34 protein-coding genes, 1 other RNA gene and 2 pseudogenes are annotated in these 40933 nt (G+C 48.2%); 18 read left to right on the forward strand and 19 right to left on the reverse strand.

The window, feature by feature from the left end; genetic code table 11:
- Positions 1 to 76: 76 nt before the first annotated feature.
- The 3 genes from dltB to dltD are packed head-to-tail and all read left to right on the forward strand — an operon-like array spanning position 77 to position 2782.
- Positions 77 to 1225, forward strand: a complete 1149-nt coding sequence (gene dltB, locus FD32_RS06865; RefSeq protein ID WP_047767266.1) for a D-alanyl-lipoteichoic acid biosynthesis protein DltB — start codon at positions 77 to 79, stop codon at positions 1223 to 1225.
- A gap of 29 nt (positions 1226 to 1254) precedes the next feature.
- Positions 1255 to 1494, forward strand: coding sequence for a D-alanine--poly(phosphoribitol) ligase subunit DltC (gene dltC, locus FD32_RS06870; RefSeq protein ID WP_047767268.1), 240 nt, complete (start codon positions 1255 to 1257; stop codon positions 1492 to 1494).
- Positions 1487 to 2782 carry a D-alanyl-lipoteichoic acid biosynthesis protein DltD gene (gene dltD, locus FD32_RS06875; protein WP_047767270.1) on the forward strand — a complete coding sequence of 432 codons (1296 nt, stop codon included), beginning with the start codon at positions 1487 to 1489 and terminating at the stop codon, positions 2780 to 2782. The genes dltC and dltD overlap by 8 nt, the downstream gene beginning before the upstream one ends.
- A gap of 721 nt (positions 2783 to 3503) precedes the next feature.
- On the opposite strand, the gene FD32_RS06880 is transcribed toward dltD, so the two are convergent.
- Positions 3504 to 4610 (reverse strand): P-loop NTPase family protein, encoded by a 1107-nt coding sequence (locus FD32_RS06880; protein ID WP_047767278.1) that lies wholly within the window; start codon positions 4608 to 4610, stop codon positions 3504 to 3506.
- Between the two features lie 593 nt (positions 4611 to 5203).
- On the opposite strand from FD32_RS06880, the pseudogene FD32_RS06885 reads away from it, so the two are divergent.
- Positions 5204 to 6102: pseudogene (locus tag FD32_RS06885) on the forward strand (serine hydrolase domain-containing protein).
- A gap of 254 nt (positions 6103 to 6356) precedes the next feature.
- A complete protein-coding gene (locus tag FD32_RS06890; protein WP_047767280.1) occupies positions 6357 to 7730 on the forward strand; it encodes an NAD-dependent succinate-semialdehyde dehydrogenase in 1374 nt (457 codons plus the stop codon).
- Between the two features lie 30 nt (positions 7731 to 7760).
- Here the strand turns inward: FD32_RS06890 and FD32_RS06895 are convergent.
- The 11 genes and pseudogenes from FD32_RS06895 to FD32_RS06935 form a co-directional block, all read right to left on the reverse strand.
- Positions 7761 to 8719 (reverse strand): annotated as a pseudogene (locus tag FD32_RS06895) (IS30 family transposase).
- Positions 8720 to 8907: 188 nt separating this feature from the next.
- Positions 8908 to 9057 carry a toxin-antitoxin system HicB family antitoxin gene (locus tag FD32_RS09890; RefSeq protein ID WP_082126017.1) on the reverse strand — a complete coding sequence of 50 codons (150 nt, stop codon included), beginning with the start codon at positions 9055 to 9057 and terminating at the stop codon, positions 8908 to 8910.
- Between the two features lie 12 nt (positions 9058 to 9069).
- Positions 9070 to 9564, reverse strand: a complete 495-nt coding sequence (tpx, locus tag FD32_RS06900; protein WP_047767282.1) for a thiol peroxidase — start codon at positions 9562 to 9564, stop codon at positions 9070 to 9072.
- Positions 9565 to 9792: 228 nt separating this feature from the next.
- Positions 9793 to 12975 (reverse strand): carbamoyl-phosphate synthase large subunit, encoded by a 3183-nt coding sequence (gene carB / locus FD32_RS06905; RefSeq protein WP_047767283.1) that lies wholly within the window; start codon positions 12973 to 12975, stop codon positions 9793 to 9795.
- The gene (gene carA, locus FD32_RS06910; protein WP_191980288.1) at positions 12968 to 14056 is read right to left on the reverse strand and encodes a glutamine-hydrolyzing carbamoyl-phosphate synthase small subunit; all 1089 of its coding nucleotides are present in this window, start codon (positions 14054 to 14056) and stop codon (positions 12968 to 12970) included. The genes carB and carA overlap by 8 nt, the downstream gene beginning before the upstream one ends.
- 2 nt (positions 14057 to 14058) lie before the next feature.
- The gene (locus FD32_RS06915; protein WP_047767287.1) at positions 14059 to 15345 is read right to left on the reverse strand and encodes a dihydroorotase; all 1287 of its coding nucleotides are present in this window, start codon (positions 15343 to 15345) and stop codon (positions 14059 to 14061) included.
- Complete coding sequence (locus FD32_RS06920) at positions 15346 to 16296, reverse strand: aspartate carbamoyltransferase catalytic subunit (RefSeq protein ID WP_047767289.1); 951 nt, start codon at positions 16294 to 16296, stop codon at positions 15346 to 15348. It abuts the gene before it with no gap.
- A 114-nt stretch (positions 16297 to 16410) separates the two neighbouring features.
- Positions 16411 to 16950, reverse strand: a complete 540-nt coding sequence (gene pyrR / locus FD32_RS06925; protein WP_047767291.1) for a bifunctional pyr operon transcriptional regulator/uracil phosphoribosyltransferase PyrR — start codon at positions 16948 to 16950, stop codon at positions 16411 to 16413.
- Between the two features lie 453 nt (positions 16951 to 17403).
- Positions 17404 to 17779, reverse strand: an RNA gene (rnpB, locus tag FD32_RS09895) — RNase P RNA component class B.
- Between the two features lie 31 nt (positions 17780 to 17810).
- A complete protein-coding gene (gene gpsB / locus FD32_RS06930) occupies positions 17811 to 18176 on the reverse strand; it encodes a cell division regulator GpsB (RefSeq protein ID WP_047767293.1) in 366 nt (121 codons plus the stop codon).
- A gap of 77 nt (positions 18177 to 18253) precedes the next feature.
- Entirely contained in the window at positions 18254 to 18838 is a 585-nt protein-coding gene (locus tag FD32_RS06935; RefSeq protein ID WP_047767295.1) for an SLOG family protein, read from the reverse strand.
- An 83-nt stretch (positions 18839 to 18921) separates the two neighbouring features.
- On the opposite strand from FD32_RS06935, the gene recU reads away from it, so the two are divergent.
- Positions 18922 to 19557 carry a Holliday junction resolvase RecU gene (gene recU / locus FD32_RS06940; protein WP_047767297.1) on the forward strand — a complete coding sequence of 212 codons (636 nt, stop codon included), beginning with the start codon at positions 18922 to 18924 and terminating at the stop codon, positions 19555 to 19557.
- Complete coding sequence (locus FD32_RS06945) at positions 19547 to 21859, forward strand: PBP1A family penicillin-binding protein (protein WP_047767300.1); 2313 nt, start codon at positions 19547 to 19549, stop codon at positions 21857 to 21859. Before recU ends, FD32_RS06945 begins: the two co-directional genes overlap by 11 nt.
- Before the next feature lie 129 nt (positions 21860 to 21988).
- Here FD32_RS06945 and FD32_RS06950 read toward each other — a convergent pair whose 3' ends face one another.
- The 4 genes from FD32_RS06950 to FD32_RS06965 form a co-directional block, all read right to left on the reverse strand.
- Entirely contained in the window at positions 21989 to 22903 is a 915-nt protein-coding gene (locus FD32_RS06950; protein WP_047767302.1) for a DMT family transporter, read from the reverse strand.
- Between the two features lie 22 nt (positions 22904 to 22925).
- A complete protein-coding gene (locus FD32_RS06955; protein ID WP_047767304.1) occupies positions 22926 to 23636 on the reverse strand; it encodes a DnaD domain-containing protein in 711 nt (236 codons plus the stop codon).
- Between the two features lie 201 nt (positions 23637 to 23837).
- Positions 23838 to 24356, reverse strand: a complete 519-nt coding sequence (locus FD32_RS06960; protein ID WP_047767306.1) for a cell wall elongation regulator TseB-like domain-containing protein — start codon at positions 24354 to 24356, stop codon at positions 23838 to 23840.
- 94 nt (positions 24357 to 24450) lie between these two features.
- Entirely contained in the window at positions 24451 to 27321 is a 2871-nt protein-coding gene (locus tag FD32_RS06965) for a helicase C-terminal domain-containing protein (protein ID WP_420323848.1), read from the reverse strand.
- 163 nt (positions 27322 to 27484) lie between these two features.
- On the opposite strand from FD32_RS06965, the gene mvk reads away from it, so the two are divergent.
- The 4 genes from mvk (at position 27485) to fni (ending at position 31658) form a co-directional block, all read left to right on the forward strand.
- A complete protein-coding gene (gene mvk / locus FD32_RS06970) occupies positions 27485 to 28435 on the forward strand; it encodes a mevalonate kinase (RefSeq protein WP_047767309.1) in 951 nt (316 codons plus the stop codon).
- The gene (gene mvaD, locus FD32_RS06975) at positions 28435 to 29406 is read left to right on the forward strand and encodes a diphosphomevalonate decarboxylase (protein ID WP_047767311.1); all 972 of its coding nucleotides are present in this window, start codon (positions 28435 to 28437) and stop codon (positions 29404 to 29406) included. Before mvk ends, mvaD begins: the two co-directional genes overlap by 1 nt.
- A gap of 26 nt (positions 29407 to 29432) precedes the next feature.
- Positions 29433 to 30548: a phosphomevalonate kinase gene (locus tag FD32_RS06980; RefSeq protein ID WP_047767313.1), complete on the forward strand. Its 1116-nt coding sequence runs from the start codon at positions 29433 to 29435 to the stop codon at positions 30546 to 30548.
- Between the two features lie 63 nt (positions 30549 to 30611).
- Positions 30612 to 31658 carry a type 2 isopentenyl-diphosphate Delta-isomerase gene (gene fni / locus FD32_RS06985; protein WP_191980290.1) on the forward strand — a complete coding sequence of 349 codons (1047 nt, stop codon included), beginning with the start codon at positions 30612 to 30614 and terminating at the stop codon, positions 31656 to 31658.
- A gap of 265 nt (positions 31659 to 31923) precedes the next feature.
- Here fni and FD32_RS06990 read toward each other — a convergent pair whose 3' ends face one another.
- Together FD32_RS06990 and FD32_RS06995 are read right to left on the reverse strand one after the other, a co-directional pair.
- Positions 31924 to 32790, reverse strand: coding sequence for an SPFH domain-containing protein (locus tag FD32_RS06990; RefSeq protein ID WP_047767316.1), 867 nt, complete (start codon positions 32788 to 32790; stop codon positions 31924 to 31926).
- Between the two features lie 21 nt (positions 32791 to 32811).
- On the reverse strand, positions 32812 to 34185 hold the full coding sequence (locus FD32_RS06995) for an RsmB/NOP family class I SAM-dependent RNA methyltransferase (protein ID WP_047767318.1): 1374 nt from the start codon (positions 34183 to 34185) through the stop codon (positions 32812 to 32814).
- A gap of 137 nt (positions 34186 to 34322) precedes the next feature.
- On the opposite strand from FD32_RS06995, the gene FD32_RS07000 reads away from it, so the two are divergent.
- The 3 genes from FD32_RS07000 to FD32_RS07010 all read left to right on the forward strand — a co-directional run bounded on the left by FD32_RS07000 (position 34323) and on the right by FD32_RS07010 (position 36834).
- Positions 34323 to 35135, forward strand: a complete 813-nt coding sequence (locus tag FD32_RS07000) for a Cof-type HAD-IIB family hydrolase (RefSeq protein ID WP_047767320.1) — start codon at positions 34323 to 34325, stop codon at positions 35133 to 35135.
- Between the two features lie 99 nt (positions 35136 to 35234).
- The gene (locus FD32_RS07005) at positions 35235 to 36533 is read left to right on the forward strand and encodes a Y-family DNA polymerase (RefSeq protein ID WP_047767322.1); all 1299 of its coding nucleotides are present in this window, start codon (positions 35235 to 35237) and stop codon (positions 36531 to 36533) included.
- Positions 36481 to 36834 carry a hypothetical protein gene (locus FD32_RS07010; protein WP_152666501.1) on the forward strand — a complete coding sequence of 118 codons (354 nt, stop codon included), beginning with the start codon at positions 36481 to 36483 and terminating at the stop codon, positions 36832 to 36834. The genes FD32_RS07005 and FD32_RS07010 overlap by 53 nt, the downstream gene beginning before the upstream one ends.
- A gap of 158 nt (positions 36835 to 36992) precedes the next feature.
- Here FD32_RS07010 and FD32_RS07015 read toward each other — a convergent pair whose 3' ends face one another.
- Positions 36993 to 37235: a hypothetical protein gene (locus FD32_RS07015; RefSeq protein ID WP_047767326.1), complete on the reverse strand. Its 243-nt coding sequence runs from the start codon at positions 37233 to 37235 to the stop codon at positions 36993 to 36995.
- 668 nt (positions 37236 to 37903) lie between these two features.
- On the opposite strand from FD32_RS07015, the gene FD32_RS07020 reads away from it, so the two are divergent.
- From FD32_RS07020 to FD32_RS07035, 4 genes are read left to right on the forward strand one after another with little or no spacing between them, the layout of a single operon-like run.
- The gene (locus FD32_RS07020; RefSeq protein WP_047767328.1) at positions 37904 to 38563 is read left to right on the forward strand and encodes an amino acid ABC transporter permease; all 660 of its coding nucleotides are present in this window, start codon (positions 37904 to 37906) and stop codon (positions 38561 to 38563) included.
- The gene (locus tag FD32_RS07025) at positions 38544 to 39221 is read left to right on the forward strand and encodes an amino acid ABC transporter permease (RefSeq protein WP_047767330.1); all 678 of its coding nucleotides are present in this window, start codon (positions 38544 to 38546) and stop codon (positions 39219 to 39221) included. The genes FD32_RS07020 and FD32_RS07025 overlap by 20 nt, the downstream gene beginning before the upstream one ends.
- A gap of 16 nt (positions 39222 to 39237) precedes the next feature.
- A complete protein-coding gene (locus tag FD32_RS07030) occupies positions 39238 to 39978 on the forward strand; it encodes an amino acid ABC transporter ATP-binding protein (protein WP_047767332.1) in 741 nt (246 codons plus the stop codon).
- A 21-nt stretch (positions 39979 to 39999) separates the two neighbouring features.
- Positions 40000 to 40857, forward strand: a complete 858-nt coding sequence (locus FD32_RS07035; protein WP_047767333.1) for a transporter substrate-binding domain-containing protein — start codon at positions 40000 to 40002, stop codon at positions 40855 to 40857.
- Positions 40858 to 40933 lie beyond the last annotated feature (76 nt).

The following is a 40933-nucleotide window of genomic DNA, read 5'->3' on the forward strand; positions in this document are numbered from 1 at the left end:
TTTCTATTTTTATAGTGAGGAAGCTCAGGATCACGGCCAATTACCGTAATTCTGGGCTTTCAAGTTTCAGTATTTAATCCTTGCCATCTTACCATTGGGGATTGGCCTTTACTTTGGGAAACGGTTCAGTTGGTACGAAGCATTGATCAGTTTCATCTTCATTTTTTTGATGTTTGATGGCAGTAGCTGGCAGCAAGGAATTTCTTTGATTGTTTACGTCATCTATGAAACCTGCTTGGTAATGTTTTACACCAACTACCGGAAGAAACAGAACGGGAGTGGGATCTTTTACCTGATCTCCGCCCTTTCCATCTTGCCCCTGGTAATCGTCAAGTTATCGCCGGCAATGGTGGGGCATAACTCCTTGCTGGGCTTCCTCGGAATCTCTTACCTGACTTTCCGGGCAGTTGGCACCGTGATTGAAACACGTGATGGGGTGATCAAGGAGATTTCCCCGTGGAAGTTCATTCGCTTTATTCTGTTTATGCCAACCATTACTTCCGGGCCAATCGACCGTTACCGGCGTTTTGAAAAGGACTACCAAAAGGTGCCCGACCGTGATGAGTACCTCGGCCTGGTCAGCAAGGGGATCTTTTACCTCTTCCTAGGATTCTTGTACAAGTTCGTGATCGGCTATTTCTTTGGTCAGCGCTTTTACCCATTTTTTGAGCGAATGGCCCTAGCCGACCACAGCGTTTTCTCCTGGCATATGCTGGGGGTAATGTACACTTACGGTTTCTACCTCTTCTTTGACTTCGCCGGTTACTCTCTCTTTGCGGTGGCGATTTCCTACTTTATGGGTGTTAAGTCACCGATGAACTTCAAACAGCCGTTCAAGTCAAAGAACATCAAGGAATTCTGGAATCGCTGGCATATTAGCCTGTCCTTCTGGTTCCGGGACTACATCTTCATGCGGTTCGTCTTTATGGCCACTAAGAAGCGGTGGTTTAAGAACCGCAATGCCCTCTCATCAACGGCTTACATGTTAAATGTGGTCTTGATGGGCTTCTGGCACGGAATTACCTGGTACTATATCCTGTACGGCTTCCTGCACGGGATTGCCCTGGTCGTCAATGACTGGTGGCTGCGTTACAAGCGTAATCACCTGCCTAATCTGCCCCACAACAAGCTGACGACAGGAATTGCTATTTTTATCACTTTTAACTTTGTAATGTTTACATTTTTGATTTTCAGTGGTTTCCTAAACACTTATTTCTTTAGCTAACCATGACCATATTTAGGAGGATTATTATTATGCCAGAACAAATCATTAAAATTTTAGCTGACGCAACTGGCCGGGACGCTGCTGACTTTAGCGATGCATCCCAAGACTTATTCACTAGCGGTCTCCTGGATTCCATGGCTACCGTTAGCCTGCTCCTAGGTCTCCAAGATGAATTCGGCGTTCAGGTTCCTGTTTCCGAATTCGATCGGAGTCAGTGGAACACCATTGAAAAGATTGAACAACGGGTAAAGGAGCTTCAAAATGCATAATCGCCGGAAGCTGTGGTCCATTTTTGGCCCGGTTATCCTGGCCTTTGTCCTGGTGATTATTCTTTTCTCCCTGCCGATTAAAAATCGTCATTCCACTGCGATGGAAAAGCAGGCAGCGGTTTCTTTGAGTCCGGTTGTCTTCAAAAACCAATCAATCAAGAAACAGGCCCTCAGTGATAAGCAGACCAAGTTTGTACCCTTCTTTGGTTCCAGTGAACTCCGGCGGATGGACCGCTATCACCCATCAGTGATGGCTGCTCGTTACCACAATTACACTCCCTTCCTCTTTGGATCGCGGGGAACCCAGTCATTGCCACAGTTTTTCAACATTAATTCAATGGAAAACCAAATGACTGACGAAAAGGCGGTTTATATCATCTCGCCCCAGTGGTTTACCAAACAGGGTGTACAGGCACCTGCTTTTAAGTACTATAACGGCTCATATGCTAACCTTACTTGGCTGCAAAAAGCCAACCCTAAGTCACCATATGACCGCTATATTGCCCGCCGTCTCCTAACTTTGATTGGTAAAGATGGGACCGTAGGCGCTGCTGCTCGGAAGATTGCGGCTGGTCACGCACTTAATAGTTGGGACCGGTTCATTATCAATACCCGGGTTAACCTGCTCCAGCACGAAGATGCGCTGTTCTCAGGATTCCAAATTAATAAGAATTACCAGAAGTACATCAATCCCAACATTGATAAGTTACCAAAGCACTACAACTACAATACCTTATACCAGGATGCGGTTAAGACCGGTGAACATGACACAACCAATAACCGTTTCCGGGTCAAGAACAGCTTCTATACCCAGCGGATCAAGCCCGATGAAAAGCACCTTGGCGGGTCACAAAAGAACTTCAACTACACCAAGTCACCGGAATATGGCGACCTGCAAGTGGTCCTTAATGAGTTCAAGAATACCAATGCTAACGTTCTGTTTGTTATCCCACCGGTTAATGCTAAGTGGGAAAAGTTCACTGGACTGGATATGCAGATGTATTACCGGACCGTTGCCAAGATCAAATTCCAATTAAAGGAACAAGGCTTTACTAACGTCCTCGACCTCTCCCGTGACGGTGGCAAGACTTCTTTCATGGAAGATACCATCCACATTGGCTGGGCCGGTTGGGTTAAGTTTGACCAGGTCAGCAACCGCTTTATCAGCAATAAGCAGCCGACCCCCAAGTATAAACTTAACGATCAATTCTTATCGCAAAAGTGGGCTAACCTAAACCCAACTCCTGCTAACCTACAAAAGTTTAAAAAACAGCAATTAGACAAGTAATATTAAAGGTGGTGTGACATAAGTCTCCTATATAGTTGAAAATGCTACAGCGCAGTACACAAAGGGGCTCTAGTGTTCGGATTCTCCGAACGCTAGAGCCCCTTTGTGCTTGCGGGGGTTTGAAAACGAACTAGCAAGCTAGTTCTGTCTCACTCCCCTTTAGTTTTAGCAAAAGTAAGCATCAGCTTCTTAAAGAACGACAGTTTATCTTATCTCCTTTTGCCACTTGCTTCTGCAGTTGATAAGTATAATGATGCGGATTGCAAATCTGTAATGTGAACTTGCTATTCTTGAGGGAAAGCTTTATAAATTTCTTGCTTTGTCTTGGATGGAAAATCACCAATAATAAGAACATTCATACTAATTCACCAACTCTTTGCCAATAGCCTAAATCTGTTTACTTTATTTGATAATTTTAGAATGTTACTTTCATTTCTGCAGTATTATTAAAAATTACTCTAATAATAACCTGAACTTTTCAAAGCGCCTTTTCATGTCTTCTTCGATGAGTAGCTGATCGGACTTAAAGGACTTCATTTTACGATCATGTTCGATATCAGCATTACTTACAATTAGCGAATACTGAATTGTGCTGGGATTGTTAGGGGGCATTGAGGTTCCTTGTCTGCGGGCCTTAACTGTTTTACATTTCATCACGTTCACCTCAGCTATAATTATGTTTGGCCCCTTTTGATCAATTCACCCAAGATAATTAAGAAAATTAAAATTCATCCAGCATTATTTGTTCTTCAATAAAGCGGTCAAAATACGGCAACATAAATTGCACATAACCATAACTTGCCGGCATAATAACTTGGTCATCAATCAACTTTCGACGGTAAACAGAAATATAACCGGGTTTCTTATCCATCTCACGACCAATTTCCTGTGCCTTAACTTTTGGACGTCCAACCTTTACCATTGCTTGTACAAATTGTCGTTCCTTTTCTGTCATTTCATGGTAAACCTTGTAATACACATTCCGGAAAAGATCACTGATATATTGTTCTAGGACCCGATCAATCGTCTCTTTGGTGATTACAGTATTGTCCTGCTCATCCGCCGATTTCCAGACCCAGTACCCTAATAATTGAAAAGCATACGCAAACCCTTTTGTCTGCTTAGTCATATAGATAACCGTTGGAATATCTAACTGGTATCCAGCTTCCTTAAAAATACGAGCATAACTATTTTTAATACTCTCAACATCTAATGGATTAAGCGTTATTCGATTAGCGCGTAAAGGGAAAGTCAGCACATCGTCGTTTTGAATTTCAGAAACATTTTCTGGCAGTCCTGCCATCAATAATGAAACATGTAAGTTATCACGCAACATTACCTGATAGCAACTAACTAATTTTCTGAGAAGCGGAGTTGCCTTCACTTCATCAATTGTAATTAAAATATTAATTCCTTTTTGCGTAAACTTTGTTAGGAGACGGTGAAAAATAGTTTGAAAATTTGCTTCTTTGTTATCGTTACCCATCGAGGTATTAAATTGAATTCCTTTAAATTCGATTTTTAAATCGACCTCACTGAATAATTTAAGAGTAACCAGCTTTTCTCGTAATTGCGCAATTAGTGAACCAAGTAAATCATCGTCTAACACTAAATTAACTACTTGCCAATTACTACTGTTTTCTAGTTCATTGGCAACGTCAGTCATTAGTGTTGTCTTCCCTGCACCACGCTGACCATAAATCAATGATGTTTGAAATGGAGAATTACCGCTGTTTAATTCAGTAATAACTCGCTGAGAAAGAGAATCACGATCAAGAAAGACACTCGGTACAGTCCCAAAACTGGGATTAAATGGATTATTCATCATTATCGTCCACCTTATTTTATAACTTTTTATATCTTTGAAAATATTTTATAACTTTTTATAAGTCTTTACAAGTAATGAAATCATTGATTAGTTTTCTTTCTGGGGAGTGCTAAATTAATAAGCCCAAATTCAATTTGCAGCCCTCAATTTCCTCCGCTATGATACTAATAACTTAATAGTAAACGTTCAAGAACAGCAAGCAAAAAAATAAGGGGCTGTGACATAAGTACTTTTACCAAGTTCAAATACGAACAGCGCGGTACGCAAATGGGCTCCAGTGTCCGGTATAACCGAACTCTGGAGCCCTATTTGCGCTCGCGGGGGCGTGAAAACGAAGTCATAAATGACTTCTGTCACGCTCCCCTTTTCTTCTTAAAAGCAACCACTTTTGACAGCGGTTACTTTCCTTGTCCAATCAGTAAAATAAGTTCATACTAATAGTAATCTAGTAGGCGAGGTGTCAAGTTATGAAAAAAATTAACTTATTTGCCTTTTTAGTCCTCATTCCCTTAACGTTATTATTAGTATTCACTCAATCAAAAAGCAACGCCGCTCCAGTTGACCAACAAACGCAAAGCTAACTCAAGGATTACTTGAAGTCGCACCATATTAACGGTGTAATGTTGGTTAATGGTAAAGGGAGCAAGGCAGTTACGATAACAAATCGCGAAACCACCAATAAACGGGAGATTGTTACCGCAGACCAGCTTTTCCCAATTGCTTCGCTCCAAAAGATCATGACGGGAACCGCCATCTACCAATTAAAGCAACAAAAAAAGCTAGCCTGGGACACCTCCTTGCACCATTATTTTCCACAAGTCGATGGTAGTGATGATATTACTATCCGTGAATTAATGAACCATACCAGTGGTCTTGTTAATAACGACCGTCCGCCCTTTCCACTAACGGGTGAAAAGCAGCAGATTGCCTATATGTTAAAACACTTACGGAACAATCACGTCCACACCTGGGATTACCAGGACGTTGACTATGAGCTGTTGGCGGCCATCATTCGCAAACAAACACACGCTAGCTATAATGACTATCTTCACACTAACTTTGCTAAGCCCCTGCGACTCCGCCAAATAAAAGATTTTTCTGAAGTTGCGCAGGGCCAGGTTCCGCAACCGACGGACCCCGCCGTTGATTGGCACCAGGTCACCGTTACGACATCTTCGAACTTTGGAGCTGGGAACCTCTTCATGTCACCAAACGACTACTGGACATTTGTCTACAATGATGTTTTTTAAGCAACCCGAAAAAGTTACCGGAGTTTTACCAACAAGCTAAAAGCCAAGAGGTTGCCTACTTCGGCGGCGTATATTTCGGTGGCGATATTATTCGTGCTAACGGGAGTATTCCCGGCTATAACTGCTGTTTTATTGCCAACTACAGAACCAAGAAAATGGTAATGCTCTTCACTAATAACATTGACTACTTAACGCTCAAAGCAGCGTCAGATGACCTGATGCATAACTACATGGGCGAATAATAAAAAGCTTCAGTTGACACATCTCTTTGAAGTTCAAAAATTATTTTTCACTAATTGGTCTAACTGTTATTGGCTCCACAAACAGGTATCTTAGTAATCCCTTGTTTTACACTATCTTTCCGATTATATCAGTATATATTGTTATATTATTAACTTATCATTTCGTACAAATTAGCAATCTTATTAAAAATAATTTTTGACTTGGTCTAATAGTTTGATTTAAAATGAAAGCACTTCATTAAGGAGGCTATTTTATGGCATATCAAACTGTCAATCCATATACAAATGAAGTCGAAAAAACTTTTAAAAATACAAGTGATGAGGAACTTGAACAATCATTAGCGACTGCTCACCAGCTTTACCTAAGCTGGCGTAATAACGATCAATTAGAAGAACGTAAAAAAGTTATTTTAAAATTAGCAGAGATTTTACGGGCACACCGCAAGGACTTTGCCACCATTATGACCAAAGACATGGGAAAGCTACTTAGCAAGGCCGAGGGGGAAGTCGACCTTTGTGCTTCATTTTGTGATTACTATGTTGCCCACGCTGACCAATTCTTGTCCCCGGACGTAATTGCCACCACGAGTGGTCGGGCCAAAGTAATCAAGCAATCATTAGGGATCCTGGTAGCTGTTGAACCATGGAATTTCCCATTTTACCAAATTGCCCGAGTATTCATTCCCAACTTTATTGTTGGTAATCCGATGATTCTTAAGGATGCCTCCAATTGCCCAGCATCTGCCCAAGCTTTTGCCGATGCTGTAAAGGACGCTGGCGCCCCAGAAGGCAGTTTGACAAATCTCTTCCTTAACTACGACCAGGTAAGTAAAGCCATCGCTGATCAGCGGGTTGCTGGAGTATGCTTAACCGGTTCCGAACGTGGTGGTGCCGCGGTTGCTAAGGAAGCCGGTGCAAGTTTAAAGAAGAACACAATGGAGCTTGGTGGTAACGATGCCTTCATTATTCTTGACGATGCGGACTGGAATTTAGTTGAACAAGTGGCCCCATCAGCCCGGTTATACAATGCTGGCCAAGTATGCACCTCTTCAAAGCGTTTTATCGTTCTGGCCAAGGACTATGATCGCTTCTTAAAGATTATGAAAAATGCATTTAGCAAGGTCAAAATGGGTGATCCACTCGACTCTGCAACTACTTTAGCACCACTCTCTTCAAAGAAAGCAAAGGATAAGCTGCAAGCACAGGTTGATTTAGCAGTTAAAAACGGCGCTAAAGTATACTATGGCAATCAACCAGTCGACCTCCCTGGCCAATTCTTTATGCCAACTATTTTAACTAACATCACGCCAGATAACCCGATCTTTGACCAAGAGATGTTTGGCCCGATTGCTTCCGTCTACAAAGTTGACACTGAAGAAGAAGCAATTGCACTAGCAAATAATTCTAGTTACGGCCTTGGAAACACCATTTTCAGCAGTAATTATAAGCATGCTGAACGAGTGGCCGCACAGATTGAAACTGGGATGAGTTGGATTAATGACGGCTGGGCTTCTCTTCCTGAGCTGCCATTTGGTGGTGTCAAGCATTCCGGCTATGGCCGTGAATTAAGTGGTTATGGGATTGAAGAATTTATGAATAAGCACTTAATTTATGAACCCCGGCACTAGATATTAGTAAACCTGAAATGTCAATTTAAATTAGAAAAATGTTGAAAGCTGTTCATCTGTGATATTCTTCATGAATACTTCAACAGGTGTGCGATAGTGAAGTGATTTCCGTGAAATTCGATTACGGTATGACATGAGTTGGGTAATTAATTCATCAGGTAGGTTGCGGAAGTCTAATCGTTTACTGAGACCGTCACGGCGTAAAATGCCATTATTATTCTCGTTAAGTCCACGTTGATTGGGTGCCCCGACTTCCGCAAAATAAGTATGAATGTCATGCTTATTAGCGATGTCACGCCAACCAGCGAATTCTTTACCGTTGTCAAAGGTAATTGACTTAACCAAGTGACGGGGCATTTTTGAAAGCCATTTATCTAAGTGACAATTAACTGCTTCATCAGTTTTGCGATGAACATTGAGAACAATCATGACTTTGGATTGACGTTCTACCAAGGTCATGACAGCTCCACGATGGGCTTTGCCTTGAACAGTATCGGCTTCAAAGTGACCGAACTCATCCTGGTCATGAGGGAAGTCTTGATAACGTTGATAGATACTGCGTCCAAGCTGACCAGCCTTACCACGTCGTTCGACATAGCCATTGGGGTGACGTTTATCCTTCATCGGTAACTGTTGAGCATTGAAATTATACTGTCCTCGAGCAAACATCCGATAAAGAGTCCGCATACTACAGCTAATGGCATGTTCCTTACGACCAATAATGGTATCCGGTGTCCAGCCAGCTTTAATTTGGTCGTTAATATACTCAACTTCATTTTGGGGTAACTGAGCTTGTTTTCGACCACAGTGACGTTTATTACGCTGGTATTTTTCAAGTTATTGTTCAATGGTTTTACCGCCATTAAGGAAACGATAAATTCGATAAATCGTTTCCTGACTACGCTTGAGAAGTTTGGCGGTTTGATAGGTTTTAGTTCCAAATCAGCTATGAGGGTTAATTCACGTGTGGTAAGATGTCTATAGGTCATTTGTGATGTTCTTTTACTTTTGTTTGTGGTTATTCAAAAGTCTATCACAAATGGCCTTTTTCTAACTTAATTTTACAAACGGCGAGTATTAACATTGAACTCCCAACCGTGAGCCCAATGTGTTTATTCAGCAGATTATAAAAAGCAGCCCGCACCGAATTCACCGGCGCGAGCTACTTAAAATTTTTTCAGTTAACTTGTATTAAGTTCTCAATGGCAGTCGTTACTGCCGCATTTAACGTTTCCTCATTATCGTCAGCATATTTAACTAAATCTCTATGAAGTTCTGGTGTTATCCGAACATTGAATGTACCTTTATATGAGCTTGCCTTTATCAGGTGCTTTCATTGTCAGACTAACTTTTTCAACTCAGATAACGCTTGATCATAGTTTGGTTCATCAGTGAGTTCCTTCAAAATTTCGCGGTAAACGATTTTGCCATTCTGATCGAGGATCCAGACCGACCGGGCAAGGATTCCTTCATCTGGGATCAACAGTTTGGACTCATAGCCAAAGGACTCGTCCTTATCAGAAGCCAGCTGCATGTGTTTGACACCTTCGGCAGCGCACCACTTTTGCTGGTCTTCAATCGTGTTGGTCGAGATCGTTAAAAAGTTAACGTCTGGGAACTGGTCCATCGTTGAATTAAAGTGCTTAGTTTGAATACTGCAAACGGGGGTATTAATGTTTGGCACAACGCTTAGTAACGTAACCTTTCCCAGCAGTTGCCGCGTTTTGATCTTCTCATCATTTTTGTCATAAACCTTGAAGTGGGGAAATTCTTCACCAACTGCTGGCGGGTTGCCAACTAATTGTCTTGCTTCACCATTAATTGTAATTTCCATGAAAAAGTCACTCCTCTATTAGGTTTAATCCAGTATAACTAAAGTCGGCGCAAAAATCATTAATTTTAACTGGGGTTAACCCGGCCTTCCTCATGATCCTAAAAGCCACCTTAAAGTTATTAGACATGTCTAACAATAAAGTAAAAAAGCCCCACTGAGGACTTTTTTACTTTATGAAGGCTTTCGTTAATGACCCCTTGAAGTCCGGTGACACCACTTTTAATTATTTTAAAGGGCGGTTGCGGAGAATGACCGGTTTTCCAAAGCCCGAAGAAGGGCCCCCACCGTGTCTAGCGCCGTCAGCAGAGGAATATTATGCTCGATTGCCGTCTGCCGGATGATAAAGCCATCGGAATTCTTGGCATAGTCGTGACCCATCGTGTTGATCACCAGGTCAACCTTGTTATCCTTGATGACCCGGATAATGTTTTTGTCACCATCATCTTCACCAATCTTACCAACGGTTTCAACATGTAGGCCGTTGTCCTTCAAGAAATCTGCCGTCCCCTTAGTGGCCAAAAGACGGTAGCCAATCAGGACAAAGCGCTTGGCCAGTGGCAGGATGGTCTGCTTGTCGTTATCTTCGATGGTTAACAAGACGCTCCCGTTGTCCGGCAGCTTCATCTTGGCCCCGGCAAAGGCTTTGTAGAGGGCCTTGGCAAAGGTCTGGTCGGACCCCATGACCTCACCGGTGGACTTCATCTCGGGTCCCAGGTAAGCGTCAACGTCATCCAGCTTATTGAAGCTAAATACCGGCGCCTTGACGTGGATCATCTTGCTCTCCGGGTAGAGGCCATCGTGGTAACCCTGGTCAGCCAGGCTCTTACCGAGGATTACCCGGGTAGCGACTTGGGCCATCTCAATTCCGGTGATCTTAGAAAGGAACGGTACGGTCCGGCTAGCTCGTGGATTGACTTCCAGAACATAGGCCTCGTGGTTATGGATGATGAACTGAATGTTCATGATTCCCTTGCACTTGAGGGCAATTGCCAACTTCTTAGTGGCCGAAACAATCTGGTGCTTGATGTCGTCGTCAAAGCTTTGTGGTGGGTAAACCGCCATCGAGTCCCCCGAGTGGACCCCAGCATGCTCGATATGCTCCATGATCCCCGGCAGCAAGACGTCGGTCCCGTCACAAATGGCGTCGACTTCACATTCGCGGCCTTCCAGGTAGGCATCAATCAAGATTGGGTGGTCAGCGGCCACGTCAGCATTCTCCTTCAGGTACTGGCGCAGTTCGTCCTCGTTGTATACGATTTCCATTGCCTTGCCCCCCAGGACATAACTTGGCCGTACCAATACCGGGTAGCCAATCTTTTCGGCTGCCTCGATCACTCCCTGGTGGGTCGTGGCGGTCAGGCCAACTGGTTTCTTCAGTTCAAGCTTCTTAATAATCTCATCAAAGATTCGCCGGTCTTCCGCCGCGTCAAGGTCCTTAACACTGGTTCCCAGGATTTGGACCCCGTTCTTGTCCAATCCGGCCGCCAGGTTAATTGCCGTCTGGCCACCGAACTGAACGATTACGCCTACTGGTTGTTCGAGGTCGATTACATTCATAACGTCCTCTAAGGTGAGCGGTTCGAAGTAGAGCTTGTCAGAAACGGAGAAATCAGTTGAAACCGTCTCCGGGTTCGAATTCATGACGATTGCCTCGTAGCCCATTGACTGGAGGGCCTTAACACAGTGGACAGTCGCGTAATCAAATTCGACTCCTTGGCCAATCCGAATCGGGCCAGAGCCAATGACGAGCACTGACTTCTTGCCAGTTCGGTGACTCTCGTTTTCCCGGTCGTAAGTACTGTAAAAGTACGGGGTGGATGAGTCAAACTCTGCCGCGCAGGTGTCAACCATCTTATAAACTGGGATGATTCCATTATCCTTCCGCATTGCTCGAACCTTATCTGCCGTCGTCTTCCACAGGTTGGCAATCGTCTGGTCACTAAAGCCGTACTTCTTGGCTAACCGCAAAGTTGCCAGGTCCGCCGGCTTGTCCTGAATTTGTTTTTCAAGTTGGACCAGGTGGAGAACGATGTCCAAGAAGTAGTCGTTAATCTTAGTCAGCTCGTGGACATCGTCAATCGTGTAACCGCGACGGAAAGCTTCCGCAATGTAGAAGAGTCGGTCGTCTTCGGCGTGCACCAACTTGTCTTCTAGGGCCGTATCCGTGGCCTTGTGGGCTGGAACAGAGAAGAGGTCCTTCTGGTCGATTTCTAGGGACCGCACGGCCTTTTGCAGGGCCTCTTCGGCGGCCCGGCCAATCGCCATGACTTCCCCGGTGGCCTTCATCTGACTGCCCAGCCGGCGGTCGGCCCGGGTGAACTTGTCAAACGGCCAGCGCGGAATCTTGCAAACGACATAGTCGAGGGCCGGTTCAAACTCGGCATAGGTTGTTCCGGTAACCGGGTTCTTGATCTCGTCTAAAGTCAGGCCAACCGCAATCTTAGCGGCCATCTTGGCAATTGGGTAACCAGTGGCCTTAGAAGCCAGTGCCGAGGACCGGGATACCCGGGGGTTAACCTCGATTACGTTGTAGTGGTAGGAATTCGGGTCCAACGCTAATTGAACGTTACAGCCCCCTTCAATCTTGAGGGCCCGGATCAATTTCAAGGCACAGTCCCGCAGCATCTGGTATTCCCGGTCCGAAAGGGTCTGGCTCGGGGCAAAGACGATTGAGTCCCCAGTGTGGATGCCGACCGGGTCGAAGTTTTCCATGCAGCAAACCACCATTGCGTTATCGCTGGCGTCGCGCATCACTTCGAACTCGATTTCCTTGTAACCGGCAATCGACTTTTCAATCAGACATTGGGTAGCTGGTGAAAGGTCTAACCCGTTGGCAGCAATCGTCTTCAGTTCCTCGTCATTGTGGCACATTCCACCACCGGTACCACCCATGGTGAAGGCCGGCCGAACAATTACCGGGTAGCCAATCTGGTGGGCAAACTTCAGGGCACCGTCAACCGTCTCCACGGTTTGGGAGGCCGGCACGGGTTCGTGGAGCCGTTGCATCAGTTCCTTGAACTTTTCCCGGTCTTCCGCCTCATCGATGGAGTCTAACTTGGTCCCCAAGAGCTCAATGTGCAATTCATCTAGCAGCCCCGTCTTGGAAAGGGCCACGGCCAGGTTCAGGCCAATCTGACCTCCCAGAGTTGGCAAAATAGCGTCCGGGTATTCCTTCCGAATAATCCGGGAGACAGATTCAACCGTTAAGGGTTCGATATAAACGTGGTCAGCGATTTCATTATCCGTCATGATTGTTGCCGGGTTGGAGTTAACGAGAACGGTCTCGTACCCCTCTTCCCGTAATGCTAAGCAGGCCTGGGTTCCAGAATAATCAAACTCAGCCGCCTGACCAATGATGATCGGTCCAGACCCGATTACTAAAATCTTGTGAATATCTGTCCGTTTAGGCATTCGTTCGTGCACTCCTTTGCTGGTCTACCATGCTAATAAAGTCATCAAATAAGCCGTCAGCATCGTGGGGGCCCGGTGCAGCGTCCGGGTGGAACTGAACTGAAAAGGCCGGGTACTGCTTGTGACGTAGCCCTTCAATCGTGCCATCATTTACTTCGACATGGGTCACCAGCAGCTTGTCCTGGTCAATTGACTGCGGATCAACCGCGTACCCGTGGTTCTGGGAGGTAAAGTCAATCTCACCGGTAGCAATGTTTCTAACCGGGTGGTTAAAGCCCCGGTGGCCGAACTTCATCTTGTAGGTCTTCGCACCGTTAGCGAGGGCAAAGACTTGGTGCCCCATGCAGATGCCAAACAGCGGCAGGTGTTTTTCTACCTCGGCAACCATCTTTGCGGCGTCCGTCATCTCCTCCGGGTCACCAGGACCGTTGGACAAGAGAATACCGTCGGGCTTGAGGTTCAAGATTTCCTCCGCCGTGGCGGTGTACGGCAGGACAATGACGTTGCATTCCCGTTCCGCCAGTTCGCGCAGAATGCTGTGCTTGATTCCAAAGTCAATCACGACGATATTCCGCTTCGTCCCGGGGTTCGGGTACGGTGACTTGGTTGAAACCTGGCTGATGATCCCCGCGGTTGGGTGGGCAGTTTGGATCTTCTTCAAGAGCTTGTCCGGGTCGGCCACGTTGTCAACGATTGCCCCGCGCAATGTCCCGTGTTGGCGAAGCTTGCGCACCAGTTCCCGGGTGTCAATGCCTTGAATTCCCGGTACCTTTCGTTGAGTTAAGAAATTTGGCAAGGTATCTTGCATTCGCCAGTTGGTGGGGCGCCGGGCGACCCGGTGACAAACTACTCCTTTGATTTGGGGCTGCAATGACTCGTAGTCATCCAGGTTGACCCCATAGTTACCAATCAAGGGGTTGGTAAATACCAGGATCTGGTTAGCGTAGGACTGGTCAGTGATTGCCTCTTGGTAACCAGTCATCCCCGTCGTAAAGACCACTTCACCAAGCGTTGAGCGGTCCGCGCCAAATGCCTCACCAGCGTAGACGCTGCCGTCTTCTAGTACAAGGTAGCGTTCCATCATTAATCTTCCTTTCGTTCGTAAACCACTTTGCCGTCGACCATCGTCAAGACGGTCTCACCATAGACCTTGTCACCAGTAAAGGGATTATTGATCCCCTTGGATCGGTAATCTTCTTGCTTGATCTCAAATTGGTGGTCAAGGTCAAAGATCGCAATGTCAGCCGGCTTACCGGGTTCTAAATGTCCCGCATCCTTCAAGCCAAAGAGGTCGGCCGGCTTGGCTGTCATCCAGTCGAGCAGCTGCGTAAGGCGGCAGATCCCGGTCTTGACCAGTTTCGTGTAGAGCTCACAGAAAGCCGTCTCGCTTCCCGTGATGCCGTTAGCTGCCTTAGTAAAGTCATTCGGCTTATCACTAACGGTGTGGGGAGCGTGGTCCGTTGCAACCATGTCGACCGTCCCATCAAGCAGGCCCGCAATTAACGCCTGCCGGTCTTCTTCATGCCGCAGCGGCGGGTTCATCTTGTAGTTGGTGTTACCTGCTGGAATATCCTTGTCGGCTAACAAGAGGTGGTGCGGAGTGGCTTCACAGGTTACATTGACCCCCTGCTGCTTTGCGAAGCGGACCATTTCAATACTTTCCTTAGTTGAAACGTGACAGATATGGTAGTGGACCCCGGTTGCCTTAGCCAGCACCAGGTCACGCGCAACCTGAGCTGATTCAGACACGCTCGGTGCGCCGGGCAAGCCTAATTCCTTTGCCCGCTGACTTTCGTTCATTACGCCGCCAAAAAGGAGGGAGTTGTCTTCCACGTGAGCAGCTAACGGGAGACCCGCCTTAGCGGCACCTTCCATCGCCTTGTACATGGTGCCCGCAGTTTGCACCCCACTCCCGTCGTTGGAAACAGCAAAGGCACCGGCGCGCTTGACGCCTGCAAAGTCGACCAGCTGGTCACCCTGCCGCCCGGTTGTGATCGTTGCAAACTGGGCAATGTGGACCAGGCCCTCCTCCTGGTTACGTTTGACCATGTGGGCCACCCGTTCAGGGGTATCAGTGGTAGGGTCAACATTTGGCATTGCCCCGACCGTGGTAAAACCACCGTGGATGGCAGCTGCTGTCCCGGTCTTGATTGTTTCCTTTTGCGTTTGGCCAGGGTCGCGATAGTGAACGTGAACGTCCACCAGGCCAGGTGTTACCAGCTTTCCGCTGGCGTTAATGATGTGACCAACCTCGTCAGCGAGGTCGGGAAGATTGCCAATGGCTTCGATAATATTATCGTCAACTAAGACATCGGCGCAAATCAGCCGACCGTTGACGTAGACGGTGCCGTTTTGAATTAAAATTTTCATCTATTCCAAACCTCCCAGGTGACGACCACGGACAACTGCTTCCAACATTGCCATCCGCATGAAGACGCCGTTTTGCATTTGTTTAAAGAAGGCACACTTGGGTGCTTCAACCAGGTTACCGGCAAGTTCGACGTCGTGGTTGATCGGACCGGGGTGCATAATCAGGCATTGGTCCTTCAGCCGGTTATAACGGTCATGGTTGATTCCGTATTTCTCATGGTACTTAGCCGCGTCAAACTTGCTTTCGTTAGCGTCACCGGCATGCCGTTCGTGCTGCACCCGCAAAAGCATCATCACGTCAACCTTGTCCACCAAGTCGTCTAGCGGGCAGAACTTACCGTACTTGTCAAAGGCATGGTCGTACCAGTAGTCGGGACCGGAGAAGTAAACTTCAGCTCCCAGCCGCGTCAGGATTTCCATATTGGACCGGGCAACCCGGGAGTTGGTAATGTCACCAACAATGGCAATCTTTAAGCCCTTGAAACTACCGAAGTGCTCGTGGATGGTCATCATATCTAAGAGGCTTTGGGATGGGTGTTGGCCGCTCCCGTCACCGGCATTGACAATCCCCAAGTTGAGGTGCTGGTCGGCACGGTGGTTAATCAGCGGTTCATAATAAGCGTTTTGACTTGCCCGAATGACGGACAGGTTAACGCCCAGCGCATTCATCACCAGGCAAGTGTCGTAAAGGGTCTCGCCCTTGCTCATCGAACTGTGGGCGGCGTCAAAGGGGATTTCGGTAAGGCCCAGCTTCTTTTCGGCCATTGCAAAGCTGGTATGCGTCCGGGTTGAGTTCTCAAAGAACATGTTCGTGACGTAGACGGGCGTTTTTAGCTGGGGCCTTGCACCACCGTTCTTAAAATATTCAGCCCGCTTGATCAGGGTATTAATCCGGTCAACACCCAAATTTTCAACACTTACAAAGTGTGGTAACTTAACAAATTCAGTCATGATTTGATTCTCCTTAATAAAAAAGCCTGGGGCTCTTGCTCCGGGCAGTCTGGTCTTCTCCACCTATATTAAGGAGAAGTAACCATGCTGCCCTCTCTGTAGCAAAATTAATGGTTACTTATTCAAGTTAATTAGTTCAACGTCATCCTGGTCGTCAACTTCGGTCATGTTGACCTTAACCTTTTCCTCACTGGATGTTGGAACGTTTTTGCCAACAAAGTCAGGCCGGATTGGCATTTCCCGGTGGCCGCGGTCAATCAAAACCGCCACCCGGATGCTTTGGGGCCGTCCCTGGTCCATCAGGGCATCCATTGCCGCCCGCACTGTCCGGCCGGTGAAAAAGACATCATCAACCAAAACGACTTGTTTGTCATCAATGTTGACCGGCAATTTCGTGGTGACTTTACTTTCTTTTGCCACCTGGTCATTTTGCAAGTCGTCACGGTAACCGGTGATATCAAGGGGAACCACTAGAATCTGGGCATTCTCGAGTTTGGCCATCTGTTCCGCAATCCGCCGGGCAAGAAATTCACCGCGGGTCTTAATCCCAATCAGGATCAGGTCGTCAAAGCCCTTGTTCCGTTCAATGATTTCATAAGTAATTCGGGTCAAAGCTCGCTTCATTGCCATTGCGTCAATAATCTGTTTGTTCATCATTACACCTCTTTTGATCATGCCCCAAAAGAAAAGCCCCTAGACAAAGCCGTTTCGTCTAGGGGTTCACTAATACCAGGGTCTTATCTGGTACTCGCGTTATTATAGCCGAACCTTACTAGCCTCACGGGACTAACTTAAAGGACATTGATTGACTATAAGATACCAGTTTTGTGAAAAAAGTCAAGGACTGGCAGAAATTTAAAACTAAAAAAAGAAGCTGGAAAAAAGCATCAGAGCGCGCCTTTGGCTAGTATGGGACGATCATTGGCACGGAACGGGCCGGCGATTGTCCGTAATCAATGGACTTGCTGCGCGGCGGTAGACACTAGGAGCGCGCTTCGAAGCGGAGCAAGCCTATTGGTTTTTCCGCGATTACTGTGTAACACTCGGATATGAAAAAGAGGCTGGTGAGAAAACAAAGTCTTCTCCCAGCCTCACCTGTTTGCAAGCATCTGTAGGCCATGTTTTGTCGTAGCCCAACCACCAGGCAATGGTTGGACCGAGGTAATCATCTATCTCAGAGTTAAAAAACTCTCCCCTGGAATCGCTTCAATTTGCTATCCAAAGCTCCCCTACCGTAGTTTGGGTTTACCGCTTGAGGGGTTTACCGCGTTCCACCAGCAAGGTTTCCCCTGCTGTATCGTCACTGTGGCACTTTTCAGGAATACTCGGGCATAGTAAAACCTTAGCCGTTTTTTCCGCCGTCACCGGACATGCCGGTGCCCCGCCTTATTTTTTCAGCGAGCACAAACACTACAGGCATCGCAGCCTGTGCGAGCATGGACCTTCCTAACGCAACAAAAGCTGCGCTCAATTACCCAAAGCTTGCAAAATCTTATTATATTTGATAACGCGCACTAAAGCAAGTGTGAATCGTCGTTGCCGTTGTTGTCACCCAGTTGGGAACCAAATACCCGGCGTTCCAGGTTGGAAAGCCGCTTTAAGATATCCATATTGGTGGCGTTAGAAACGGGTTGCTGGTTAGCTGACCGGGTATTCATCGTGGCGCCAACTTCAACTTGCCGGTTGAGTTCGTCAACCTTAGCTTTTAACCGCTCGTTTTCATCGTTTAAACGGTCGATTTCCTTGTTGTAGGTGTCGTAGTCCTTGATAACATTATCAAGAAACTCATCAACATCAGCCATATCGTAACCCTTACCGATGCTGCGTTCTTTAAATTGCTTATGCAAAATATCTTGTGGAGTATAATTTATGTTACCCAACTTTGAACACCTCAATTGTTTAGTTTGCGTAATACATAACTATCTTACCAAAACCTGCCTTGATTGCAAGGATTTTTTTAGTACCCCTTCTCCGCCAGTTTCTTTTCACGTTCCTGCTCACCCCATTCAAGGGCCGCTTCCTGAAGCTCATCGAAGTCAATTAGGTCCAGGGGGTAGTCTTGACTTTCGCCATACTTCTGCGCTAAGCGGTAATCGTACTTAGGCTTCCCCGGGTGGTCAAGGTCATACACCATCAGCATCCGGTCGGTATGGGTAATCATGAATTGCTGGTACAGGCGGAGTTGCTCCGGTGACTCATACGGTTTTGTGGTGACCTCCTTAGAGAAGTTAACCCGTTCGCGGAGGGTGGCCAGCTTAGCCTGGTTGGCGGCGTTCCACTTACCAGCGAAGTCAGCAAACGGCAACATAATGGCCACCTTGAGCTGGTGGTAGTCCTTCCGCAAGTCCAGAGCACACTCTGCTGCCCACTGCTCCGTCCCCAGCTGGGGCCCGGTGATCAGCCAAAATTCGTCCGAGCTTTCATCTAAGTAGCTTTTTAGCCGGGCAGTTAGGACCCGTTTGACTACCAAAACCTTAGGGTCATCGTCTTTGAAAGTGTTGAGCTCGTAACTACGGTAGCCGGTTACCCACAAGCGGCGCATAAAATTACCTCCGTAACAATTCTGTATCAATCAGTTTATCAATATTCTGGTATAATATATTGCTAGTTAGGAGAGTGAGCACCTTGACTATTCACTATCCCAATGGCCAGCATCCCCATCAATCATATCACGCCCAGCGGGATTTACCGACCCCCCACCAGTCAATTTATGCCAAGCGGGGGATGTCGCTCGAGGATGAAATCAACCATAGTAATCAGTACTACTTGAGTCGTCACATTGCAGTTATTCATAAAAAGCCGACGCCCATTCAGCTAGTCAAAGTCGACTACCCGAAGCGGAGTGCGGCGGTTATTCGGGAGGCCTACTTCAGGCGCCCATCGACGACCGATTACAATGGTGTCTACAAGGGGTATTACATCGATTTCGATGCCAAGGAGACCCGCAATAAGCAGTCCTTTCCTTTGAAGAACTTTCATCCCCACCAGATTCATCATATGCGTGAGTGTGTTAAGCAGGGCGGAATTTGTTTTGCCTTTATTAAGTTCACGGAGCTTGACCTCGTCTACTTACTGCCGGCAAGCATTCTCTTCCAGTACTGGGATGAACAGGCCAGTGGCAGTCGGAAATCAATCCTGCTGACCGACATTCAAAAGGCGGGCTTTCAAATTGGCTACCAGTTGAACCCCCGCCTACCATATCTCAAAGCAGTCGATCAGATAATCGCTGCGAAGAACAAAGGAGTCTATCATGTCGAATAATGATCAACCGACCCGTGGCGACCGGCATCAACCGAGTCAAGAAGATTTTGATGACGAGCGTAGCGGGGGCTTAATCAAGAAGATCCTGTTATGGGTGGCCGGGATAATCGTCTTACTGATTGTCGCCGGTGCGGCCCTCTTCTTCTACTATGCTTCTAGTGCCCCAAAGATCAGCGAGAGTGAACTGGCTAGTCAAAACGGGACCACGATTTATGATGACCAAAACCGGGTTATCTCCCGCCTTGGTCTGCAAAAACGGGAATACGCCAAAGATGGTCAGGTCCCAGCAACGTTGAAGCACGCCGTGGTTTCTATTGAAGACCGGCGCTTCTACAAACACCACGGGATTGACCCGATTCGGATCATGGGAGCGGCCACTTCAAACATCTTTGGTCACTCCGACGGAATGCAAGGGGGAAGTACCTTAACCCAACAACTGGTTAAACTTTCCGTATTCTCCACTGCGGCCTCGGACCGGACCTTCAAGCGGAAGGCCCAGGAAGCCTGGCTGGCAATCAACGTTGAGCGCCACTTTAGTAAGAACCAGATCCTCGATTTCTACATTAATAAGGTTTACATGGGTAACGGGGTCTACGGTATGCAAACGGCGGCTCAATATTACTATGGTAAGAACCTGGACGAGCTGAGCCTGTCTCAGCTGGCCCTGCTTGCCGGGATGCCGCAGTCACCAACCTACTATAACCCGTTGTCGACCAACACCCAGGCGGCGACCCAACGGCGAAACGAAGTCCTAAACGCAATGGTGCGGAGTAAGTACATTACCCAATCGCAGGCCGACAACGCGGCTAAGGACAGCATCACCGCTGACCTGGACCCCCACCATGGAAACACTTCCGGCGGGGACGTTAACGTTAACGAAAAGGTTGTTGACCCTTACATCAAGCAGGTCTTAGCTGACCTAGAAGCCAAGGGTTACAACCCGTACAACGACGGCTTACAGGTTCACACTAACCTTGACCTGGATGCTCAAAAGAAGCTATACGACCTGGCCAACAACTCGGTATCCTTCCAGAGTCCAACGATGCAGGCTGGGGTAGCCGTTACCGACCCCCACAATGGTCAGATTGTTGCCATGCTTGGTGGCCGTCACACTGGTAAGGTTATTTACGGCCTTAACCGGGCGGTCCAAACTAACCGGAGTTCCGGTTCGACTGCCAAGCCATTAATGGACTACGGTCCGGCAATCGAATACCTGCAGTGGCCAACCTTCAAGTCCGTCTCAGATACCAAGTTCTACTACCCTGGCACCAGCATCGCCCTGCATGACTTTGATAACAAGTACAAGGGAACGATGACGATGCGGGCTGCCCTCGTGCAATCACGGAACGTCCCGGCTATCCGGACCCTGCAACAAGTCGGGATCAAACGGGCAACGACCTTCTTAAAGGGTCTCGGCATCTCCCAAAAGAAACCGTACACCCTGCAAAGTGGGATTGCCCTGTACATTTCACCACTTCAGGTTTCCGCTGCTTACGCGGCCTTCGCTAACGGTGGGATTTACCACAAGCCGTTCTACATTTCATCAATCACCACCCAGGATGGCGCGGTCAAGCATTACAGTTCCACCGGCCACCGGGCAATGAACAAGGCAACGGCCTACATGATGACCGACATGCTCAAAGGGGTCTTCACTAACTCTCAAGGTAGTGCCACGGCCGCTCGTTTGGACGGGGTCAACCAGGCTGGGAAGACCGGGACAACGAACTACCCAGGTGGTAGCGGCAAGTCCGGTGTCATGGATTCCTGGATGGCAGGGTACACTAAGAACTACTCGATTGCCGTCTGGACTGGTTATGACCACCCAATGTCGGAAAGCCCAATTGCTGAATCCTCGACAACCGATGCCCAGATTCTTTACAGGAACCTGATGCAATACCTTGATAGTCAAAACCATGCTAGTGACTGGAAGATGCCAGATACGGTTGAAGCGGTCCGGGTAAATGGTAAACGGCAGCTAGTGATCAAGGACTCTAAGTGGGCCCTCCAATACGCTGCAATCGATGATGATAGCGGAAGCAGTGATGACGACGACAGCAGTCGCAGCAGTAGCGACCGCAGTGGTTCATCATCCATTGATTCGATGGTTACTTCGCGTTCCGTCTTTAGCAATGAAGACCAGGATGGTAACAACCGGAACCAGAATACAACCGCTAATAGTAACTCAAGCAATGGCAACAGTGGCAACAACAATACCAACAGCAATGCTGGTAACAGTGGTAATACTAATGGCGGTAGTGCCCAACAGCCAGCCGCTAATCCACAGGCTGCAGGCGCTCGTTAGCCGAAGATTAAATAATGTCCCGTGTGACGAAATCCATCACACGGGACATTTTGGGTTTAAAGGGTAGCTTCCTCCTTACCCACCATAAAGAATAAGCTCCAGCGTCCGAAGGCTGGAGCTTATTCTTATTTAAATTTCTTTACGCCGCCGTCCATCTTGCAGGATGTAGATGGCAACCAACACGATGACAATCCCGGTGATCTCTACCCAGTTCAAATGAAGGTGGAAGAAGATTACGCTCAAAACTGACGTAACGATTGGCTGGAGGGCATCCATAATACTGATCACGTCGGATGGGGCAAAGTTAATTGCGTGCAAAAGCAGGCCAAACGGCAGGATCGTCCCGAAGAGGATCACGGTCCCTACTGACAGGACCAGGGTCGTGGAAATGTGCGGCGGGTTGACCCACATTGGCCGGTAGAGGTTAAAGAGGGCCCCCGCAATCATGGTCCCCCAACCGAGAACCACCAGGGGCGGATTCTTCGCTGATGCCCGCCGGGGTAAGACAACGTAGAAGGCTGCCGTAATCCCGGACCCCAGGCCCCAAAGAACCGAAATAAACGGCAAGGCTAGCGACGTCAGGTTTCCCCGAGTGATGCACATTACCACCCCAATCAACGCTAGGACGAAGGCGATGATGTCACTTTGGAAGGGCCGCTGCCGCATGATAAAGATGTTCCCCAAGACGATAAACAGTGGTGAAAGGTACTGAAGAATTGTGGCCGCCGAAGCATTCCCAGTCTGAACCGCAAAGTAGAATGTCAGTAAGTTCAGCATTAACCCAAAGATGGCATAGGTTACCACCGAGATGGCCGTATCCCGTGACCTGAAGACGTTAAAGGTCTTCCGGCCGTAAATAATAAAACTCAGGACCAGAAGGATAAACCCGGTGATCAAGGTCCGGGTCGACAACATCCAGGTTGCTGGGATGGCCAAGTTTTGGGAGATCAGCTGGAGGGTGGTCCCCGAAATCCCCCACATTACTGAGGCTAGTCCGGCCCAGCCCATCCCCTTCATGACCGCATGTGATGACTTGTACTCCATTATTTTATTCCCCTTTCAAACTCTATTCGCCCAACTTGTAGATTGGGATCTTGGGCCCCTTCTTTCGCTGGCGCTTGTTGCTGGTGGCGCTTTCCTGCTGCCCCCGCCGCTGCTCAAACTGACGCTCGTGTTGCTCGATATCATGGCGGGTTCTTAAACCCTGGCGGTCCCAACTCTGCAAGATCCGTTCCATGTAGTTCAGGCTTAGGGCGCTATTCAAGACCGCCTGCTTTAGGGCCAACTTGATCATCTCGGTCGAATAGCCGTCCTTATCCAACCAGTCGTTGACGATTTGCATCTCCATCGAAGAAAGTGGCCGACCAAATTCGGCCTCCAGCGAGTTGAAGGTTTTCATCCGGCTATTTGCCGCCGTCGTCTCGACATGTTGGGTAGCCTGTTGGTCATCAAAGACGGCCAGACGGTTAATCAGCGGTGTAAAGTCGTAGGCCGCTTCTTCCTTACCGTCGTTTGTCTTGCGCATCTGCTGGTCAACCAGGCCGCTCATAACCATCTGGTGGAGCTGGTCAAACACCTGGACTTCGGAAGTTGCCAGGTTCTTGGCGATCTGCCGGATATCTGGACTCGCATTGCCGCGGTCCTGGTAGGACTTAAACTGTAAATAGAGGACCAGCTGGGACGTGGTCAGGCCAATTTCCTTATAGTGGTGAAGCAGGATGTTGCTCACCGAGGTCTCCCCCGCTTGTAAATACCGCTGCAGAGAATTTTCTGCCATAATCTCCCTCCTTAAAGTTATTTCATAAATTAATGAAGAGGATGAAAAAGAACCGCAGCCTTTCCCCACCCTCATTACACAATAATCACGGAAAAAAAGCGCGCTCCAGGTCTAGCTAAGGACAATCGCCGGCTCATTCCGTGCCAACGACCTTCCTATACTAGCCAAACGGAACGCTCTAATACTTTTTCCCAACTTCAGCTACAAATTATTAATTTCTTGAACGTAATGACCAGTCTTAAAGTTGATCAGGTCATAGCATAGGTTACCCTTCTTATTACGGTAGGTAACTTCCCAGACGGTCTTATCATTAAACACCCCGGGTGCCACTTTCAAAATTTCTGTTGGGCGTCGGTTGCGGCTGGTCATTGCCCGAACCTGCTGGGCAGAGAGCCCCGCGTTTTGCTTCAGAACCCGGATATTGCCACCCTTTTGCGGGACAATCACCATAATGGGTTGACCACTCCGGTTCTTTCCGGTAACCGTGTAAAAGGTGCTTTCCCGGTTATAGATGTAAAAGTGCTGCGGATGCTGCAAGTGGGCATACTTTTCAGCCATCCGGGTTGCCTGCCGCTTGGCCTCTGCCCGCGGCTGGTTGCTAACTGCAAAAATGCTCCAGCCGAGCAGGAGGACCAGCAAAATGGCAATGATAATGTTTCGAAGCGTTCGCAGGGCCGATCCACGATCATGGGCCCGTTGAACTTCGCGCCGACTTTGCATATTATTCTTCCCTTCCTCAATCTAGTATCACTTAACTGCCATATTCGATATGTCAATCTTTATGATTATACCAAATAATTTACTTAATCAGGAATTAATGCCCCTTTTTTAAGAAATTATTTGTTGTTTTGACCAACTGGTCCGTTGGTAAGACATCGACCGGGTAGTCACGCTTGATGCTCCTCATGATTGTTTCACCATAGCGCCGGGCTACCAGGCGGGGGTCCAGGATGACGGCCACCCCGGTGTCCTTTTCCGTCCGAATCAGGCGACCAATTCCCTGCCGCAGGCGCATGGTTGCCTGGGGGAGCTCGGACTGGTAGAAGGGATTCTTCCCCTGCCGACGAAGTAGGTTGTTATGGGCCCGGTTCATGATCTCATCCGGGGCATCGAATGGCAGCCGGGTGATAATCAGTAACTCAAGGGCCGCCTGGGGCAGGTCGATCCCTTCCCAAAAGGAAGTGGCGCCTAGCAAGACGGCATTCTGTCCCGTCGAGAATTGCTTCAGGATTTTATCGCGGTTGCCGGTAATTCCCTGCGCCAAGATGTCCCGCTGGTCGAAGAGGTCGGTCTCCCGCAGTTGGCTATAAACTTGTTCAATCATTATCAGCGAGTTAAAGAGGATCATCGTCTGGCAGTTCGACTGCTTGGTCAGCTTGTAAATCGTTGATGCCAAGTAGTTAATGTAGTCCGCATTGTTCTGGTTACCCGGCAAGGGGGCATCCTTTGCAATCAGGACCTTCGAATGGTGCTGGTAGTCAAACGGCGAACTAAAGCGCTTGGTAAGGGTCCCCTGCCGCTGAAGATCGAGCTGGTGGTAAAGGTATTGTGACCGGGCCGAGGTAAAGAGGGTGGCCCCAATGAAGAGCGGCTGGGCAAAGTACGGGTAGACACTCTCCGTCAAAAAGTGGTTGGCAGCCAGCAGTCCCCCACTCAACCGCATAGAACTTCTTTCCGTTGATTGGCGAATCGTCAACCAGAAGGCCGCTTCATCCCCGTGTTCACGCAGGGTTTCGTTAAACTGATTTAGGGCGGTGTCTGCGTCCACCAATTTAGCCAACTGGCTTTGGAACTGATTCATCAAGTAACGGTCGCTGAGCAACCAGCGGTCCGCTTGCTGGGTAAAGATGTGCTGGAGGGCTAAAAAATGCAGTTGAACACTACCGAGCGCCTGCTCAAGCTCCATCATCGTTGGCCCGCTCACGTCTAGTAATTCTTGAAGCTGCTGGTTATCAAGCGGCTGTTCAATCAGTTCATCCTCAACGTTTCCGGTAACCTGGTTTTTAAACTGCCGGAACAGGGCCTGTTGAAAGTCATTAATGGCCGCTTCAACATGGGTCAGGTCCTCTCGTAATAGGTCAACGTTATATCCCCCAAGGGCGTGAGTGGCAAAGATGCTCGTTAGGTTACGGTCACTACCATTATTTACCAAACCACTTAGGACGTGGACCGCTGCCCGGATCTGGGGGAAGTTAAATTGCCGGCGCGATTGACGAAGAATACTACTGCTCAAGTGCTGAGCCTCGTCAATTACCAGGTAGGGCCGGCGGGTCCCATCGCCAAGTTCTTGAGCATGGGCAACCAAGTAGGCGTGGTTGGTAATGACAATATCTGCCTGGTCAAGACGCTTATCCCGACGGACTAAAAAGTCATCCTGGTAAAACTCGTTATGAGGATTTAACGTCCGGACCCCGCGGTGGCGAATTTCCGTAAAGTATGGTGACCGGGCAGTCGTTAGGTTAAGCTCATCTAAGTCCCCACTCGTGGTTGTCGTCAACCAAACAAGAATCTTGGCTTTCAGCATTTGGACCAGTTTGGAGTCTTCAATAATACTCAGCGAATGGACAAACTTACCGAGGTCTAAATAGTGTTGGTTTCCCTTGACCACCACACTGTTAACCGTAAAGGGCAAAACGTTATTTAACTGCTGAACCGCCTGCGTGGCAATTTGCTCCTGGAGGAGGTTGGTCGCCGTGCTGACTACGATCCTTTTATCCGGGTAAGCCGCGTAAACTAGCGGGAGAAGGTAGCCAAGGGTCTTCCCACTCCCCGTCCCGGCTTCAACGACCATGTTCTTTGGCTCATCATGGGTATAGTTATTGTAGATGCTGTTCATCATCTTGGCCTGGATTGGGCGAAACTCCAGCCGGTCACCATACAGCTTTTGCTTGGCCCGCTTCGTTTTCGGGTAGCGGACCTTTGCGCTTTGCTTTTCAACAGAAAGGGGACGCTGCTTATGGAGGACAATTCCATGGCTGACGTACAGGTCCTCACTTAGCGGCTGGGGACAATCACCCCGGTGCGCCAGCTCATCACTAAAGACCGCCGCCGTCTGCTGCGGCAGGGCTAACTTTAGTTGCACCAGGTGGTGGAGAGTAATTGTCGGCAAGTCATGGACCCGTTTTAAAAGGTCCACTAGCAAGTGAGCCGTGGCTTCCGCATCGGAAACGGCACTGTGCGGGTGGTCATGCTCGATTCTTAGAGAACTTGTCAGGTCCCGCAAGCGGTAACTCTTGGCAGTTGGTAACAGGATTTGACTAAGGGTGACCGTGTCGATTGCCTTAATCGGTAGTGAGGGGTAACCCGCCCGCTCTAGTTCCGCGTTTAAAAACGGGAAGTCAAAGTTAACGTTGTGGGCAACAAAAACGGTGTTACTAAGGAGACTATAAACGGTCGCGGCAACATCATCGAACAAAGGCGCAGATCTGACGTCCTGGTCATGAATACCAGTCAGCTGAACAACGGAACGTGGGATTCGTGTGCGCGGGTTCACCTTGGTCTCAAAGTGATTAATAATCTCACCATCCTGGACTAGTACGCAGCCAATTTGGATAATACGGTCACCGTGATTAATGCTGGTTCCCGTCGTTTCCAGGTCCACTACGGAATAGATAGGCGCCATCTTATCACGCTTGCGTGACTTTTTTTGGATTTTTTTATTCAAACTATCACCGGATTTCTCCATAATTACTAGTATTATCATACACCATTCGTCCCCCAGTTGTCGTGGCCCGCCTCTTTAGCAATTTATTTAGATTTGGTAACAAGTCGAAGTCAACCCTTTTACATTTCTACAATTTAAGTTATGATGATGAATGGAATTTCTATCTATAAGAAAGTAGGTTACGATGGTGAAACAACAAGGGATTGGAAAGAGCCATGCAAAAATTATTTTGATTGGGGAACACAGTGTCGTTTACGGACAACCAGCAATTGCCCTCCCACTCCCCAACGTTAAATTAACGGTAACCATCGATCGGCGGGCTGACCAATTACAGTTGGTCAACAGCCGTTATTTTGACGGACCAGTAAACGAACTCCCGAACAACATGTTAGGGGTTCAAAAATTAATCAACGCCCTAATAACCAAATTCACCGGTCAAGAAGACGGTTGGCAATTAACGATTGACAGCCAACTTCCGGCAGAACGCGGGATGGGCTCTTCAGCAGCGACGGCAGTTGCAATCGTGCGCGCTTTTTTTGATTACTACGAAAAAAAGTTAACGCGAAAAGAGCTGCTTAAGTTAGCCGACATCGAAGAGCAGATCACCCACCGAAGTCCATCCGGCCTCGATGCCGCAACGGTTTCCTCTGCTAACCCCCTTTACTACATTAAGGGCCAGGCGGGTAAAGCAATTGAAATGAACCTAAGTGCGACAATGGTGATTGCGGACACCGGTATCAAGGGCGCAACCAAAGAAGCTATTGCCAGCGTCCAGCAGTTGTTAAAGGCCCAACCAGACAAGGCCCAGGCCCACATTGAACACTTGGGTAACTTAGTCAACGCAACACGGGACTTCCTTAAAAATAATGAAGTAATCAAATTAGGGACAGTCCTAAATGCGGCCCAGGCAGACCTGCAGGCACTTAACGTGAGTGACAAAAGCCTTGATAATCTGATCACGGTCGCCCGACACAACGGCGCCCTTGGTGCTAAGCTGACCGGTGGGGGCCGGGGCGGCTGCATGTTTGCCATTATGCAAACGGCCCTGGGTGCCCGGCGACTTGCTAGTATTCTGAAAGAAAGTGGCGCCAAACATACTTGGATTCAGCCGTTTGACCAACGGGGGGAAGAATAATGGCAACGGCGCGAGCACACACAAATATTGCCCTGGTCAAATACTGGGGAAAACGTGACCAAAAGCTGATTCTCCCGGAAACCGATAGCTTATCACTCACCTTGGACGAGTTCTATACAACCACCACGGTTGAATTTGATGAGCAGTTAACAGCTGACCAGGTAACAATCAATGACCGCTTGCTGGATAAAAAGAACAGTCAAAAGGTCCGCAACTTTCTTGACCTAGTTCGCCAACGTAGCGGTGAGTCTGCGTACGCCCGGGTTACGTCACATAACCACGTCCCAACCGCGGCCGGCCTTGCCTCTTCCGCCTCGGCATTTGCCGCCCTCGCTGGAGCAGCCAGCGCGGCGGCCGGGATGTCACTTGACCGGCGGGATCTTTCCCGCTTGGCACGACGCGGTTCCGGTTCCGCCACCCGGTCGATCTACGGGGGATTAGTTGAGTGGCGAAAAGGCGACGATGACCTGACCTCTTACGCGAATCCAATCATGGAAGACGTTTCCTTTAACATTGAGATGCTTGCGATCCTAATTGATACCAAGAAAAAGAAAGTCTCAAGCCGTTACGGGATGCGACAAAGTGTTGCCACTTCCCCCTACTACAAGGTATGGCCAGAAATTGTTGCCCATGATATGGTCGCCATCAAACAGGCCATTTTGGCCCATGACATTGACGCCATCGGTCAAATTGCCGAAACAAATGCCCTCCGGATGCACGCTCTGACTCTATCAGCGGACCCGGGGTTTACATACTTTAACAGTGATACGCTGCGGGCAATGAATGCTGTTCGGACACTTCGCGAAAGTGGTATTAATTGTTACTTCACAATTGATGCGGGTCCAAACGTCAAGGTCATTTATGACCAACGCAACCGTCAGCCAATCTATGATGCCCTCACTAAGCAATTCGGCAAGGAACGGCTAGTGGTTTCTAAGCCGGGCTCCGGTATTAAAATTTGGAATGATTAAATTTGATGAGAAGGGAAATTTAGCAATTGATTACAGAAAAAGCACCTGGAAAACTTTACATCGCCGGTGAATACGCCGTTGTTGAAAATGGCTACCCGGCAATCTTGGTCGCCCTCGACCAGTTCGTCACCTGCACGATCAAAGAATCCACCCGTGAGATGGGCCAAATTCTTAGTCGTCAGTACCATAATGACCAGTTGTCATGGCGGCGAATGGGTGATCAGATGGTCGTTGATAAACGTGATAACCCATTTTCATACATCCTATCTGCTATCCGGGTAACCGAGGAGTACGCCCGAACCTTTGAACGGGAACTACGCATTTATGATATCCAGATTGACAGCCAGTTGGATAATAAGAGCGGTCGTAAGTATGGCCTCGGTTCTTCAGCTGCAGTGACAGTGGCAACTGTGAAGGCCCTCTGCCGCTTCTATAATTTGCCAGTGACTAAGGACACCATCTTCAAGTTAGCGGCAATCGCCCACTTTGAAGTCCAAGGAAATGGCTCTTTGGGGGACGTGGCGGCCTCCGTTTACGGTGGCTGGATTTCTTACCACTCCTTTGACCGGCAGTGGCTAGCTCAGCAGCGAAAATACTTAAACATCAAGTCACTGGTTGACCTCCCCTGGCCGGATTTAAGAATCGAGCCCTTGCACGCGCCAAAGAACCTCCAATTGCTGATTGGTTGGACGGGTAAGCCGGCATCAACTTCACAGTTAGTTGACAAGATTTCTCTCTTTAAGGCGCGTCAGCAAGATGAGTACCGTCACTTCTTAGAGGAAAGCAAGGCCTGCATCCAGCAAATGGTTAACGGTTTTCACGACCAGGACCTTGAGGAAATCAAACGTGAGATCCGCTATAATCGTGACCTTTTGAAACAACTAGGCACCAACTCGGGAGTTAACATTGAAACGCCAGTCCTTCACCAGCTGTGTCAGATTGCAGAACAATTCGGCGGAGCGGCCAAAATTTCTGGTGCTGGTGGCGGTGATTGTGGAATCGTGGCAATTGATCGTGACGGCGACAACTTTAAAGGGGTTCTGAAGTCATGGGCAAAGAACCACATCGAACAACTACCGTTAAATGTTCACTTCATTGCAGACGTTAAAGAGAAGATTCAAAAACACTTACCATTACACTAAAGAATAAGAGGCCGGAGATTTTCTCTAGCCTCTTCGTTTTACTATTAATATAAGGAGCTGGCAATCATGGAATCACAACAAGCGCAACGCAAAAACGAACATCTTTCTCTGGCAACCAAGTATTATCAACAAGCTCATGTTAATAACCCCTTTGACCAGGTTCGTTTGATTCACACCGCCTTACCAGAAAAGGCAGTTAGCGACATCCACCTTACGACCGCCCTTGCTCCAGGACTAAAGCTGACAACTCCCTTTTACATTGAAGCAATGACCGGAGGGAGTAACCAGGCTAAAGAAATCAACCGGCAGTTGGCCTATCTGGCTGCTAAACATCATTTAGCCATGGCAACCGGTTCAGTTAGCGTGGCTCTTAAAAATCCACAATATCGCAGCTCTTTTAAAGTTGTCAGGGAAGAAAATCCTGACGGGTTAGTAATTGCTAATCTTAGCGCAAAGGCAACCATTAGTGAGGCTCAAGATGCTGTTGACTTGCTGGAGGCCAACGCTATTGAAATACACCTTAATGCTGCTCAGGAACTGATAATGCCGGAAGGTGACAGAGCTTTTTACTGGCTAACCAATATCAGGAATTTAGTTAATACTCTTAATATACCAGTAATTGTCAAAGAAGTTGGCTTCGGTATGAATAAAGAGGATGTGGCCCGATTAAGCAAAATTGGTGTCAAAATTATTAACGTCAGTGGTCGGGGTGGTACAAACTTTGCTATGATTGAAAATCGTCGTAACCATCAGACAAATTTTAATTCCATGATTGATTGGGGACAAACAACTCCAGAAGCCTTATTAGAAGCCCAAGCAGCAGGAAAAGATACCATAATTATCGCCTCCGGTGGAATTACTTCGCCGTTAGATGTAATTAAGTCTGGAGTCTTAGGCGCACAAGCTTGTGGAGTTGCAGGATATTTTCTTAATGTCCTGGCACAAGGCGGCGTTAATGCGCTTGACCATACCATCAATGAATGGAAGGTAGTAACTACCCGCCTTTTGACCTTACTGGGGGTTAACAATTATGCTGCCCTCCGCAAGGCCAATTACGTGCTCGGTCCACAGTTACTTAGTTACGCGAATCAGCGGCACCTAAAGGCTTAAAAATAAATAGAGGGGGACTGTGACATAATTCTCCTATATAATTGAAAATGCTGTAGCACAGTACACAAAGCGGACTCTAGTGTTGGATTCTCCGAACACTAGAGTCCGCTTTGTGCTTTTTAAAGACTTGCTTCGCTTCGAGGTGAGTTCCCTACAAGCTCGCTCCGCGTCGAAAGACAAACTAGCTCACTTGCTCCCCTTTTATCGCCAGATATTACACAGTAATCGCGGGAAACAAGCTTGCCCGATTTTCGCCATTTTAGCTTTAATTATTCGTTCCCGTATTGATTATTGGCTGCGTGCCCCGTTCACTAACGATGGCGACCATAATGTTATTGATGATCTGCAAACGTTGGGCATCAGTCAAGTCAAGGTCAGTCTCCTTAGCAAGACGGTCAATCGCGTCCTCCGTAATGGAGACCGCTCCTTCAACAATGATCTTTCGGGCCGACAGGATTGCCGCTGATTGTTGCTTTTGCAGCATCGCGCTGGCAATCTCCGTTGCGTATGCCAGGTGAGTCAAGCGGGTCTCGATGATCTGGACCCCTGCGACATTCAGCCGCTCCTGCAGTTCCGCCGTCAGTTTGTCGGACACCTCCGTTGGGTTGCTCCGCAGGGTCAGCGCCTTTTCGTCCTCAAACGTGTCATACGGGTACTCACTCGCTACGTGCCGAATTGCCGATTCACTCTGGATCTGGACAAATTGCTCGTAATCATCAACCGCAAAGAGGGCCTTGGCAGTGTCAACCACCTTGTAGACAATCACCGCCGCAATCTCCACTGGGTTCCCCTTAGAGTCGTTCACTTTGAGGATCTGGCTGTTAAAGTTGAACACCCGTAGTGATACCCGTTGCTTATCCGTAAAGGGAACCGTTAAAAATAGGCCCGCGTCACGAATCGTCCCGATGTAGTTTCCAAAGAAGGTCAATACCTTGGCTTCGTTTGGTTGGATAATGGTCAGTGACGTTGCCGCAATCAGGACCACCACCAGGATGATTCCACCAACAATGATTGGACCATAACTACCGTGGTGGGCACCGATATAAACCAGCCAAGCCCCTAATAGGGCCCCCACAATCGTCAGCAATAAGGCCAAGTAGCCATTTATATGAAACGCATTTTTCTCTTTCATCACTAACTTCAACTTCCTTTCTTAAAACCGTAATCCCTTAGGATAGAAGTTCTTTATCGTCCCGTTGACCAGCTTACCAAAGCCACAGGGCAGGTTCTGACAATAAAGGAGGTACCAGCCATTCGGCCGCTTTTCTCCTTTTCTTATGACATCCCCGTGAACATATTGGCGCCATTGGTCATGGTCAAGTTCAATTGCCCACTTCGTTTCCGCCGGCCGCATTGTCAACGCCAAAGCCAGGGCCGGTTCAAAACGTCGTTTTTTAAATGTCCCCAGGTGAAGGCCCGGCCGCAAAACCGTTAACCCTTCCACTGACGAAATTCCGGCGGGGAGGTCGTACAATTGGTCGCCATAGGTTAAGAGGTGGTTGGGCTGGTAGTCCGGCAATAGCCGTGCACAAAATTCAGAAAACAGTTGGCGCTCCTCCTTAGACAGCTGACCAGCCGCTTGACGCCGCCGCTTTTGGCGGTGCTGCCGTCTTCTGGGGGTCACTGCTAACGTATCACTTTCGGCCTTCTTAAACTTAGCTATAAAGTGCCCTTCCCCTTTAATATGGTGGGGAAAAAGCCGGACCGCCTTCGCCAGTTCTGGATTGTTGTCTGCCCATTCTGGTCGACCGCTATCCATTCCCGGATACTTTTTAATATTGACCATCGCCAGGTCCAGGTACGTTTTAAGCAGCCAGGCGGCATTTTGCTCGTCTTCTTCGGGGGCGAAGGTGCAGGTCGAATATACCAGGATTCCGCCTGGCTTCAGCATCTTTAGTGCAGAGGCGAGAATCTTTTGCTGCCGGTTTGCACACTCAGCCGGGTAATCGGGGTTCCAGTACTCAATCCCTGCCGGCTCTTTGCGAAACATCCCCTCACCAGAACACGGAGCATCCACTAAAATCCGGTCAAAAAAATGGGGAAACTGTTTTTCCAACTCAGCCGGGCTCTCGTTCGTGACGATGGTATGACGGGTACCCCACCGTTCGAGATTTTCCGCTAGAACAAGGGCACGCTTGCGAAAAATCTCGTTAGCGACCAGTAATCCCTGGTCACCCATTTTGGCTACCAGGTGGGTCGTCTTTCCACCGGGAGCCGCACACAGGTCCAAGACCCGCTCACCAGGCTGGGGATCAACTACTTCCCCCACATACATTGCCGATGGTTCCTGGCTATAGATTGCCCCGCTGGCGTGGTCAAGGGATTTGCCGACCACCGGCCCCCGGTAACCGGTGGGGACGTATTCCACTTTCCCCGTCGCCTGGGCCAAGGCTTCTTTAGGTGCCGCTTTTAACGGGTTGACCCGGAAACCACCGGTGCTTGGCTGGTCAAAGGATGCTAAAAAAGCTGGTGCTTCATCCCCTAACAAACGCTGGTACTTTTTTACAAATTCACTCGGTAATTGCATTGCTCACTCCTCATTTCTTCCGTACATTATACCGTATTTCACTCGCAACCACTAACGCACAGAATAAATGGTTCACATTCACAATAATTTTGCGTATAATACGGTGATAAAGATTTTTGAACGAAGGAGTGAAAGTCGTGGACCAACATTTGATCGCCCTTGATTTAGATGGTACCACCCTTAATAATGCTTCCCAGCTGACCACAGAAACAATTCGGACACTGCGGGCCTTGGCAAATGACGGCCATATCGTCAGTATTATTACCGGTCGTCCCTACCGAATTGCCCGCCGCATCTACGACCAGATTGGTATCAAAACCCCAATGGTCAACTTCAACGGGGCCCTTACCCATATTCCCCACGAAGCATGGAACGGTGAGTATGAGATTGAGCTAACCCGGGAACTGGCCCTGGACCTTCTTGACCACCAAAAGGAGCTCGGCATCAAGACCATTACCGTTGAAGATAAGTTCCACGTCTGGGCCAACCACCCGACAAAGGACCTCCCAGAATTCTTACCGGACCACCTTACCAAAGACCAGTTGCTGACCCACCACAACCTGACTGAAGACCCAATCGCCCTCACAATCGAATATCATCCTGGTGAAGAGCACAAGATTATCAAGGCCGTTAACCAGAAGTACGGTGATTTTGTCGAGCCCCGGGTCTGGGGTGGTTCCTATAATATCCTAGAGCTGATTCATCGGGGAATCCATAAGGAATCCGGGATGTTTTACATCGCAAAGCAGTACAATATCAGTAAGCAAAACATTATTGCTTTCGGGGACGAGCATAACGACCTGGAGATGCTCGACGCTGCTGGCCGGGGAGTTGCAATGAAGAACGCAGTCCCCGCCGTTTTAAATGTTGCGGACGATGTAACCGCCGTTGATAATGACCACAATGGATTAGCTAAGTACTTACAAAGCTATTTTAAATTAGCAATTTAAATTGGAAGCTGTTTTTTCGGTTTCTTTTTATTTTTCGTTATTTACGAACAGGCGTTCTTATGATATGTTTTAAACGAACAAATGTTTGGAGAAGGTAACATGGATTATTCAAACGAACCCACGGGAGTTTTCCTGGTAATTGACAACAAATCTTTTTACGCGACGGTTGAATGTGCAATGCGGGGCCTTGACCCCCTCACAACCCCGCTCGTGGTCATGTCAGAGGCGGCCAACACCGGTGGAGGGTTAATACTCGCCTCCTCTCCCATGGCCAAAAAGCTTTTTCATATTTCGAACGTCAACCGCAAGCGTGACATCCCCAATGATGGACGCCTAATCGTTGTTCCCCCACGGATGAACCTCTACATTGAAAAGAACCTGGCGGTCAACCATATTTTTAACCAGTACTGTGCCGATGAGGACCTCCTCCCCTATTCCATCGATGAATCAATCCTGGATATTACCCACTCTTGGCACCTCTTCGGTAACAATATTCTCCAGGTAATCCGGAAAATCCAGCACCAGGTAAAAGAAGAACAAGGGTTAGTAACTACGGTCGGCCTCGGTAATAACCCCCTCCAGGCCAAAATTGCCCTTGATATCTACGCCAAGCACAACCAAGAGTTTGTCGGCGTCATCACGAACCAGACGGTCAAGCAAAAGATTTGGACCATCCCACAAATTACCGACGTTTGGGGAATCAACCGCCGGACCCAGGCGAATCTCGCCCGACTTGGTATCCATAACATGGACCAGCTTGCCCACTGCAACCCGTATGAATTAAAAAAGGCACTGGGCATCATTGGAACTCAACTGTACGCGACGGCGTGGGGAATCGACCGGACATGCCTCCAGGAAACAATCCTCCATAAGGACAAGTCACTGGGTAATTCTCAGGTACTGCCTCGCGACTACTGTGAGCAGGGTGAAATTGAAGTAGTAATCAAAGAAATTGGTGCCCAGGTGGCGGCCCGCTTACGTGCCCACAACAAGCAGTATCACGGTGTCTACCTGCGAATCGGCTATTCATTAGGTGTTGAAGATGCAGATGGGCGAACCGGGTTTGCCCACGCGCTCAAGTTGAGTGACGCAACGGCGGAGACAACCACCATTAACCGCCAACTTATCTTTATTTTTGAAAAATATTGGAACCAGCAAGCACCGGTCCGGACGGTTGCCGTCTCTTGTACGGCCCTTACTTCCCGTTATGGTGAACAATTAAATATCTTCAATGTTCCCAAGCCGTCAGCAATCAGTCTGGAAAAAACGATGGATACTATTCGAAGAAGGTATGGTAAAATAGCCATCATCCGGGCAAACAGTCTGAAGAAGGGTGGGACCTTTATTGAACGTGCAGGACTTGTTGGCGGCCACAGTGGCGGACAAAGCCTGGAATAGGAAACAGGGCCGCCTAATTATCAGCCGCATTAATAAACTCTTTAAAAATTTTCCGCAAACTGAATACCAGGTCGGTATTAACTACTATGCACCTGATAAGGGCTACAGTCTCTTTTTTAGCATCAAGAAAAAGGGTACCTACCAGCGGTCAATTCCTTTAGCAAGGTACCCCAACCTCAGTTTTACCAACTTACTCGCTATTCTGACGGTAGTTAGGCAAACGTACCACTTTACGTTTACCTACACGAACTTTACGAGCGAACAACGAAAGCAACTATATCGAAAGGTCGATCGACAATGATTCATATTTATAGTGACATTGAAGCCGATTCGGTAGCAAATAACTTTTTCAAATACGATTATCATGACCGCGGCAAGATCAAATGGGACGGCTTTTTCTTGTCGGAGTACACCGCCGCATTAAAAAAGCACCGTCAGTATATCGACGGTGCCCAAAGTTTAGTGCAGAATCTTAAAAACGTACGCAACAATTAGGACAACAAACAAGGCCGTGGTAATAATGGTGAAACCGCGGTGACCACGAATAAATTGGTCCTTAAACAGAATCATTACGCAGCCCCCACAGGCGATGATCAGTCCCAAGACAAGCGTGGCCATTTTCCCCTGCCCACTCATGGTCAGAGAAAAAGCAGCGATAATAATTCCAATAATTAAAAGCAGCAGTGAAACCTTCGTACGCATAGTGTTCGTCCTCCCCCTTATAAGTTGATAACAGCGCCTAATAAGCAATTTTATTTAATTTTATGAACTTTTATCTAAAAATTTTGTTATAATAATGGGGCTGTGACATAAGTACTTTTACCAAGTTCAAATACGAACAGCGCGGTACGCAAATGGGCTCCAGTGTCCGGTATAACCGAACTCTGGAGCCCTATTTGCGCTCGCGGGGGCGTGAAAACGAAGTCATAAATGACTTCTGTCACGCTCCCAACATACTTCTACTAGGGGAACTATGACGTGGGTGCCATGGCTCCCTTAGATATTTTACCATTAAATTTATTTTTTACTTCTAAAAATTTCGGTCAAACTGCTATTTTTCAAATAAACTAACAAAAAGTTAGCAATTGCTATTGACATAAAATTAAAAACGGATTAAAATACAAGCAATCATTACGAAAGGGGCACGATTTAATGCTGAACTCTGCTATGCCAGCTCAAGTTTGTTGTTCATGTTGCTCTTCTTGCAACGTGTCTTTTGGCATAGGGAAAATTCAGTATTCGTACTGCTAGTTTAAAGCATAACTGGGTCAGTCCATGCCCGGTTTTTCAAAAGCTAAGCCCGCGATTCTGGATTGAATTGCAGGCTTTTTTGTTTTTAACTAGCTAATGATCAAAGGAGGTTGAAGTAAATGAATTGGACAGTGATTCAGCAAAGTCTTCCTGAATTCGCCCAGGGATTCAAATTAACCCTGTGGCTCTCATTTGTCGGGATCATTGGGGCAATCATTGTTGGAATCATCAGCAGCTTAAGCCAGTACTTCCGGGTTCCGGTTGTTGGAAAGATTGTTGGTGCCTACGTCGAAATCGCCCGGAACACGCCTTTGCTTATCCAGCTATTTTTCTTATATTATGCTTTCCCGGTAATGGGAATTAAAATGGCGGCCCAGACCTGTGGGATTATCGGTCTGATATTCCTCGGTGGGGCCTACATGGCAGAAGGTTTTACCGGCGGTTTCAACGGGGTTAGTAAAAGCCAACTCGACAGTGGCCGGGCGCTAGGGATGAGCGATTTCCAGCTTGCCCGCTACATCGTCTTCCCCCAAGGATTTGCCCTGAGTATGCCGGCCCTGGCAGCCAACATCATTTTCCTAATCAAGGAAACGTCGATTTTCTCGGTGATTGCCATCCCGGAACTGACCAATACCGCATTGGATTTGATTGGGATGTACTACCAATCCAACGAATACCTATTCGTCCTGGTCGTCGCCTACGCAATCATCTTGATTCCACTAATTGTCTTCTTAACCTGGCTCGAAAGGAGGGTTCGCTATGGCACATTCGGGGATTAACGTTTTATTTGAAGGCACTAACTTCGCCCGCTTGATGGGTGGACTCTGGACCGCCGTGTGGATTGCGGCCATTTCACTCATAATCGGCCTGGCCCTCGGCACCATCCTGGGGATGCTGCGAACCCTGCACAACCGGGTCATCCGCTTTATCCTCCTGATGTACCTGGAGTTTTTCCGGATTGTTCCAACCGTCGTCCTGCTTTTCCTTGCTTATTACATCCTGCCCCGCCAGTTTAACGTTAACTGGCCGGCAACCTGGATGGCTGTTTTGGCCTTCTCCCTATGGGTATCCGCTGAATTTAGCGATATCGTCCGGGGGGCGCTGGAATCCATCCCCGTCCACCAGCGGGAATCTGGCTTGGCCCTCGGCTTGAACCAGTGGCAGCTCTTCCGCTACGTCTTGCTTCCCCAAGCAATCCGCCTGGAACTACCGGCAACGATCAACCTGGCAACCCGGGTCATCAAGACAACCTCCCTCCTGTTAATGATCAGCATCATGGACGTGATCAACGTTGGTCAGCAAATCATCGAAGCTAACAACCAGAACTACCCAACGGGGGTCTTCTGGGTCTACGGTTTAATCTTTATCCTCTACTTTATCATCGACTACCCCCTTTCCCGGTGGGCTAAACACTTAACCGCCAAGCAGAAATACTAATTGAGAAGGTGAAACGATGGCAGAAGAAATATTAAAAGTTGAACACCTTGATAAATACTATGGGGACTGGCAAGCCCTCCACGACATTAACTTTTCAATCAATAAGGGTGAAGTGGTCACCCTACTGGGGCCTTCAGGTTCTGGTAAAAGTACCCTGATCAGGACCCTCAATGGCCTGGAGTCTTACCGCAAGGGTACGATCTACTTCCAAGGGAAAAAGGTTGACCCTAATCCTAAAGAATGGCAGGCCCTCCGTCAAAAGATTGGCATGGTCTTTCAGAGCTACGACCTCTTCCCCAACCTGACCGTGATGGATAATATCCTCCTGGCCCCCACCAAGGTTCAGGGTCGCGATAAGGAGGAAGTGCGTAAGGAAGCCCTGGCCTTGTTAGACCGGGTGGAACTGCGAAAACACGCGGATTCATACCCCCGCCAGCTTTCAGGAGGCCAGAAACAGCGGATTGCGATTGTCCGCGCCCTGGCCATGCACCCGGAACTGATGCTCTTCGATGAGGTTACCGCTTCGCTCGACCCAGAGATGGTCCGCGGCGTCCTCAAGATCATTAAGGAGCTATCAGACCAGGACCACATGACCATGATTATTGTCACTCACGAAATGAACTTTGCTGCTAAGATTGCTGACAAGGTTCTCTTCCTTGAAAAGGGCAAGATCTTAGAAGAGACACCGGGAAAGCAATTCTTTGACCACCCCCAGACGGACCGGGCAGCCGAGTTCTTGAATAGTATGGATTTCTAATTAAAAAGGAGATTGATAATTATGAAGTTTAATTGGAAGAAAATCATTGCCGCTGGTGCCGTGCTCGCCGGCGCCGCAGCCCTCTTTGTGGGCGCTAATGCTGTTAAGCCAACCCACGTTCACGCCGCTGATAACGCCAGTACAGTGAGCGCAATCAAGAAGCGGGGCCAACTCCGGGTCGCTGTCTTTGGGGACCTGCCACCATACGGCTGGGTCAACAAGGATGGCAAGCGGGTCGGCTATGACGTTGAATTAGCCCGCCGGATGGCCAAGGACCTGGGCGTTAAGCCAAAGTTCGTCCAGGTTAACGCCAACAACCGGGTGGACACTCTAAACTCAAACAAGGCTGACATCGTCCTGGCTAACTTCACGGTTACGCCAGAGCGGAAGCAGGCCGTTTCATTTGTTAAGCCATACATGAAGGTTTCTGTTGGGGTCGTATCACCAAAGAACAAGAAGATCACCAAGATCAGCCAACTGAAGGGCAAGAAGGTCATCGTTACCAAGGGGACTACGGCCGAAAACTACTTCACCACGAAGCAGCGGGGCGTCCAACTCCTGAAGTTCGACTCCAAGACACAACAGTTTAACGCCCTCAAGAACAACCGGGGTGCGGCCCTGGCCGACGATAACTCCTACCTTTACGCTTGGGTCAAGAAGAATCCAAAGTACACCGTTGGGATCAAGAGCGTGGGCCCTCACCAATACATCGCCCCGGCAGTTAAGAAGGGCAACACTTCCCTCCTCAACTGGAGTAACAAGGAAATCACTAAGCTGAACAAGGAAGGCTTCTTCACCCAGGACTACAACCACCAACTGAAGCCATACTTCGGTAGTGAAGTTAAACCATCCGACATTGTTCTAAAGCAGGGTAAGTAATTAATACTCAAATCTAATAAGGGGTTGTGACAAAAAGCCTCTGAATCAGAAGCTCCATTCGGAATTTGACAAAAAT

This window comes from Limosilactobacillus panis DSM 6035, from assembly GCF_001435935.1.
GTDB lineage: Bacteria > Bacillota > Bacilli > Lactobacillales > Lactobacillaceae > Limosilactobacillus > Limosilactobacillus panis.

Bases quoted from the DNA above. Each gene is read 5' to 3' on its own strand.
- mvaD (WP_047767311.1), top strand. From the start codon at position 28,435: ATGGCAACGGCGCGAGCACACACAAATATTGCCCTGGTCAAATACTGG.
- FD32_RS07005 (WP_047767322.1), top strand. From the start codon at position 35,235: ATGGATTATTCAAACGAACCCACGGGAGTTTTCCTGGTAATTGACAAC.
- FD32_RS07015 (WP_047767326.1), bottom strand. From the start codon at position 37,235: ATGCGTACGAAGGTTTCACTGCTGCTTTTAATTATTGGAATTATTATC.
- FD32_RS06995 (WP_047767318.1), bottom strand. From the start codon at position 34,185: ATGCAATTACCGAGTGAATTTGTAAAAAAGTACCAGCGTTTGTTAGGG.
- FD32_RS06965 (WP_420323848.1), bottom strand. From the start codon at position 27,321: ATGGAGAAATCCGGTGATAGTTTGAATAAAAAAATCCAAAAAAAGTCA.
- FD32_RS07035 (WP_047767333.1), top strand. From the start codon at position 40,000: ATGAAGTTTAATTGGAAGAAAATCATTGCCGCTGGTGCCGTGCTCGCC.
- FD32_RS06945 (WP_047767300.1), top strand. From the start codon at position 19,547: ATGTCGAATAATGATCAACCGACCCGTGGCGACCGGCATCAACCGAGT.
- FD32_RS06955 (WP_047767304.1), bottom strand. From the start codon at position 23,636: ATGGCAGAAAATTCTCTGCAGCGGTATTTACAAGCGGGGGAGACCTCG.
- tpx (WP_047767282.1), bottom strand. From the start codon at position 9,564: ATGGAAATTACAATTAATGGTGAAGCAAGACAATTAGTTGGCAACCCG.
- FD32_RS06920 (WP_047767289.1), bottom strand. From the start codon at position 16,296: ATGACTGAATTTGTTAAGTTACCACACTTTGTAAGTGTTGAAAATTTG.
- FD32_RS06935 (WP_047767295.1), bottom strand. From the start codon at position 18,838: ATGCGCCGCTTGTGGGTAACCGGCTACCGTAGTTACGAGCTCAACACT.
- carB (WP_047767283.1), bottom strand. From the start codon at position 12,975: ATGCCTAAACGGACAGATATTCACAAGATTTTAGTAATCGGGTCTGGA.
- FD32_RS06950 (WP_047767302.1), bottom strand. From the start codon at position 22,903: ATGGAGTACAAGTCATCACATGCGGTCATGAAGGGGATGGGCTGGGCC.
- dltC (WP_047767268.1), top strand. From the start codon at position 1,255: ATGCCAGAACAAATCATTAAAATTTTAGCTGACGCAACTGGCCGGGAC.
- FD32_RS06890 (WP_047767280.1), top strand. From the start codon at position 6,357: ATGGCATATCAAACTGTCAATCCATATACAAATGAAGTCGAAAAAACT.
- FD32_RS06960 (WP_047767306.1), bottom strand. From the start codon at position 24,356: ATGCAAAGTCGGCGCGAAGTTCAACGGGCCCATGATCGTGGATCGGCC.
- FD32_RS06990 (WP_047767316.1), bottom strand. From the start codon at position 32,790: ATGAAAGAGAAAAATGCGTTTCATATAAATGGCTACTTGGCCTTATTG.
- FD32_RS07030 (WP_047767332.1), top strand. From the start codon at position 39,238: ATGGCAGAAGAAATATTAAAAGTTGAACACCTTGATAAATACTATGGG.
- FD32_RS07020 (WP_047767328.1), top strand. From the start codon at position 37,904: ATGAATTGGACAGTGATTCAGCAAAGTCTTCCTGAATTCGCCCAGGGA.
- dltD (WP_047767270.1), top strand. From the start codon at position 1,487: ATGCATAATCGCCGGAAGCTGTGGTCCATTTTTGGCCCGGTTATCCTG.
- pyrR (WP_047767291.1), bottom strand. From the start codon at position 16,950: ATGAACAAACAGATTATTGACGCAATGGCAATGAAGCGAGCTTTGACC.
- FD32_RS06915 (WP_047767287.1), bottom strand. From the start codon at position 15,345: ATGAAAATTTTAATTCAAAACGGCACCGTCTACGTCAACGGTCGGCTG.
- carA (WP_191980288.1), bottom strand. From the start codon at position 14,056: ATGGAACGCTACCTTGTACTAGAAGACGGCAGCGTCTACGCTGGTGAG.
- FD32_RS06880 (WP_047767278.1), bottom strand. From the start codon at position 4,610: ATGATGAATAATCCATTTAATCCCAGTTTTGGGACTGTACCGAGTGTC.
- FD32_RS07025 (WP_047767330.1), top strand. From the start codon at position 38,544: ATGGCACATTCGGGGATTAACGTTTTATTTGAAGGCACTAACTTCGCC.
- mvk (WP_047767309.1), top strand. From the start codon at position 27,485: ATGGTGAAACAACAAGGGATTGGAAAGAGCCATGCAAAAATTATTTTG.